Annotated in this window: 53 protein-coding genes and 3 pseudogenes (2 of these 56 only partly in view); 23 read left to right on the top strand and 33 right to left on the bottom strand. The window is 71.9% G+C overall.

Annotated features, from left to right (window positions below; translation table 11 throughout):
• On the bottom strand, nt 1–96 hold the 5' end (the start) of the coding sequence (locus tag AC0693_RS13040; RefSeq protein WP_478801745.1) for an amino acid ABC transporter permease. 864 nt of this gene lie to the left of the window's left edge; 96 of the gene's 960 nt are visible here — the first part of the coding sequence; the start codon lies at nt 94–96; its stop codon lies beyond the left edge, outside the window.
• Nucleotides 97–98: 2 nt separating this feature from the next.
• Nucleotides 99–1052, bottom strand: coding sequence for an ABC transporter substrate-binding protein (locus AC0693_RS13035; protein ID WP_478801744.1), 954 nt, complete (start codon nt 1050–1052; stop codon nt 99–101).
• 348 nt (nt 1053–1400) lie between these two features.
• Here AC0693_RS13035 and AC0693_RS13030 point away from each other — a divergent pair, with 348 nt between their 5' ends.
• Nucleotides 1401–2831 (top strand): hypothetical protein, encoded by a 1431-nt coding sequence (locus AC0693_RS13030; RefSeq protein WP_478801743.1) that lies wholly within the window; start codon nt 1401–1403, stop codon nt 2829–2831.
• Nucleotides 2832–2894: 63 nt separating this feature from the next.
• Here the strand turns inward: AC0693_RS13030 and AC0693_RS13025 are convergent, their stop codons facing one another.
• From AC0693_RS13025 to AC0693_RS13000, 6 genes are all read right to left on the bottom strand, one after another.
• A complete protein-coding gene (locus tag AC0693_RS13025; RefSeq protein WP_478801742.1) occupies nt 2895–3635 on the bottom strand; it encodes a class I SAM-dependent methyltransferase in 741 nt (246 codons plus the stop codon).
• Between the two features lie 87 nt (nt 3636–3722).
• Nucleotides 3723–4988 carry an ABC transporter substrate-binding protein gene (locus AC0693_RS13020; RefSeq protein WP_469335101.1) on the bottom strand — a complete coding sequence of 422 codons (1266 nt, stop codon included), beginning with the start codon at nt 4986–4988 and terminating at the stop codon, nt 3723–3725.
• Complete coding sequence (locus AC0693_RS13015; RefSeq protein WP_478801741.1) at nt 4985–6160, bottom strand: branched-chain amino acid ABC transporter permease; 1176 nt, start codon at nt 6158–6160, stop codon at nt 4985–4987. Before AC0693_RS13015 ends, AC0693_RS13020 begins: the two co-directional genes overlap by 4 nt.
• On the bottom strand, nt 6153–7043 hold the full coding sequence (locus AC0693_RS13010) for a branched-chain amino acid ABC transporter permease (protein WP_468469558.1): 891 nt from the start codon (nt 7041–7043) through the stop codon (nt 6153–6155). Before AC0693_RS13010 ends, AC0693_RS13015 begins: the two co-directional genes overlap by 8 nt.
• Nucleotides 7040–7834: an ABC transporter ATP-binding protein gene (locus AC0693_RS13005; RefSeq protein WP_478801740.1), complete on the bottom strand. Its 795-nt coding sequence runs from the start codon at nt 7832–7834 to the stop codon at nt 7040–7042. The genes AC0693_RS13010 and AC0693_RS13005 overlap by 4 nt, the downstream gene beginning before the upstream one ends.
• Complete coding sequence (locus AC0693_RS13000) at nt 7831–8628, bottom strand: ABC transporter ATP-binding protein (RefSeq protein WP_478801739.1); 798 nt, start codon at nt 8626–8628, stop codon at nt 7831–7833. Before AC0693_RS13000 ends, AC0693_RS13005 begins: the two co-directional genes overlap by 4 nt.
• A 185-nt stretch (nt 8629–8813) precedes the next feature.
• Between AC0693_RS13000 and AC0693_RS12995 the strand changes: the two genes are divergently transcribed.
• The 6 genes from AC0693_RS12995 to AC0693_RS12970 all read left to right on the top strand — a co-directional run bounded on the left by AC0693_RS12995 (nt 8814) and on the right by AC0693_RS12970 (nt 16722).
• The gene (locus AC0693_RS12995; protein WP_478801738.1) at nt 8814–10001 is read left to right on the top strand and encodes a PucR family transcriptional regulator; all 1188 of its coding nucleotides are present in this window, start codon (nt 8814–8816) and stop codon (nt 9999–10001) included.
• Nucleotides 10002–10199: 198 nt separating this feature from the next.
• Complete coding sequence (gene bdeA / locus AC0693_RS12990) at nt 10200–11204, top strand: bis(hydroxyethyl) terephthalate hydrolase (protein ID WP_478739148.1); 1005 nt, start codon at nt 10200–10202, stop codon at nt 11202–11204.
• Nucleotides 11205–11373: 169 nt separating this feature from the next.
• The gene (locus AC0693_RS12985) at nt 11374–14163 is read left to right on the top strand and encodes a helix-turn-helix transcriptional regulator (RefSeq protein ID WP_478801864.1); all 2790 of its coding nucleotides are present in this window, start codon (nt 11374–11376) and stop codon (nt 14161–14163) included.
• Between the two features lie 129 nt (nt 14164–14292).
• On the top strand, nt 14293–14724 hold the full coding sequence (locus AC0693_RS12980; protein ID WP_469316899.1) for a VOC family protein: 432 nt from the start codon (nt 14293–14295) through the stop codon (nt 14722–14724).
• 88 nt (nt 14725–14812) lie between these two features.
• A complete protein-coding gene (locus AC0693_RS12975; RefSeq protein WP_469335113.1) occupies nt 14813–15826 on the top strand; it encodes an SPFH domain-containing protein in 1014 nt (337 codons plus the stop codon).
• Nucleotides 15823–16722, top strand: a complete 900-nt coding sequence (locus AC0693_RS12970) for a hypothetical protein (RefSeq protein WP_478801737.1) — start codon at nt 15823–15825, stop codon at nt 16720–16722. The genes AC0693_RS12975 and AC0693_RS12970 overlap by 4 nt, the downstream gene beginning before the upstream one ends.
• A 101-nt stretch (nt 16723–16823) precedes the next feature.
• Here the strand turns inward: AC0693_RS12970 and AC0693_RS12965 are convergent, their stop codons facing one another.
• Nucleotides 16824–17129 (bottom strand): hypothetical protein, encoded by a 306-nt coding sequence (locus tag AC0693_RS12965; protein ID WP_478801736.1) that lies wholly within the window; start codon nt 17127–17129, stop codon nt 16824–16826.
• 173 nt (nt 17130–17302) lie between these two features.
• Between AC0693_RS12965 and AC0693_RS12960 the strand changes: the two are divergent.
• From AC0693_RS12960 to AC0693_RS12950, 3 genes and pseudogenes are all read left to right on the top strand, one after another.
• A pseudogene (locus AC0693_RS12960) lies at nt 17303–17605 on the top strand (SDR family NAD(P)-dependent oxidoreductase); the annotation flags it as partial.
• Nucleotides 17606–17622: 17 nt separating this feature from the next.
• Nucleotides 17623–17697 (top strand): annotated as a pseudogene (locus tag AC0693_RS12955) (TetR/AcrR family transcriptional regulator); the annotation flags it as partial.
• A 196-nt stretch (nt 17698–17893) separates the two neighbouring features.
• The gene (locus AC0693_RS12950; protein WP_478801735.1) at nt 17894–18145 is read left to right on the top strand and encodes an SbtR family transcriptional regulator; all 252 of its coding nucleotides are present in this window, start codon (nt 17894–17896) and stop codon (nt 18143–18145) included.
• Between the two features lie 13 nt (nt 18146–18158).
• On the opposite strand, the gene AC0693_RS12945 is transcribed toward AC0693_RS12950, so the two are convergent.
• Nucleotides 18159–18710 carry an EF-hand domain-containing protein gene (locus AC0693_RS12945; RefSeq protein WP_478739138.1) on the bottom strand — a complete coding sequence of 184 codons (552 nt, stop codon included), beginning with the start codon at nt 18708–18710 and terminating at the stop codon, nt 18159–18161.
• Between the two features lie 136 nt (nt 18711–18846).
• Nucleotides 18847–21159, bottom strand: a complete 2313-nt coding sequence (locus tag AC0693_RS12940) for a molybdopterin-dependent oxidoreductase (RefSeq protein WP_478801734.1) — start codon at nt 21157–21159, stop codon at nt 18847–18849.
• A gap of 222 nt (nt 21160–21381) precedes the next feature.
• On the opposite strand from AC0693_RS12940, the gene AC0693_RS12935 reads away from it, so the two are divergent.
• Nucleotides 21382–22095: an alpha/beta fold hydrolase gene (locus AC0693_RS12935; protein ID WP_478801733.1), complete on the top strand. Its 714-nt coding sequence runs from the start codon at nt 21382–21384 to the stop codon at nt 22093–22095.
• Between the two features lie 104 nt (nt 22096–22199).
• On the opposite strand, the gene AC0693_RS12930 is transcribed toward AC0693_RS12935, so the two are convergent.
• From AC0693_RS12930 to AC0693_RS12920, 3 genes are all read right to left on the bottom strand, one after another.
• The gene (locus AC0693_RS12930; protein WP_468469581.1) at nt 22200–22607 is read right to left on the bottom strand and encodes an STAS domain-containing protein; all 408 of its coding nucleotides are present in this window, start codon (nt 22605–22607) and stop codon (nt 22200–22202) included.
• A 274-nt stretch (nt 22608–22881) separates the two neighbouring features.
• Nucleotides 22882–24345, bottom strand: coding sequence for a hypothetical protein (locus AC0693_RS12925; protein WP_478801732.1), 1464 nt, complete (start codon nt 24343–24345; stop codon nt 22882–22884).
• Nucleotides 24346–24455: 110 nt separating this feature from the next.
• Nucleotides 24456–24980: a SigE family RNA polymerase sigma factor gene (locus tag AC0693_RS12920; RefSeq protein WP_468469585.1), complete on the bottom strand. Its 525-nt coding sequence runs from the start codon at nt 24978–24980 to the stop codon at nt 24456–24458.
• A gap of 369 nt (nt 24981–25349) precedes the next feature.
• Here AC0693_RS12920 and AC0693_RS12915 point away from each other — a divergent pair, with 369 nt between their 5' ends.
• Entirely contained in the window at nt 25350–26423 is a 1074-nt protein-coding gene (locus AC0693_RS12915) for a YncE family protein (RefSeq protein WP_478801731.1), read from the top strand.
• A gap of 341 nt (nt 26424–26764) precedes the next feature.
• Here the strand turns inward: AC0693_RS12915 and AC0693_RS12910 are convergent, their stop codons facing one another.
• The 6 genes from AC0693_RS12910 to AC0693_RS12885 form a co-directional block, all read right to left on the bottom strand.
• The gene (locus tag AC0693_RS12910; protein ID WP_478801730.1) at nt 26765–27955 is read right to left on the bottom strand and encodes an enoyl-[acyl-carrier-protein] reductase FabV; all 1191 of its coding nucleotides are present in this window, start codon (nt 27953–27955) and stop codon (nt 26765–26767) included.
• Between the two features lie 341 nt (nt 27956–28296).
• The gene (locus AC0693_RS12905) at nt 28297–28968 is read right to left on the bottom strand and encodes a TetR/AcrR family transcriptional regulator (protein ID WP_478801729.1); all 672 of its coding nucleotides are present in this window, start codon (nt 28966–28968) and stop codon (nt 28297–28299) included.
• 92 nt (nt 28969–29060) lie between these two features.
• The gene (locus AC0693_RS12900) at nt 29061–30263 is read right to left on the bottom strand and encodes a cytochrome P450 family protein (RefSeq protein ID WP_478801728.1); all 1203 of its coding nucleotides are present in this window, start codon (nt 30261–30263) and stop codon (nt 29061–29063) included.
• Nucleotides 30264–30380: 117 nt separating this feature from the next.
• On the bottom strand, nt 30381–31235 hold the full coding sequence (locus tag AC0693_RS12895; protein WP_478739125.1) for a patatin-like phospholipase family protein: 855 nt from the start codon (nt 31233–31235) through the stop codon (nt 30381–30383).
• Between the two features lie 197 nt (nt 31236–31432).
• Nucleotides 31433–31813, bottom strand: a complete 381-nt coding sequence (locus tag AC0693_RS12890; RefSeq protein WP_469316886.1) for a hypothetical protein — start codon at nt 31811–31813, stop codon at nt 31433–31435.
• Nucleotides 31806–33245 (bottom strand): serine/threonine-protein kinase, encoded by a 1440-nt coding sequence (locus tag AC0693_RS12885; RefSeq protein ID WP_478801727.1) that lies wholly within the window; start codon nt 33243–33245, stop codon nt 31806–31808. The genes AC0693_RS12890 and AC0693_RS12885 overlap by 8 nt, the downstream gene beginning before the upstream one ends.
• Before the next feature lie 88 nt (nt 33246–33333).
• Here AC0693_RS12885 and AC0693_RS12880 point away from each other — a divergent pair, with 88 nt between their 5' ends.
• The 3 genes from AC0693_RS12880 (at nt 33334) to AC0693_RS12870 (ending at nt 36292) form a co-directional block, all read left to right on the top strand.
• Entirely contained in the window at nt 33334–33891 is a 558-nt protein-coding gene (locus AC0693_RS12880) for an NUDIX domain-containing protein (protein ID WP_469316884.1), read from the top strand.
• 132 nt (nt 33892–34023) lie between these two features.
• Entirely contained in the window at nt 34024–34725 is a 702-nt protein-coding gene (locus AC0693_RS12875; protein WP_478801726.1) for a hypothetical protein, read from the top strand.
• Between the two features lie 169 nt (nt 34726–34894).
• Nucleotides 34895–36292 (top strand): hypothetical protein, encoded by a 1398-nt coding sequence (locus AC0693_RS12870; protein WP_478801725.1) that lies wholly within the window; start codon nt 34895–34897, stop codon nt 36290–36292.
• Between the two features lie 50 nt (nt 36293–36342).
• Here the strand turns inward: AC0693_RS12870 and AC0693_RS12865 are convergent, their stop codons facing one another.
• Nucleotides 36343–36759, bottom strand: coding sequence for a CBS domain-containing protein (locus tag AC0693_RS12865; RefSeq protein ID WP_468469608.1), 417 nt, complete (start codon nt 36757–36759; stop codon nt 36343–36345).
• Between the two features lie 324 nt (nt 36760–37083).
• Between AC0693_RS12865 and AC0693_RS12860 the strand changes: the two genes are divergently transcribed.
• A complete protein-coding gene (locus tag AC0693_RS12860) occupies nt 37084–37476 on the top strand; it encodes an STAS domain-containing protein (RefSeq protein WP_469316881.1) in 393 nt (130 codons plus the stop codon).
• Nucleotides 37477–37529: 53 nt separating this feature from the next.
• Here the strand turns inward: AC0693_RS12860 and AC0693_RS12855 are convergent, their stop codons facing one another.
• Nucleotides 37530–38573, bottom strand: coding sequence for a helix-turn-helix domain-containing protein (locus AC0693_RS12855; RefSeq protein ID WP_478801724.1), 1044 nt, complete (start codon nt 38571–38573; stop codon nt 37530–37532).
• A gap of 118 nt (nt 38574–38691) precedes the next feature.
• Here AC0693_RS12855 and AC0693_RS12850 point away from each other — a divergent pair, with 118 nt between their 5' ends.
• The 4 genes and pseudogenes from AC0693_RS12850 (at nt 38692) to AC0693_RS12835 (ending at nt 42338) form a co-directional block, all read left to right on the top strand.
• The gene (locus AC0693_RS12850) at nt 38692–39588 is read left to right on the top strand and encodes an alpha/beta hydrolase (protein WP_469316879.1); all 897 of its coding nucleotides are present in this window, start codon (nt 38692–38694) and stop codon (nt 39586–39588) included.
• A gap of 253 nt (nt 39589–39841) precedes the next feature.
• Nucleotides 39842–40936, top strand: a complete 1095-nt coding sequence (locus AC0693_RS12845; RefSeq protein WP_478801863.1) for a serine hydrolase domain-containing protein — start codon at nt 39842–39844, stop codon at nt 40934–40936.
• Between the two features lie 67 nt (nt 40937–41003).
• Nucleotides 41004–41237 (top strand): annotated as a pseudogene (locus AC0693_RS12840) (mycothiol transferase); the annotation flags it as partial.
• A 33-nt stretch (nt 41238–41270) separates the two neighbouring features.
• The gene (locus AC0693_RS12835; protein WP_478801723.1) at nt 41271–42338 is read left to right on the top strand and encodes a helix-turn-helix transcriptional regulator; all 1068 of its coding nucleotides are present in this window, start codon (nt 41271–41273) and stop codon (nt 42336–42338) included.
• Here the strand turns inward: AC0693_RS12835 and AC0693_RS12830 are convergent.
• From AC0693_RS12830 to AC0693_RS12820, 3 genes are all read right to left on the bottom strand, one after another.
• On the bottom strand, nt 42329–43369 hold the full coding sequence (locus AC0693_RS12830; protein ID WP_478801722.1) for an SDR family oxidoreductase: 1041 nt from the start codon (nt 43367–43369) through the stop codon (nt 42329–42331). The two genes, AC0693_RS12835 and AC0693_RS12830, sit on opposite strands and share 10 nt — an antisense overlap.
• Before the next feature lie 96 nt (nt 43370–43465).
• A complete protein-coding gene (locus AC0693_RS12825) occupies nt 43466–43741 on the bottom strand; it encodes a hypothetical protein (RefSeq protein ID WP_468469620.1) in 276 nt (91 codons plus the stop codon).
• A 57-nt stretch (nt 43742–43798) separates the two neighbouring features.
• Entirely contained in the window at nt 43799–44689 is an 891-nt protein-coding gene (locus AC0693_RS12820) for a helix-turn-helix transcriptional regulator (protein ID WP_469335157.1), read from the bottom strand.
• Between the two features lie 191 nt (nt 44690–44880).
• On the opposite strand from AC0693_RS12820, the gene AC0693_RS12815 reads away from it, so the two are divergent.
• Together AC0693_RS12815 and AC0693_RS12810 are read left to right on the top strand one after the other, a co-directional pair.
• Nucleotides 44881–45897, top strand: a complete 1017-nt coding sequence (locus tag AC0693_RS12815; RefSeq protein ID WP_478801721.1) for a zinc-dependent alcohol dehydrogenase family protein — start codon at nt 44881–44883, stop codon at nt 45895–45897.
• Nucleotides 45898–45941: 44 nt separating this feature from the next.
• Complete coding sequence (locus tag AC0693_RS12810; protein WP_478801720.1) at nt 45942–47192, top strand: MFS transporter; 1251 nt, start codon at nt 45942–45944, stop codon at nt 47190–47192.
• A gap of 28 nt (nt 47193–47220) precedes the next feature.
• On the opposite strand, the gene AC0693_RS12805 is transcribed toward AC0693_RS12810, so the two are convergent.
• The 4 genes from AC0693_RS12805 to AC0693_RS12790 form a co-directional block, all read right to left on the bottom strand.
• Nucleotides 47221–48912, bottom strand: a complete 1692-nt coding sequence (locus AC0693_RS12805) for a RecQ family ATP-dependent DNA helicase (RefSeq protein ID WP_478801719.1) — start codon at nt 48910–48912, stop codon at nt 47221–47223.
• 378 nt (nt 48913–49290) lie between these two features.
• Entirely contained in the window at nt 49291–49569 is a 279-nt protein-coding gene (locus AC0693_RS12800; protein ID WP_469316869.1) for a GlsB/YeaQ/YmgE family stress response membrane protein, read from the bottom strand.
• 211 nt (nt 49570–49780) lie between these two features.
• Complete coding sequence (locus AC0693_RS12795) at nt 49781–50149, bottom strand: PRC-barrel domain-containing protein (protein WP_468469631.1); 369 nt, start codon at nt 50147–50149, stop codon at nt 49781–49783.
• 119 nt (nt 50150–50268) lie between these two features.
• Nucleotides 50269–50682 carry a DUF1622 domain-containing protein gene (locus AC0693_RS12790; protein ID WP_468469633.1) on the bottom strand — a complete coding sequence of 138 codons (414 nt, stop codon included), beginning with the start codon at nt 50680–50682 and terminating at the stop codon, nt 50269–50271.
• 139 nt (nt 50683–50821) lie between these two features.
• Here AC0693_RS12790 and AC0693_RS12785 point away from each other — a divergent pair, with 139 nt between their 5' ends.
• On the top strand, nt 50822–51838 hold the full coding sequence (locus AC0693_RS12785; protein WP_468469635.1) for a magnesium and cobalt transport protein CorA: 1017 nt from the start codon (nt 50822–50824) through the stop codon (nt 51836–51838).
• A 3-nt stretch (nt 51839–51841) separates the two neighbouring features.
• Here AC0693_RS12785 and AC0693_RS12780 read toward each other — a convergent pair whose 3' ends face one another.
• The 4 genes from AC0693_RS12780 to AC0693_RS12765 all read right to left on the bottom strand — a co-directional run.
• Nucleotides 51842–52912 carry an NlpC/P60 family protein gene (locus AC0693_RS12780; protein ID WP_478739104.1) on the bottom strand — a complete coding sequence of 357 codons (1071 nt, stop codon included), beginning with the start codon at nt 52910–52912 and terminating at the stop codon, nt 51842–51844.
• A 63-nt stretch (nt 52913–52975) separates the two neighbouring features.
• A complete protein-coding gene (locus AC0693_RS12775) occupies nt 52976–53458 on the bottom strand; it encodes a poly-gamma-glutamate biosynthesis protein PgsC/CapC (protein WP_469316867.1) in 483 nt (160 codons plus the stop codon).
• Entirely contained in the window at nt 53455–55032 is a 1578-nt protein-coding gene (gene pgsB / locus AC0693_RS12770) for a poly-gamma-glutamate synthase PgsB (protein WP_478801718.1), read from the bottom strand. The genes AC0693_RS12775 and pgsB overlap by 4 nt, the downstream gene beginning before the upstream one ends.
• A gap of 6 nt (nt 55033–55038) precedes the next feature.
• Nucleotides 55039–55446, bottom strand: the 3' portion of a protein-coding gene (locus AC0693_RS12765; RefSeq protein ID WP_478801717.1) for a HAMP domain-containing protein. 1866 nt of this gene lie beyond the right edge of the window; the window shows 408 of its 2274 coding nt (coding positions 1867–2274); the start codon falls outside the window, past its right edge; the stop codon is at nt 55039–55041.

Raw genomic sequence — 55446 nt, 5'->3', positions numbered from 1 at the left:
CGCCCAGCGGCCGTAGTGGCGCACGGGTACGACGTGGAGCGCGTCGGGATTCAGGTCTGTCCGGGAGGTGCCCGCGGAGGTGGTTGCGTGAGCCACGGTTAATTGACCTCCGTGTTCTTCGTGGCTTCCTTGACCGCGATGGAGGCGACGCCGTACTTGTCGAAGATCTTGGTGACGGCGCCGTCGTCGATCAGGGACTGCAGTGCCTTCTGGATCGCGGCGCTGAGCTCGGGCAGCTTCTTGGACACGGCGATTCCATTGGGAGAGGCCGCGTAACCCCCCTCAGCAGCAGGGTCGTTGACGACCTCGAAGGCGCTGCCTCTGTCAGCGGTCTTCGCGGTCCAGCCCGCGGCGGGCTTCGTCTGCACCTGGGCCACCACCTTGTCCGAGCGCAGAGCGAGCTGAGCGTCGGAGTCCTTGGGGAAGGTCTGGACGGCGATCTCGCCCTTGCCCGCGGACTTGCACGCGGCCTGGTGCTCCTTGAGCAGATCGAGCTGGTTCGTGGCCGCCTGGACCGCGACCTTCTTGCCGCACAGGTCGTCCAGCGTCGAGATCTTGGCAGGGTTCCCCTTGAGCACCATGATTCCGGAGCCGGAGACGGAGTAGTCGACGAAGTCGACGACCGTTTGCCGTTCCTTGTTGTCGGTCATCGCCGACATGGCCGCGTCGAACTTGCCGGCCTGGATGGCGGGCACGATCCCGTCGAACTTCTGGGGGGTGAAGGCGAACTTCACGCCGAGCTTCGCCCCGAGCGCCTGCCCCAGGTCGTAGTCGAGGCCGGTCAGCTCCGGCTTGCCCTCGGCCACGAACATCTCGAAGGGCGCGTACGGGACGTCCGTGGCCACCCGAACCGTCCCCGTCTTCCTGATGGCCTCGGGCAGGGCGTCGTGGAGCGTCGTGTCCTTGGCGATGGCGACCCCGGCGACGGTGAGCCGTCCGTCCGCCGAGTCGGCGGCGGCGTCTCCCGCGGTGTCCGAGCAGGCTGTGAGGGTGGTCAGAACGGCCATGGCGGCGAGCGCTGTGAGCGCGTGGCGGGGCAGGCGAGTGTTCATCAGAGGTGGACCTCTCCGGTCTTGGGCCGACGGGAGTCTTCTCCGTCGCACAGCGGTAAATTACAGATGCACCCAGACTTTGGCTAGATGTATCGCCCGTTACATTCACGTGACGGCAGGATCCTCCGGGGGATGAGACCACGGCAGGCCGTCCGAGCAGGCATCTCGGCCCGAGGAGGAGAGGCAGCCGCGTTTTTTCGATTACATCTTCCGAAAATGAACGCTGGCTTGTAAGTTCCGCTACCACGCCGACGCTGCCAGCTCGGTTCGGTCCGGCCCGGACTCGTGCGGGAGGCGCCACCGCACCCCTCTCGGCCGTCCAAAGCCCCCCCACCCCCTGGAGTCCCCATGGGCACCCACTTCAGACACGCGACCCTGGCCTCGGCCGCGGTCGCGCTCCTCACCCTCGCCGGTTCGCTCGCCACCGCACTGCCCGCCGAGGCGGCAACCACCCGGGTCCGCCTCGGCAGTGCGTCGGACGTCAGCCGAACGTCCTGGCAGGGGCCGGCCGTCACCATGAACGGCGACGGAAAGATCAACCCCGGCTCCATGACCGCCGCCCTCGACGCCATCCGCGGCGGTACCGGGAGCCTCGACGTCGTCGTCCTCGCCGGCTCCGCACCCACCACGGGGAGCCCCACCCCCGAGTGCGACGCGGTCATGGCCCTGCCGGGCGTCAACTCGTGTACCAGCTGGACCCTGACCGCCGCATCGGACGGCAACAACAGCCAGGTCAACGCGGACATCCGCGCAGCGGAGTTCGTCTACTTCGCCGGTGGCGACCAGTGCCGCTACGCCGCCTGGAAGGGCACCGCCCTGGAGGCGTCCGTCGAGTCCGCCGTCGCCAGGGGCGGCGGGTCGGGCGGTGGGAGCGCCGGACACCACATCAACAGCCCCATCGTCTACGACGCCTGCAAGGGCAGCATCACCAGCGCCGAGGCCCTCGCGAACCCCTACGACCGCTACGCCACCTTCACGACCGGCATGTTCGACTGGCCGAACTACGCGGGCGTCATCAACGACTCACACTTCACCACCCGCGACCGGATGGGCCGCACCATGGCCTTCGTCGCCCGCGCCATCAAGGACGGACGGACCTCCGCAGGGAAAGCCTGGGGCGTCGGGGTCGAGGAAGGCAGCTCCCTCCTCCTCGACAAGAACGGCAAGGCAACCCTCTACGGCAAGGAGGCCTTCGTCGTCCTCGGCGACCACCAGCCCGAGCAGGCCTCTTCGGGCAAGCCGCTGAGCTTCTCCGGCTACAAGATCTGGCGACTGGGCCCCGGCCAGAGCTACGACTTCAAGAACCGCCCCACCTGCGGTTACTACCTTCGCAGCGTGACGAACGGCGTCCTTGACGCCGACCCCTACACCGGCACTCCCCAGAGCACCTGCACGGCACCCGGAAACACGGCCACGCTGACCGAATCCGAGACGAACGACACCCGCGCGACCGCCGATGACGCCACCACCCTGGCATTCCCCGCCGCGCTCACCGGCACCATGGCTTCCGGCACCGACCGCGACTACTTCCGCCTCTCCTTCGCGGCCGGTGCGCAGGTAGGCGTCCAGTGCGCCGTCCCCGACGCCTACGACGCCGACCTGTACCTCCTGGACTCCGCGGGGACCACCATCGGCCGCTCCGTGAACAACGGCGTGGGCGCCGACGAAGCGCTCTCCTTCACCCGCACCGCCGCGGGAAGCGCTGCCTACTGCCTCGAACTGGACGCCTACCAGGGTTCCGGCAGCTCCCCCTACACCTGCACCGTGACCAAGACCTGAGACCCGGCATGCGCCGGACCGGCCGATCCGCGGCCGGTCCGGCGCATCCGCGTTCAGCGGGACTTACGGTTTGTGGGCCACCCAGAGCATTTCCGCCGGCCAGCGGTGTGCCCAGTCCGGCGGGTCGGTTTCGTTGTAGCCGTTGGGCGTGCCGGGTGCCGGCCGCGGCTCGATGAGGTCGTCGATGACGAGACCCGCGCCGCACAGGACCTTGACCCAGCCTCCGTAGGTGAGCTGGTAGCTGGTCGCGCCCTCGCCTTCGTCGATGGTGTCCAGCCCGAAGTAGTCCTTCTGCAGCGTCGTGGTCACACGGCGGGCGGCTTCGTCGTAGCAGGCTTCGAACCATGGGCCGGCGACGTTGAACACCAGGCGCCCGCCGCGGCGCAGGACCCGTGCGGCTTGCGGGACGGCGAGGTGCGGCGGCGCCCAGCTGAGCCCGCCGTGGTCGCAGAACACCAGGTCGAAGCTTTCGTCGGCGAACGGCAGGTGTTCGGCGGCGCCTTGCACCAGCGGGTAGCAAACGGCTCCCATCTCCCGCACGGCCGCCGCGACTTGGGCTTCGGACAGGTCGATCCCGACCACGTCGGCACCCTCGGCGGCGAGCGCTCTGGACCATTGGCCCGCGCCGCAGCCGAGTTCGAGGACGCGCTTGCCGGTGACGTCGCCGAGGGCGCGCAGGTGTGCGTCGGGGAGGGAGTACATCCCCCACAGCCGGGGCGTTGCGCCGATCTGCGGGTCGTGCTCCTGCTGGTAGGTGCTGCTGATCCGGTTCCAGAACCGCCGGTTGGCGGGGATGCTGTCCACGCGCCGACTCCAGCACTGCATGCCGGGGGCGGTCAACACGATTACCGCATCCGCCTCGGGCACCGGGCAGCCGCGCCGTCGGGCCGCTCAGCCAGTGGGCGTGAACTTCGCCGCGGCGGGGGCCGACGCGGCTTCCTTCACGACCCGCATGCCGCCCGGGACCGCCGCGTCGGGTTTCATGATCACGCTCTGCCGGGTGGACGGGGCCTTCGGGTCCGAGAAGTCGTGGGTGATCCCGAAGCCGTTGTCATAGGACTTCAGGCTCAGCAGCGCCGCCCGGACGCCTTCGCGGGTCAGGTCCTTCTCCGCGCAGGCCTTCTTCAGCACCTCCCCGAACAGGGCGCCGGCCGTGAAACCGGCCACGACGCCGTTGTCGAGTCCGGAGCCCGGATATTCCGCCTTGTACGCGGCGGCCAGGGCTGCCGGGCCCGCCTCGGCCGAGCCGATCGGCAGGGCGGAGGAGGCGACGTAGTAGTCCTTCTGCAGGGCCGCGCCCGCCGGGGTGGCCAGGAGCTGCGGGGAGAAGGCCGAGTTGTTGCCGACGACCGGCACGTTCCAGCCGCCCGCCGCCGCGACCCCCACGAGGGAGGCGGCCTGGCGGGGGCCGGCGCTGACGATGACGGCCTTGACCCCGGCCTGTTTGAGCGCGGCCACCTGGGCCGTCATGTCGTTGTCGGTCGGCTTGATCTTCTGCTCGACGACGCTCAACCCGGCGTCCGCGGCGGCGGCCTTGGCCCCGGTCAGCGCGTTCTCTCCGTAGTCGCCCTCGAAGTAGACGTGCCCGATCTTGTCACCCGCGGCGATCCTCTTCTGGTCGAGGAGGAAGCCGACCGCGTTGATGGTCTCGACGTCGTACGTCGCCCCCACCGTGCGGATGTACGGGCTGCCCAGCAGCGAGGCGGACCAGGCCTGGGGAATGACCAGGCCCTTGTCCTGCCCGTCGATGCGCTGCTTGACGGCGGCGACGAACGGGGAGCCGATGAACTGGGCGAAGCCGAGCACCGAGGGTTCCAGCTCGGTGTAGGCGGCGAGGGCCTTCTGGGGGTCGTAGCCGTGATCGCGCACGGTCAGCTCGATCGTGCGCCCGCAGATGCCGCCGGCCGCGTTGGTCTGCTTCGCCCACAGTTGCTGCGCCTGGGTGACGCTCTTGCCGAGTGAGGCGTAGACACCGGTCATGTCCGTGAGCGCGCCGAGCTTGATGGTCTTCTCGCTCACCCCGGCTCCGGTCTTGACCCCGCCCGCGGCGGGCTTGTCGCCCCCGGCATCGGTCTTGGCCTTGCCGCTGCATCCGGCGGCGCCGGTCAGGACGAGTGCGGCCGCCAGGGCCGCGGCACAGAGCGTTCTTCCGTTCACGTTCGCTCCTTCGGGGATGTGGTGCGGGTCCGGAAGGTCCGGGGGATGCCGGTGAGGCCGCCGGGCAGGAACAGGACGACCGCGACGACGGCGGCTCCGTACAGGTAGCGCGAGGCCTCGCCCGGCGAGACGCCGCCCGTCCCGGGGGCGGACACCAGCGGGAGGGCGTCGCTGTAGCGCGTGAGCAGCTGGGGCAGCAGGGAGACGAAGACCGCGCCGACGACGGCGCCCGTGACCGTACCCAGGCCGCCGATCACGATCATGGCGAGGTACTCCAGGGACAGGACCATCCCGAAGTAGTCGGGCACGGTGCGCTGGAAGACCAGGGCCAGCAGGACGCCGGCCAGCCCCGCGTACATGGACGACAGGACGAAGACGGCGCTCCGGTACCGGGCGACCGGCACCCCCATCACCCCGGCGGCGATGCTGTGGTCGCGCAGGGCGTTCATGGCCCGGCCGGGGCGGCCGCGCAGGACTCCGCGGGCGAACAGGGCGCCGCCGAGGAGGGCGGCCAGCGCCGGGTACCAGAGCTTCTCGGCGGAGCGGAAGGGGACGGCGGCGATGACGGTCTCGGTGTCGTCGAAGGTGAGGCCGAGGAGGGACAGCGGTTCCACGGCGCGGCCGTTGAAGCCGCCGGTGAGGCTGGTGGCGTTGAACAGCACGTGCTGGCCGATGAAGATCAGGGCGAGCGTGGCGATGCCGAGGTACGCGCCACGCAGGCGGCCGGCGATGGGGCTGAAGAGGCCGCCCGCGGCCCCGGTCAGGGCGACGGCCAAGGCCGCGGCGAGCCAGCCTGGCAGGCCGAGCCCGACCAGGGTGTGGCCGCCGGCCGTGCTGCCGTCCCCGGCGAGCGCGCAGTACCCGTACACACCGACGGCGAGGAAGAAGGCGTGGCCCATCGACAGCTGGCCGGTGGCGCCGGTCAGCAGGTTGAGGCCGATGGCTCCGATGGCGGCGGCGATGGCGAAGAGTCCGGCCTGCAGCCAGAACCGGTCGAGGTAGAAGGGCAGCGCGAGGAGCACCACTCCCGCCGCTGCCGCGGCCGCGTTCCGCGCGCTGAGCGGCCGTGGCCGCGGCGCTGCCCCGGTGGCGGCTGCATGGGTGGCATCGGCCCCGGTGGCGGGTTCGGCGGCGGACCGGGTGCGCCCTGCAGGGCCGCGGGTGTCAGACACGGGCGAGCTCCTTCGTGCCGAAGAGTCCGGCGGGGCGGATCAGCAGGACCGCGATCATCACGAGGTACGGAGCCAGGTCGCCGATGCCGCGGCCGAGGAAGGCCAGTTGCCCCTGGTATCCGGTGGCCAGCGCCTCGGTGACGCCGACGATCAGGCCGCCGGCCAGCGCGCCGGAGGTGGAGTCGAGGCCGCCGAGGATCGCGGCGGGGAAGGCCTTGAGGGCGGCCAGCGACGTGGCCCGCTCCAGGCCGGGCGTGGGGAACACCGTCAGGAAGAGCGCCGCCACGGCCGCCAGTGCCCCGGCGACCGCCCAGGCCGCGAGGGAGACACGGCCCAGCCGTACGCCCATGAGCGCGGCCGTCTCGGGCCGTTCCGCGGCGGCGCGCATGGCCACGCCCCAGGAGGTGTGGCGGAACACCAGCAGGAAGACGGTGATCAGCAGGCCCGCGGCGAGGATGGCCGCGATCCGGGTCTGCGGCACGGTGACCGCGCCCAGGTGGACGACCCGGTCCCCCCACGGATCGCCGAGCGGGAGCACGTCGGTACCGATGCGCCGGGTGAGGTCGGTGATGAGGAGGATGTCGACGCCGATGGTGACGATGGCCAGCACGCTCTGGTCCTGGCCGCGGTAGCGCCGCATCACCAGGAACTCGATCGCCGCGCCCACCGCGGCGGCCGCGAGGGTGCCCGCCAGGAGCGCGCCCCAGAAACCGAGTTCCTCGTGCAGCGTCGCGGTGACGTACCCGCCGGCCAGCAGCAGGGAGGCGTGGGCGAAGTTGACCACCTCGGTCGCCTTGAAGATGACCACGAAACCGAGGGCGATCAGCGCGTAGACGGAGCCCATGGAGAGCCCGCCGAGGAGCAGTTCGAGGAAGGTCGTCATGCGGCCGGTTCCTCCTCTCCGAGGTACGCGCGGACGACCGCGGGATCGTTTTGCACCTGCGCGGGAGTGCCGCCGCCGATGCGCCTGCCGAAGTCGAGTACGGTCACCGCGTCCGCGAGCCGCATCACCACCCCCATGTCGTGTTCGACGAGCACGATCGAGATGCCGAGGCCGTCGCGGACGCCGGCGATGACGGCGGCCGTGCGCTGTCTCTCGTCCGCGGTCATGCCGGCGACGGGCTCGTCGAGGAGCAGGAGCCGCGGCTCCATGCACAGGGCCCGGGCCAGCTCGACCAGCTTCTGCTTTCCGTACGGGAGGGAGCCCGCCGCAGCCGCGAGATCGCCGTCCAGGCCGACGAAGGCGGCGATCTCCCGGACCCGCTCACGGTGCCGGCGCTCCTCGCGGGCGGCGGCGGGCAGCCGCAGTCCGGCGGCCAGGAACCCGGTGCGCATCAGCCGGTGGCGGCCCAGCAGGAGGGTGTCGGCGACGGTGGCCCGCGGGGGCAGCGCCAGGTTCTGGAAGGTGCGGGCGACACCGAGGCCGGCGATGGCGTGCGGGGCGAGGCCGGTGAGTTCGGCGGCGCCGAACCGGACGCTGCCGCCCGTGGCCCGGTACACGCCGGAGAGCACGTTGAAACAGGTGGACTTGCCCGCTCCGTTGGGTCCGATGACGGCGTGGACGCTGCCGGGATCGACCGTGAAGGAGACGGAGTCGAGCGCCGTCAGGCCGGAGAAGCGGACGGTGACGTCGGTGACGGTGAGCGGGGGCGGCGGGGACCAGGGTGCGCTCACCGGGCCCACCTGCGCAGTTCCCGCCGCGGCCCGGTGGGGGCCGGTGCGGGCCCGGTCTCGTCCGTGATGCCGAGGTAGCGGCGGCGCACCTCGTCCGAGGCGGCCAGTGCGGCGGCCGGGCCTTCGAGGGTCACCTCGCCGACCTCCAGGACGTAGGCGTGGGAGGACAGGCGCAGCGCCAGGGCGGCGTTCTGTTCGACGAGCAGGACCGAGGCGCCCGAGGCGTTGATCTCCGTGATGGTCTCGGCGATGGTGGCGGCCATGCGCGGCGCCAGTCCGAGGGTGGGTTCGTCGAGCAGCAGCAGGCGGGGGCGGGCCATCAGGGCCCGGCCCAGGGCGAGCATCTGCTGCTCGCCGCCGGACAGCAGCCCGGCGCGCTGGCGCGCCCGCTCGGCCAGCACGGGGAACAGCTCGTGCACCCGGGCGAGGGAGCGGGCCGTGTCGGCGCGGGAGCCCGCGCGGCCGCCGAGTGCCCCGGCCCGCAGGTTGTCCGCGACGGTCATCCGGGTGAACACCGCCCGGCCCTCGGGCACGTGCACCACGCCCGCGGCCACGACCCGGTCCGGACCGAGCCCGTCCAGCGGCCGCCCGTCGAAGCTGACGCTCCCGCCCGTGGCGGCGCCCCGATGGAAGCCGAGCGTCCGGGAGACCGCGCGCAGCAGCGTCGACTTTCCGGCGCCGTTCCCCCCGAGTACGACGACCACCGCGCCGGCGGGTACGTCGAGCGATACGGAGCGCAGGGCCCGGACCGGCCCGTAGCCGACGGACAGCGCGCGTACCTGTAGCGAACCCACGTCCTCTCCTTCCTCCGGACGACCGTGTGCTGGCGCACACACCAGCACCGGGCCGTGTCGGCCGTCCACGGCCGGAGGGGGAATCGCTGCTGATGACCAGCCGGAATCGGAACGCGTTGTGCAGCAGCACAGTCCTGGCGCGTGTGCCGTCGGCAGCGGCCGAGGGGGGTACATCCTCGGCGGCCATGGGTGGACGCAGAACGCGCACGGATCAGGAGTGGTCGGTCCTGCTGTCGGCGGCGGACGTACTGACCGACGGCATTCCCGGGCTGACCGACCAGCTCATCGAGGAGCTGGCGAGGCACTCGCCGCTGTTCGACCTGGCCGTGCCGCGCGACGAGCACTGGCAACAGGTCAGCGAGGCGATGCACTACGGCATCGAGGCCTTCGCCGCGGGCCGGTCCGCGCCGCGCAAGGACCTCGTGTACGCCGAGGAGCTGGGCAGCCGACGGGCCGAGCAGGGGCTGCCGCTCGACCTGCTGCTGTACGCCTACCGCAGGGCGGGGCGGCTCACCTGGGACGCGCTGCTGGACATCGTCACCGACAAGGAGCCGGAGGCGCTGGCGGTACTGGCGCGCGCGGCCGGTCCGATGTGGGCGGGCATCGAGGAGCAGGCGGCCGCGACGGCCGAGGCGTACCGCACCGCGGAGGCGGAGATGCGCAGGCGCAGCGACGAACGGGTGCAGGCCCTCCTGGACGCCCTGCTCGAAGGGGACTCGGCGCCGGCCCTGGCCGCCCAGGTGGCGCTCGCGCTGGACCTGCCGGAGCAGGGGCGGTACGCGGTGGTGGTGCTGCCGGCCGACCGCGGCGACGCGGTGCACCGGGTGTCGGCGGCGGGCGGGATGCGGCTGTTCTGGCGGATGCGCACGGACCGGGAACTGGCCGTGGTGGCCCTGGGCGACTCCTCCCCGGCCGACCTTGCCGCGGAGCTCACGGACCGCTGCCCGGGGCCGGGCGGGATCAGCCCGGCGGTGGACGGACTGGCTCAGCTGGGCCGGGCCCGGCGGCTGGCGGAGACGGCGCTGCGGACCTGCGGGCCGGAGGAGCGGGCACTGGTGCAGCTGGCCGACCGGCTGCCCACGGCGCTGGTGGTCCGCCAGCCCGAACTGTCGGCCGAGCTGGTCCAGGCGGTGCTCGGTCCGCTGCTGGAACTGGACCCGGCGGACCGGGCGATGCTGCTGGAGACCCTCGACGCCTGGCTGGCCGCGGAGGGTTCGGCAGGGCGCGCGGCCGGCCGCCTGTACTGCCACCGCAACACGGTCTTCAACCGTCTGCGCCGGCTGGAGCACCTGACGTCGAAATCGCTCTCCCGCCCCCGGGACCTGATCGCGCTGACCCTGGCGCGGGACGCGTACCGCCTGTCGGGCGGATGACCGCGGGGGCGTCCGCCGCGTGGCCCGTACGTGAGACCGGTGATTCCACCGATGTGCGCCGGACGGACGCGCCCTGACAGTGGTCCGGCCAGCGACAGCGGCGGTGCTCCCGGCAGGCGGTACGGAACTCGGCACGCAGCCGGGTCGGGCCGCGTGGCGCCGGGTCGCGTCCGCCACGACCGAGAGGACGACACCCTCGTGCAGCAGCTACACACCGAGAACACCCACCGGACCCACCACGCCGGCCCCGGACACGATGTCGGTACGAAGGGCCGGGCCGCCGGTCGCGCCGGCTCCGGGAGGGCGGGGCTCCGTCCGCTCGTGGCCGCACTGGCGGCGACGCTGGCCCTCGGCGCGCTCGCCCCGTACACCGCGTCGGCGGCGCACGCCACGGAGCGGACCGAGATGCAGGTCGCGGCAAACCCGTACGAGCGGGGACCCGCGCCGACCACGTCGAGCATCGAGGCCGCCCGCGGCCCCTACGCGGTCTCGCAGACCAGCGTCCCCGCGCTGGGCGTCACGGGTTTCGGCGGCGGCACCGTCTACTACCCGACGGCGACCAGCGACGGGACCTTCGGCGCCGTCGTCATCTCGCCCGGGTACACCGCCACCCAGTCCTCGATCGCCTGGCTGGGCCCGCGACTGGCCTCCCAGGGATTCGTCGTCATGACCATCGACACGCTCACCACCCTCGACCAGCCCGACAGCAGAGGGCGCCAACTGCTCTCCGCCCTGGACTACCTGACCCAGCGCAGCACCGTCCGCTCCAGGATCGACGCTACGCGGCTCGGTGTGATGGGCCACTCCATGGGCGGTGGCGGGACGCTGGAGGCCGCCAAGAGCAGGCCTTCGCTCCAAGCGGCCATCGCGCTCACCGGCTGGAACCTCGACAAGTCCTGGCCCGAGATCCAGACGCCGACCCTGGTCGTGGGGGCCGACGGCGATACCGTCGCACCGGTCCTCACGCACTCGGAGCCCTTCTACACCAGCATGCCGAGCACCCTCGACAAGGCGTACCTGGAACTCAACAACGCCACCCACTTCACGCCGAACACGTCGAACACCACCATCGGCAAGTACAGCGTCGCCTGGCTGAAGCGGTTCATCGACAACGACACCCGCTACGAACAGTTCCTCTGCCCCCTGCCCAGGCCGAGCCTGACCATCGAGGAGTACCGGGGAACCTGCCCCCACACCTCGTGACCTGCCCCCGCGCATCCTGATCCGCCCCCGCACCTCCCGACCGCCGCTGCGGCCGGTGGAGACCGCACCCCCAACCCTCCACCGGCTGCCGCGAGTCTTCCGCCGATGTCCGCACCGCAGTAGCCTCACCGGCGTGACCGGACAGACGACCGCGGGACGTCCTCGCCGGATGTACGGCCGGACGACCGAAAGGGCAGCCGTGGAAGCGCTGTGGGACCACCTCCGGTCCCGGCGCGGCGGCGCACTGCTGCTCGCGGCGGAGCCGGGACGGGGCCGCACCGCTCTACTGGACGCCGTGGGGCGGGAGTTCAGCCTCGGGACCGTCCTGCGCCCCCGGCCCCTCCCCCGTGATCCCCGGCCCTACGACGGCGTGCACGCGCTGCTGTGCGCGGCGGCCGAGCTCGGGGGCGACGCCGCGCCGCCGCGGTCCGCGTGCGCGGCGGACCTGGCGGCGGCCGGCCTGTCCCGGCTGCTGCGGCGGTACGTCCGCGCAGGCGAACCGCTGCTCGTCTGCGTGGACGACGTACACCTGTGGGAAGCGCCCTCACGGGCCGTCCTCGCCGCAGCCGCACGTGACGCCGGCTCCGAGCCACCGACCGCCTTCCTGCTCTCGGCGGCGGAGCAGCTGACGGACGAGCCCGCGTTCGCGGCGCTGCCCGTGCTCCGCCTCGGCCCCCTCGACGACGGCGCGGCGACCGCTCTGCTCCACGACCTCACCGGCGCCGACGTGGACCCGGCCGTGCGGGCGGAACTGCTGTCCGAGGCCGAAGGGAACCCCGCCGTCCTGGTGGCCCTGGCCCGGCGCCTGACCCCGGACGAACTCGGCGGCCACCGCCCCTTACCGCGCCCGCTCGTGGACAGCGCCACCCTGTGGGCCACCTTCGGCAGCCGCCTCGCCCCGCTGCCGAGCCAGACGCGACACCTGCTCCTCCTCGCCGCGGCCGCGCACGAACCCGACCCCGACGCGGACGGCGCGGACGCGTCCCTGGTGCTGCGCGCCGCCCGCGAGGCCGCCGTGGACCCGGCCGCCCTGGACCCCGCCGAGACGGCGAGAGTGGTGCGCCACGACGGCGACCGCATCGCGTTCGGCAGCTCCCTGCTCCGGCGGACCGTCTACACCGGCGCGCCGTCATCGCAGCGCCGGGCGGCCCACGCCCTGCTCGCCTCGGTCATGGACGCCGACCGGTACCGTCTGCGGCACCTGCTCCACCTCGCCCTGGCCGCGCCCGGTCCCGACGCCGCACTGGCGGCCGCCCTCGTCAGCGCGGCCGCGCACGGCACGCCGACGTCCGGCATGGAACGCTCGGCCGCGCTCGCCCGGGCCGCCGGACTCACCGCCCACGAGGATGCCCGCAACGCACACCTGACCGCGGCGGCGGAGTACGCCCGCCTGGCCGGACACCCGCGCAGGGCGCGCCGGCTGCTCGCGGCGAGCCGCGACGGCGCCCTGTCCGCAAGCGGGCACGCCCGCACGGAACTCGTCCGGGGCCGCCTCGCCCTGCGGGACGGCCCGGTCGGGGACGCCTACCAGGCTCTGCTCGTGGCAGCGCAGCGGCTCGGACCGTCCGACGCCGAAGGGGCCCTGGAAGCCAGGATGGAGGCGATGGACGCGGCCTGGGCCGCGGGCGACGCCGGTGCCTGTCTCGCCGCCCTGGCCGACTCCCCCGTCCCCGCTCCCGCCCGGGACTCCGCCGACGCCGACGCGCCGACCACGGACGCCGTGGCCCCGTCCCCCTCGTCCCCGCACGATCCGGAGCGCGACTACCGCACGGGGCTGCGCGCCGCGCTCGGCGGGCACCTCACCGAGGCCGTGCGGCCGCTGCGCCGGGTGATCCACCGTGCGCACCACGACGACGAGGCCACCCGCCTGCTGCGGGCCGGGGTGGCCGCCCTGGTGCTCGGTGACATCGCGGCCGCGTGCCGGGCCAACGCCCGGGCCCTGGCCGTCTCGCGAGCGCAGGAACTGGCCGCCCTCACCCCCCGGATCCTCGAACACCTCGCGTACGCCGAGTTGCGCGCCGGCCAGCACGCACGCGCCGGTGCCCATGCGCGGGAGGGCCTGCGCGCCGCCCACCGGGCGGGCCAGCGCAACGTGGCCGCCGGTCAGCACGCGATCCTGGCGCTGGTCGCCTCGGTCGAGGCCGACGCGGATGCCGTCGCGGCGCACGCCGGCGCCGCTGCGGAGATCGCCCGGCCGCACGGGCTCCTCCAGGCGGTCACCCTGGCCGAATGGGCTCTGGCGCGCGCGGACTTGTGCCGGGGCCGGCCCTTCGAGGCCGCCGCCCGCCTCGGCCCGCTGACCCGGCCGGGCCCCGGGCGTGGTCACTTCGCCGTCCGCATGCTCGCCCTGCCCTGTTTCGTCGAAGCCTCCGTGCTGTCCGGTGCATCGGCCGAAGCCGAAGCGGCCGTCGAGGAGTTCGCCCTGTGGGCCGCCCAGGGCGCCGATCCGCAGGCACCCGCTCAACTGGCCCGCTGCCGCGCCCTGATCGCCGCGCCGGACGCCACCGCCGACGCCCTCTACGCCCTGGCCCTGACCCGGCACGAGACGGCGCACGGCGACTTCGAGCGGGCCCGTACCCTGCTGCTCCACGGGAAGTGGCTGCGTCGGCGGCGTCGGCCGGCGGAGGCGAAGAGCCGACTGAGGGACGCGCTGGTCGCCTTCGAGCGGTGCGGCGCCCCGGCCTGGGCCGCGCAGACGCGCGCCGAGCTGCGGGCCACGGGTGACGCACCGGCCCCCGTACCGGCGGGCGATCTGGCCCGGTTGACGCCGCAGCAGTTGCGCATCGCGCGCTGCGTCGCGGAGGGCGCCACCAACCGGGAGGTGGCGCTGAGCCTCTCGGTCAGCCCCCGAACCGTCGACCATCACCTGCGCAACGTCTTCGCCCAGCTCGGAGTGCGCTCGCGGACCGAGCTCTCCGGTCTGGTCCACCGCACCGAGAACGGCGGTACCCGGTCCTGACGGCCCCGGGTGGCGGAGTGGGACGAGCCGCCGATTCTGCGTCGTCCACCGCGTTTCGGCTGGTGCGCGGGCGGCCCGTGGGCGACGGTGGACCTCGCCCGTACACCGTTCGTTCCGAGGAGGCGCTTCATGAACTGGACGCTCGAAGTGGTTCCGGTCCCTGTCACCGACATGGACCGGGCGAAGGAGTTCTACGCCGACAAGGTCGGTTTCACGGTCGACGTCGACAGCGAGGTCGCACCCGGCATCCGCATCATCCAGCTGACCCCGCCCGGATCGCGCTGCGCGATCGCCCTGCTGCAGGGCATGCCCCCGGCACCCGGTGCTCGCCAGATGGCACCGGGCACGCTGCAGGGCCCGCAGCTGTGCGTCACCGACATCGAGGCCGCGAGGGACGAGCTGGAGGCGCGCGGCGTGGAGGTGTCGCCGGTGCGGCACGTCGGCGAGAAGGGCTGGGAGGACGGCAAGGGCGGCACCTGGAACTCCTTCCTGACCTTCACCGACCCCGATGGCAACGGCTGGGTCGTCCAGGAAGCGCCTTCGGAGCTGTCGGAACGCTGACCGCTTCCCACGGCCCCTTTTCGTCCACTTGACGATATACACGCCCCCTCGTTATCGTCTTTTTGACGAAATCAAGGGGGTCTCCACCATGGCCGACATCATCCGGCGCTTCGGCTGGCGTCATCTGCGCTCCGCGCCCACCGCCCACATCCGCCACCACAAGCGCGGCCGGCTCGTCCATGACGGGCGGGGGCTCAGCTTCTGGTACCGGTCACTGTCGGCCGCGCTGTCCGAAGTGCCGGTGGACGACCGGGAGTTGGCCATGGCGTTCCACGCCCGTACGGCCGACTTCCAGGACGTCGCCGTGCAGGCCACCGTCACCTACCGGATCAGCGACCCGGCCGAGGCCGCGGACCGGCTCGACTTCTCCGTCGACCCGGACACCGGGGTCTGGCGCGGAGCGCCCTTGGAGCAGATCGCCACCCTGCTCACCGAGACGGCGCAGCAGCACACGCTGGACGTGCTGGCCAGGACTCCGCTGGCCGTCGCCCTCGTGGACGGCGTCGCCTCCGTACGGGGGCGGGTCGCCGCCGGCCTCGCCGAGGAGCCCAGGCTCCCGGCCACCGGCATCGACGTGGTGGCCGTGCGGGTCGTGGCGATCCGACCCGAGGCCGAGGTGGAGCGCGCCCTGCGGACCCCGGCTCGCGAGCAGATCCAGCAGGAGGCGGACCGGGCCACTTACGAACGGCGGGCCGTCGCCGTCGAGCGCGAGCGCACCATCGCCGAGAACGAGCTGGCCAGTCAGATTGAACTGGCCCGGCGCGAGGAGCAGTTGATCGACCAGCGGGGCACCAACGCCCGCCGCGAGGCCGAGGAGAAGGCGACGGCGGACGGCATCCGGACCGAGACCGAGGCGGCCCGCAAGGTCAGCCTGGCCCGCGCCGACGCCGAGGCCGCACGCGCGACGGGCGCGGCGCGCGCCGAGGTGCAGGCGGCCTGGCTGCGCGTGCACGACGAGACCGGGCCGGGCACGCTGCACGCCCTGGCGGTGACCCGGCTGGCGGAGAACCTGCCGCGGATCGAGAGCGTCACGCTCTCTCCCGACGTCCTCACCGGCCTCCTCACCCGGCTCGGACGGCCGGAAGGCGGCGTGGACGCGTGAGCCTGGCCCCGCGCGCGGTGCTCGTGCACCGCAGGACCGAGTACGAGGAACTGCTCGCCCGGCACGGGACGCACGGCCAGGCCGCGTTCTTCCTTTCCAGTCGGGGCCGCTCCATCGACGGGGTGGTCCGCCGCCACGACCGCACCCGGGAGGCGTTGCGGGAGGTGGCGGCGGCGGTGCCGCTCACCTGGCGCAGCTCCCGGGTGGAACGGGCGGACCTGGACCGCTTCCTGTTCGCGCCGGAGGACGTGGTGGTCGTGGTCGGCCAGGACGGTCTGGTCGCCAACACCGCGAAGTACCTGCGCGGACAGCCGGTGGTGGGCATCGACACCGACCCGGGGCGCAATCCGGGGGTGCTGGTCCGCCACCGCTGCGCCGACACGGCCGCCCTGCTGCGCGCGGCGACCGCCGCCGGGGGCCGGACGGAGGCGCTGACCATGGTCGAGGTCGTCGCCGACGACACCCAGCGCCTTCTCGCGCTGAACGAGATCTACCTGGGTTCGCGCGGCCACCAGACCTCCCGCTACCGCCTGGGCTCCGACGGCGACACGGGCCCGGACGAGGCCCAGGCTTCCTCCGGGGTACTGGTGGGAACCGGTACGGGCGCCACCGGCTGGCTCCGTTCCCTGTGGCTGGAGCGCGGCAGCTCCTCGGCTCCGCCCGCCCCCTGCGACCAGCGCCTCATGTGGTTCGTGCGCGAGGCCTGGCCCTCCCCCACGACCGGAACGACGAGGGTCGCCGGTGAACTGGGGCGGGGGCAGGGGCTGCGGCTGACCGTGGAATCGGACCGCATCGTGGTCTTCGGCGACGGCATGGAGGCGGACGCCCTGGAACTGGCCTGGGGCCAGAGCGTACGGCTGGGCATCGCGGAAACGGCGCTGCACCTGGTGACGTGAGCGCGGTTGCGCGGGCCGACAGAGCGGGCCGGGCGCAGCGGCGCGGCGCGTGGGTGCCCCCACCCCCAAGGGTTGGGGCGGGGACACCCGGGGCCCGGCCGTCAGTGCTGCTCGTCCGGGTAACCCCAATCCAGCACCACCGTCGCGGACGGCGCCACCTCCTTCACGTACCAAGCGACGGACTCCTCGAATTTCGGGCACCACAGGTAGGAGCGGCTCACGATGAGGGGGAAAGTGGTCCTTCCCCCGACGAGCCAGGCACCGTCCTCCTTCTCCGCCACCAGGCGGACCTGGTCGTCGATGCCCTCGTCCTGCAGCAACTCCCGCAGCTCCGCGAGGATCACCTCGGCCTGCGCCACGTCCGCCACGTTCGACACACGGAAACTGAATTGAATGTTCACTGACATGCCGGGCAGGCTAACGGATCTCCCCGGGCCGGATGGTGAGCAAGCGTGCCCCGCGCCGATCGCCAGGCGGGCAGTCGGCCTCCCCAACCGGCGAACACGCTGGACGTCGTGCGCGTGATCCCCCTTCCTCCGTACGAAGATCCCGAGCCAATCTGCTTGGGGTGGAGGAGCACATGAAGACAGCCGTGGTGACAGCCGGCACGGACGGCATCGGCTTGGAGACGGCGCTGGGGCTGGCCGCCGCCGGGTTCGCGGTCACAGTGGTCGGAAGGAGCGCCGAGCGCGGCGCCCAGGCGGTGGACCGGATCAACGCCACGGGGCCGGCGCGACCGGGTCGGTTCCTCGCCGCCGACCTGTCTTCGCTCGATCAGGTGCGCGCCCTCGCCGACCGGATAGCAGCCGAGCACGAAGCCTCGGGGGATCGGCTGACCGTCCTGGTCAACAACGTCGGGGCGATGTTCCCCGACCGGCGCGAGCTGGGCGGCGTGGCGCCATCGCCCTGGTCGATCAGGGTGTCACGCTGCAGCTCAACGACGTCGCCCGCCGTGCCGGACTCGGCGTCGGCACCGTCTACCGGCACTTCGCCACCCCCGAAGCGCTCCTGGAGGCCGTGGCCACGCCCTGCCTGGAAGCCCTGGCCGCACACGGCGATCAGGCGCTGGCCGACACCGACCCCTGGCGCGCGCTCGAAGGTTTCCTGACACGGACCCTCGAAGCCCAGATCACCGACGCCTCCCTGGCCCTCGTCACCGCCGCACCGGCCGATGCCCTCCCCCGCACCCACGGATCTCAGGCAGTCGCTGACCACGACCGGCACCGAACTCCTCAAACGGGCCCACGAGGCCGCAGTGGTCCGTCCCGAGGTGTCCGCCGCCGATCTCGTCCCGCTGATGTGCGGCATCGCCCACGCCGTCACCGTCCACGGCGGCCCCCCTGCGGCCCGGACCGACGCAGCGCACCGTTATCTCACCACGCTGCTCGACGGTCTGCGGGCCGCCCCCTCCGGAACTGCCTGACCTGCCCCGGCCGTCAGGCGGCGACCCTGCCGAAGAGGTGGTTGGCAGGAGCGTCCGGGTCATCGCCGTAGAAGAACTCCGTGATCGCCTCATGGAACTCGGCGCGGTCCAGCGCACCGGAGCCGTCCCGGTCCAAGGCGGCGAAGACCGCGGCGCAGTCCTCGCCGGGGACAGCGGCGATCGAAGCAAACATCCGCTGGAACTCCGCCTGGTCGATCTTGCCGTCTCCGTTGAGATCGACGAGATCGAAGAAGCAGTCGGTCACCGGCTCGATCTGTTCCGGGTACAGGGCGCGGTCGGTCAGGACGCGCCTGAACCCTTCGGTCATCTCCCGCAGGTCCACCTTTCCGTCACCGTCCTGATCCATCGGGGCGATCACGTTCGTCCAGAACCCGTCCATCCCCTCGGTGAGCCGGCGGGCGGTCGCGGAGTCCGGGGTGGCGCCGCGGGCGGTGACGTAACGCTCGCTCATCATGCGGACGTCCTGCTGGGTGATGAACCCGTCGCCATCGACATCGGCGCCCCTGAACCACTGGCCGTACTTGAGGACTTGAAGTGCAGTCATGACTGCGCACCGTATGCGTGCTGTCACGCAGGCGCAAACCTCGCGCCGCCGGTCCCACGACGGTCGGGACCGGCCTCCTACGTGCTTGACCAGGGGATACGTCGATCCGTGCCCGCCGGCCCGGGAGCCCTTCGTATCAATGTTCCAGGCGGGGTGGCGTGAAGGCGAGCACATCAGGCAGGGGGCCGTCGTACAACTCGACGTCCACCAGCGCACTCAGCGCACTCGGCCCCTGTGACAGGCGCGAGCACGGGCGATCCGCCGTGAGGACGTTCGGATTGCCGTGCCGGTCCAACGTGCCGCTCCGGCCCGGCTGGACCGGATCCCACCACGCTCCGGTGGAGAGCTGCACGACGCCCGGCATGACGTCGTCCGACAGGACCGCGCCCGCGAGACAGCTGCCCCGGTCGTTGTAGACGCGTACGATCGCGCCGCTCCCGATGCCGCGCGACGCGGCGTCCACCGTATTCAGCGTCACCGGCTCCCGGCCACGGAGCTTCGAACCGAGGCTGTGGCCACCGTTGTCGTACTGGCTGTGGAGGCGCGAGGCGGGCTGGTTCGAGATCAGGTGCAGCGGGAAGCGGTCCGAGAGATCGGCACGGAGCCACTCCACGGGCTCGAACCACGTCGGATGCCCGGCGCAGTCGTCGTAGCCGAACGAGTCGATCTCCTCGGAGAAGATCTCGATGCGGCCGGACGGCGTCGGCAGGGGGAAACGCTGCGGATCCGAGCGGAGCGCCTCGAAGCTGCCGGGGAACGGTCCGGTCAACGCCGGCAGCTCAGCGGTGGAGGTTCGCCAGAAGTCGTCGAAGCCCGGCAGTGCCCCGTCATCGCCGAGGCCGGCCCTCGTCTGCTCGTAAAGGTGTCGGACCCATTCGATCTCGGAGCGCGCCTGCGTGAACTCCTTCCGGTAACCGAGCCGGGCCGCCAAGGCGGCGAAGATGTGGTGGTCGGTGCGCGCCTCGCCCGCCGGCTCGCGGACTGCCGGCATCGCCACGAGGTGGGGGTCCGAGAATCCGGCGGCGAAGTCGTCGCGTTCCAGACTGGTGGCCACGGGAAGAACGATGTCGGCGAACTTGGCCGTGGTGTTCCACCAGGCTTCGTGCACCACCACCGTGTCAGGGGTCTGCCAGGCTCGGGCCAGCCGGTGGAGATCCTGGTGGTGGTGGAACGGATTGCCACCACACCAGTAGATCAGGCGAAGCTCGGGCAACGTGAGGCGCAGGCCGTCGTAGTCGATGGTCCTGCCCGGGTGCAGGAGGGTGTCGGCGATCCTTGCGACAGGGATGAAATCCGGAACCGGGTTGGCCACGTCCGGGATCGACGCGACGGAGGGGCGGCCCGGGGCAACGCCGGTCGCGTCCATCGTCGCGTAACCGGCGCCCCAGCCACAGCCGGGCCGCCCCATGGACCCCGCCATGGCGGCCAGTACGACGGACATCCAGATCGGCTGTTCGCCGTGATCCGCCCGCTGTACCGCGTAGTTGACCATGATCAGCGAACGCTGGGTGGTGAGGCGGCGAGCGAGGCCGGTGATCGTGTCGCGGCTGATGCCGGAAATTCCCGAGGCCCAGGCAGCGTCCTTGGCGACGCCATCGACCGTGCCGAGCAGGTAGGAGGCGAAGCGGTCGAAGCCGACGCAGCACCGGCGAAGGAAGTCCTCGTCGTGCCACCCGTTGACCAGCATCGTGTGGGCGATGCCGAGCATCGCGGCGGTGTCGGTATTGGGGACGACGGGCAGCCATTCGGCGTCGAGGAAGCCGGCGACGTCGCTGCGGAGGGGACTGACGTTCACGAACCGCACCCCGGCTTCACGGCACCGGCGCTGCAGGTCCTGCGTCTGGTGCCTGGCCAGCCCACCAGGATTGATCTGGCTGTTCTTGAGCGCCAGCCCGCCGAACGCCACCACGAGTTCGCAGTTCTCCGCGATCTCGTCCCACATCGGCATCCGGGACTGGTAGCTCCACGGATGCCCGCCGATCACATGGGGAAGGATGACCTCCAGATCGGCGGTGCTGTAGGTGTTGCGGGAGTCGGTGTATCCACCGCCCAACGACAGGAACCGGTGCAGTTGCCCCTGCGCGTTGTGGAACGCGCCCGCGCTCGCCCATCCGTAGGATCCGCCGAACACCGCACTGTCCCCGTGCTGCGCACGCACCCGGAGGAGTTCATCGCCGACGAGCGTGATCGCATCGTCCCAGCTCACCTCTACGAAGGCATCCGCACCCCTGGCCGTGTCGCCGGCTCGCGGCAGCCCGTTCAGCCATCCCTTGCGCACGGCGGGGCGCAGGATGCGGGCCTTGTCGTCGGCGGCCGTCACCATGCCGGGCCCGATCGGCGAGGGAGCGGGGTCATCCGCCCTGGGCTCTATCCGGACCAATCGGCCGTCGTCGACCACCGCGACGAAGCTGCCCCAGTGCGTGGCAACCGGCATGCGTCGTTCCGCCATGCGTCGACTCCCTCCCTCAATGGCCCGCTCTCGGACAGCAGTTGCTCACGTCGCAGAGGCTGCGCCCTTCATCCGGCGGTCTGCGGTCCGCGGTCCGCGGGACGGAGGCTTCCCCTGTGGCCCGCTGTCCAACCCCGTCGATGCGGGCGACTGCACCGGGGATCACTTCGACCATGGCACCCGGAACGGCCGTGCAGTCGACCGCAGGGTTACGGTGCGGGCATGGTGAATTTCGTACTGGTTGCAGGTGCACGGCTCGGGGCGTGGGCGTGGGACGAGGTGGTGCCGTATCTGCGCGCGGCCGGCCACGGTGTCCATCCCTTGACGCTGTCCGGTCTTGCTGACAAGCAGGGTGTACCGGCGGGGCAAGCGACCCACGTCCAGGACATCGTGGCCGAGGTGGAACGCCAGGGTCTGCGTGACGTGGTCCTGGTGGGTCACAGCTACGCGGGCATCCCGGTGGGTCAGGCCGCGGAGCGGATCGGTGACCGACTGGCCCGCGTGGTATTCGTCGACTCAAGTGTTCCGGCCGACGGCGAGTCGTTCGTCTCCGCCTGGCCGGACGGCGGGGCGGCAGTGGAGGCTGCGATCGCCGAGAGCGGAGGGTTCTGGCCGCTCGCGCCCGCTGCCCATTACGACGGCGAAGGTCTCACCGATGAGCAGATCGCACGCCTCGTGCGTGGTTCGACACCTCATCCAGGTGCCACGCTGACCGAGCCCGCTGTGCTGTCGGGGCCGCTCAGTGAACTTCCGGCGACATACGTCCTGTGCGTGATGCCAGGGGCCGAGCCTGACGACGCCGAGCCCGATGAAGATGTGGCTGAGCTGCTGAACAGCAAGCGCTGGCGGCTGGTCACGATGGACACCGGCCATTGGCCGATGTTCTCCCGGCCGCGCGAGCTGGCGCAGATCCTCCTCAATGCTGCCCTGGAGTGAGATCACCCCGCCCCATGAATGAAGATCATTCATGGGGCAAGAGCCACGGCCGGTCACCCTGACCATCACGGACGGCACGGTTCCCCGTCCGGCATCAAGATCGACTAGTGGCCGGCGGAGAGCCATCCCGCACCGAAATCCGAAAGGTCTCGGGCACGCTGAGCCCGTTCCTCGATCAGCCTGCGGAAGCCCGCCACGGCGTACCGCTCGCCGGTGGCCGCGCCGCGACCGCGGATGCCCGCGACATCAGCCATCAACTGCTGGGGCTGGGGCTGCCAGCCGACGACCAGGACGCGCAGGCCCAGGTTTTCCGCCCGCCGGTGCAGGGCCAGCAGGTGGAGCAAGCCGTCGGCATCCATGGACATCGTGCCGTGCAGGTCGACCATGAGGTCCCGCTCGTCGGCCGTGACAGCGGCCAGCGACTGCTGGAGCGCCGCGCCCGTGTCCTCGTCGAGCGTCCCGGTAACGCTGACCAGGACCGTTCCGTGGCGCTGGACGTTCGTGGTGATCAATGCGCTCTCCTTCTGCCCGGGGCACTGGGGCCCTCGGGGCTGCTGCTCATCCTGGCGCGGTGTTCCCCCGGACCGATGTGAGGCTCGCTGACGCGCGGGCAGCAACGTGGAGAGTTGGCGACTCCGACTCCGACTGCGGCTGGGGCTGGGGCTGGGTTGCCGCTGTGGCTGTTACGTCTATTCGGCCGGGATCGGGTGCGGGAAGCTGCCGTCGCCGATTCGGCGGACCGGGTGCGCCTCGCGCACACCCGGTCCGCCGCCCCCGCGCCAGTGGTCAGGCCCACCACTTCAGGTCGAGGGCGATGGCTTTGATCTGCTCCATCGTCAGGATGGGCTTGGCCCGGGTCGCCGCCTTCGACTGGTCACCCGTGTTGAAGGCCGACACGACCACCCGGCGCCCGTCCGGGCGCAGCGTGTCCACGCTCCACCAGAGCACGCCCGAGCCGCCCTTTTCGCCTGACTTCTGTTGCGCCAGCACCCGGGTGCCGTCGGGCAGGACTATGACGCCCGGGCCCTTCATACGGTCCTTGAGTGCCTCGCCCATGTCCTCCTGGACATTGACCTGGACCAGCGAGGCGCCCTTGCCGTCGTCCAGCACGAGGGAGCCGTACCCGGGCTGTCCGGACCTGCGCAGGACGGTGATGCCGGACTTCGGGATGAGGGACTCCAGTACCGCGACCGTGCCACCGTGGCCCTCGCCGCTCTGGCTTGTGTCTCCCTGGCCCGTGTTGCCCTGGTCGGGCGCGGGAGCCGTTTGCCCGGACGCGTGCGGGTCGCCCGCGGTGGCGGCGCCGCTGTTCTTGCCCTTGTCCCTGACCTTGTCCGTGGTCGTACCGCTGGAGGCGTTTGCGCCCGCGGGGGTGTCCGTGCTCGCTCCGTTCGCCGTCTTCGTGTCCGCGGCGTCCGTCCCCTGCGGCGCCTGCTGGGGTGCGGGGAGACGGCTCAGGATCTGGCGCCACTGGGCCGAGGTGGTGAAGGACTTCAGCTGGGCGTTGTTCAGCGGCGGGTTGGGGCGGCTGACGGGCTGCCCCTTCTCAGCGGGGGCGTTCCACTCCGACACGTCGACCTGGTAGCCCTCGCGGGTGACCAGGACGGCCCGCCACAGCTTGGTGGGCTCGCGCTTGTCGGGGTACTCGTAGCCCTGGAAGAGGTTCAGCCGGCCGCCGTCCGGCAGCGTCTCGAGGGTGCAGGAGTCGTAGGGGACGAGCTTGGGGTCGGGGCACGTCAGCATGTCCTCGGCCGCCTGTCCGTGCGGATCGGTTCGGGCCAGGCCGACGGAGATCGCCGCGCGGCCCTTGCCGTCGTCGTACACGCCGGCCACCGCCGCGTTCGGCGACTGGTCGGCGCCGCCCGGCACGCTGGCCGTGGTGTCGCTCACGCGGCCGCCCGACAGCAACTGCCGGTAGATCTCGATCAGCCGGGCGGCGCTGATCCCGCCGGCGGGCTGCACGGTGTCCGGGGTGGAGGCGGCGGCCGTCTGGGTGGTGGCGACGGGGGCGGCGGCCACGTTCGCCGAGCCGTGCTTTCCGGTGCCGACACCGAGCAGACCGCTTCCGTAGGCTCCGGCGGAGCCGATGACGGCCAGGGCCAGCGCCGAACCGGTGACGACCGCGGCCCGACGGCGGGCCACCAGTCGGCGCCCGCGCGCTTCGCCCGCGGCCACGAGGTCCGGGCGGCCGGGGACGAATCCGTCTCCCGTGCGCCGCAGGGCCGCACCGAGTTCATCTTCAAAGGGCATGCTGGATCACCTTCCGGGTGGTGGTGGGGAAGCGTGCCGGTGCGTGGTCCGGCGAGGGATGTGACGAGGACGACGGGCGGTCGGCGGACCGACGGGAAGGTCCGCCGGTCTCAGGTGGCCACGAACACACTGAGGCTCCCGCCCAGTTCCGCGCGCAGCCGGGCGAGGGCGCGGGAACTGCGCGTACGCACGGCAGCCGAGCTGACGCTCAGGGCCTCGGCGGTCTCCTCGACGCTGCGGTCCTCCCAATACCGTAGGACGAGCACCGCCCGGTCCTTGGGCGCCAGGTGGCCGAGGGCATCCAACAAGGTCAGCCGCAGGACCGGATCGGCGCCCGCGACCGGGAGCGCCGCTCTCCCGCCCGACTCCGCCGGAGCGGCGAAGGGCCGTTCCCCCGCGGAGCGGCGGCGCTTGTGCTTGAGGAATTCCCGCACCAGCACCGTCTGCGCATACGCGGCCGGATTGTCGATGCTGGATGCTCTCCCCCAGATCAGGTACATCCGGCCCAGGGTTTCCTGCACGAGGTCCTCGGCGAGATGGGTGTCCCCACTCGCCAGCAGACAGGCCGACCGGTAAAGACTCCCCGCCCGGCCCTCCGCGAACTCGCGGAACCCCTCCCTGCGTCCTTGCCCCATCCCCGTCCCCCCTGCTTCCGACTCACTCCATCGACGCGTCGGGGGCGGGGAAATGTTGCACCCTGGAGGAAGGAAAATGAGGCAATTCACGGAACGTAGGCTTCCAGGCCGTGACTCGTCCGTGCAGTTCCGCCCATCGGATCCGGGATCTTCCAACTGACCCGGCTGATCGGGAAGGTGGGCGGCTGTTCGTTTCCGCCGGTGCGCGACTCCGGGTGACGGTCAAAGGCCGCGTTCCGTCCCCCGTCGCGTGCGCTGCTCAGCCTGGCACTCTTCCGGGTGACTGACGTACAGATCCGCTGACGGCTGGTCAGTCGCGGCGGTACACCGGGTGGCACGAGAGCCCATCACGTCGATCCGGAGGTCCACGTGTACTTTCAGCGATCCGCTGTACGGCGAACCGTCGCGGTAGCCGTCACGTTAGGGCTGGCACTCCTGGCACCCGCGCCCGCCACGGCCGCCCCGCACCCGCCGAAGCCGCAACGGCAGGTCTACGCCTACGTCACCAGCCTCGACGGCCACGTGTACCCGATCGACACGAGGACCAACAAGGTCCAGGGGCTCGGAACCACCGCCGTCGGCGGCGGCCCCGAGCAGGTCGTGGTCACCCCCGACGGCGCCCGCCTCTACGTGACCAACGCCTTCAAGTACGTGTCGGCGGTCACCATCGCCAAGAAGAGCGTCACGGACATCCCCTTCGACAAGGACGAACTCTCTCCCGACCTCCTCTACGGGGAAGCGATCGCCCCGGACGGCAAGCACGTCTACGTGGCCGTCCAGAACCGCTTCGACGGGGACAAGGTGTCGGTGATCGACACCGCCAGCAACCAGGTCTCCGCCACCATCAAGACCAGCAGGCCCGACCAGGTGGTGATCAATCCCGGCGGAAAGCGCCTCTACGTGGCCGACGGCAAGGGCAGCCTGTCCGTGATCAACACCGCCGACAACCAGGTCATCGCCACCATCCGCCTCAACGAAGCGGCCAACGGCATGGCGGTCACCCCTGACGGCAAGCGCCTCTACGTGACCGGGAGCAGCGGCACCGTCTCGGTGGTGAACCTCGTGAAGCAGAAGATCGTCCGCACCATTCCCGGTGCCGGCACGGGCGGGCTGACGATCAGCCCCAACGGCAAGCGGGCCTACGTGGTCGGCGTCGACAACAAGATCAGGCAGGGCAAGGTGTCGGTGATCAACCTGACCACCGACAAGGTCACCAAGACCATCCCCATCGGTGACATCCCGCCGGACACCGGGTCGGGCAGGTACTTCCGTCCCTCGAAGGTGGCCCTCACCCCCGACGGCAAGAGCGCCTACGTCGTCGGCTCCTACGGCAACGGGACAGCCCAGGGAACCGTGTTCGCGATCAACACCGCAACCAACGCCGTGACCCCCATCACCGTCGGCGCCGGTGACACCATGGGGGTAGCCGTCGGCCGGCTGTGACGGCGATACGAACGTCCAGGTGGAACACGCCGTCGTCATCGCTGACGTACCCCGTCGCCAACACCACGGCGGGCCCACCTCCAGTCCGCATCACCTGCACCACGGAGCCGACACTCGCCGGGCAACCCCCTGCGACGGAACGCAGTACTCAGGCCGAGTCTGCCGAGCCGCGTTTGTCCTCTACGTGCGCGATGCGAAGCTCGGTACCGTCCCGGTGGCGCTTGGAACGGCCGAGCAGCCCCAACGAAAGGTGCGACTGATCCTGGGTCTCATCGGGGCCGACATGGGTAAGGACGTCGTTGTGATGCCCGGTGACGACCCGTCCTCAGCGTCGCCCGGTGTTACGGCGTGGGCCACGCGATGGTGGTCTGGTCCGGGTGGTCGTAGTCGACGCCGTCAACTCCCCACCCGTACAGTGCGCGCAGCTGAGTCATGAACCAGTCGGCGCTCCCGGGACAGGAGTCGAGTCCGGCTTGCGGGTCGGCCCACAGTTCCCGTACCCGGTCCTGAACCTTCGGGTCGAGTTCCCAGCCGTCCAGGCGGATGCGGCCCTGCTCGTCCGTGACGAGGGGGGTGGTGCCGGTGAGCTGGTCCCACAGGTCTTGTGCCTGTTCAGCGGTGGTGCGGAAATCGTCACCGAGGACGGTGTGGAGGAACGCTGTGTAGAGGGCGATGGAGGGGATGGCGCTGGAGGCCTGGGTGACGGCGGCTCCGGCGACGACGGTGAACGCCCGCTGGCCGGCTGCCAGGACGGTGTCGTTCAGGTCTCCGGCCGTGTTCTCCAGGTGCTTCTTCGCGGCGCCGATGGTGCCCTGGCGGTAGACCGGGGCGGTCAGTTCCGAGCCGATGTAGGTGAGCGCGGCGGTGGTGAAACGCTCGGCGAGCAAGGAACGTTCGGCGAGGGCTTCGACCCACAGCTGCCAGTCGGCGCCGCCCATGACCTGTTCCGTCGCGTAGATCTCTTCGTCGGTGGCCGGCTCCAGGCGGATGCTGCCGACCTTGGCTGTGCCGTCGGAGAAGTCCAGGGCGGGCGCTTGGTAGGGCAGGCCGATGGGCTTGATCACCGAGTGGTGGACCGTCCCGGTGTCCGGGTCGGTGCGCCGGGGCGCGGCGAGACTGTAGATCAGGTAGTCGACCGCGCCGAACCGTTCGGCGACGAGGTCGAGGACTTCCGCTTTGCCTTTCTCGGAGAAGGCATCGGTGTTGACGAAGACGAAGTCGTTGCCGGCTTCGGCGGCGAGGCGGGCGGCGGCCGCGGTGCGGTACCAGCCGGCGGTGGCGGTGCGCCGGTCGGTCTCGGCGCCTTCGTAGGCGACGCCGACACCGCGGATCCCATGTCGGCGCAACCCGGTGAGCAGGGTGGCCAGGCCGTATCCGGCGCTGTGGCCCAGGAGCAGGACCACGGGGCTGCCGCCGTCGGTGCGGGGCGGGATCTCGTCCCACATCCGGGTGACCGTCTCGGCGGAGCCGGTGGGGTGGGAGTTGACGATCAGGAAGCCGCGCTGCTTCGGTTCGATCTGCCGGAGGCTCACGGGGTGTCCGTTCCGCTGAAGGGGGTGAGGCTGTCTATGAGACCTCTCCAGGGAGCGTATCGGCGTCGACGGTGGTGACTTGTGCCAGCGCGGTACGGAGAACTTGCTCGCGGGTTGTCGCTTCCGGCATTGACGGCCCCATGGGGGCGATCCAGGGCGACCACATCCCTGCCGCCGAGCTGGTAGCCGCCGTACGCCATCTCGTACGCCACCCGCCCGAGCTCCGAAGCCGCGAACGACCCCGTGGGCGCGGTGCCCGGGACGGAGCCCGCCGCCCGCGAGACCGGCATACGGAACCGCCTCGACCCGGGAGCCGGGAGCGCCGACGGGCCGGGCTCCGGTCAGGTGGGGCGGTGGGGGCCCAGGTCGGCGAGTACTGCCGCCAGGTGCTCCGCGGTGAGGCCCGGGGCGGGCAGGTTCGATGGAGGGCGCGGCGCGGCGCGCAAGGCGTCCAGGAACAGGGTCAGTTGCCTGCGCCAGGCGTGCGGTGGTCCCGCGGCCGCCAGGGAGGGGACCGATCGGCCGAGCGTGGCCAGGCTCAGGAGCAGGTCCTCGACGGTGACGTCGGGGCGCATCGTGCCGTCACTCTGGGCGCGGTCCATGAGCAGGGCGATCGTCTCGCGGTTGTGGACGTGGACGGCGTCGAGGGACGTGACTCCCTCGATCGGGGTCGTCATCAGGTCGTTGACCCCCCGGTCCGCCGCCAGCACGGTGAAGACCGTCTCCAGGTAGGCGGCCAGCCCCGCCCAGGGGTCGGCTGCGCCGCGGGCCTCTTCCCCGGCGTCGACCGTGCCCTGGAGCGCGTCCCGGAAGACGGCGTCGATGAGGGCGGCGCGGGTGGGGAAGTGCCGGTACAGGGTGGCGTTGCCGACGCCGGCCCGGCGCGCGATGTCGTCCAGGCGGGCGTCCAGGCCCTGGGCGGCGAAGGCCTGGCGCGCGGCGGCCAGCAGCAGCTCGCGGTTGCGCAGCGCGTCACGCCGTAGCGGCACGGGCCGTTCCGTACCCGGGGTCACTGTCCACTCCTCGCGTCGCCGGTGCCCACGTACGCCCCCCGGTACCGGGGGGCGGTGGTCCGGTACGGATGCTAGCCCGCGCGGTGGCGTTGTCAGACGGGGAGCCGCCGTGACCACCGGACGGGCAGGGCGGTCAGGCCCCTGAGCATGGTGCTCGGGCGGTGTACGAGGGAATCGGGTCCGGTGGCCAGGGCGAGGTCCGGCAGCCGCCGCAGCAGGGTGGCCACGGCGATGCGGCCTTCGACGCGGGCGAGCGGCGCGCCCAGGCAGTGGTGGATGCCGTGGCCGAAGGCGAGGTGTGCCCGGCCCGCGCGACGGATGTCGAAGCGGTCGGGGTCGGCGAAGTGCGCGGGATCGCGGGAGGCCGCTGCCAGCGAGAGCATCACGCTGTCCCCGGCCGGAATACGGACTCCCGCGATTTCCAGGGGTTCCGCGGCGTACCGGAAGGCCGCCGCGGTGACGGGCCCGTCGTGGCGGAGCATCTCCTCGACGGCGCCGTCGAGGAGGCCGGGGTCCGCCCGGAGCGCGGCGAGCTGGTCGGGGTGGCGCAGCAGGTTCAGGACACCGCCCGAGATGAGGTTGACCGTGGTCTCGTGCCCGGCTACCAGCAGCAGGAAGGCCATGCCGAGCAGTTCCTCGGCGCGGAGCGCGTCCGGTGCGGCCGAGGCCGCGACGAGGGCGCTCATCAGATCCGGTCCGGGACCGGCGGCCTTGGCGGAGATGAGCGCGGCGAAGTAGGCGCTCAACTCCGCGCCCGCGGCGCCCGCCGCGGCGGGTGAGGACGGTGCGACGAGCTCGGTCGACCAGCGGGAGAAGAGGTGCTGGTCCCCTACGGGGACTCCCAGGAGCTCGCAGATGACAGTGAGGGGGAGCGGCAGGGCGTAATGGGCGACCAGGTCCACCGTCCCGGCGGGCGGCAGGGCGTCGAGGAGGCCGTCGGCGATCTGCTGCACGCGCGGCCTCATGACCTCGATCCGGCCGGCGGTGAACTCGCGTGCGACCAGGGCGCGCAGGCGGGTGTGCTGCGGCGCGTCGGTCTGGAGCATGTTCAGACCGATGGCGTTGCCGCCGTCGCTCTCCCACGTCGCGGAGTGCCGTACGTCGTTGCGCAGGCGGGGGTCGGCGAGCGCGGCGCGCACCTCCGCGCGGCCGAGGACGAGCCAGACGTCACCGGTCCCGGGGATGTGGACGCGGTGCACCGGTCCCTTCTCGCGCAGTGCGGCGTGGAGGGAGTGCGGGTCGGCGGCGAAGTCCGTTCCTGTGGGCGCGAGTTCGACGAGGGTCGGGGCGGGCATGGTGCTCCTCTGGTCCTTGTGGGAGAGGGGGTGGGGTGGGGTTGCGCCACGCATCAGCGGACACCGCCGCGCATCGTGCGCTCCGTGCGCTCCGTGCGCTCCGTGCGCTCCGGTTCGTCAAGCGGTCCACACCGCTCGGACGGCGTCCGCGCAGGAGGTCGCCTGGGCATGGCCGGCGCGGGCCGCGGCCGTACGGCGTCTCTGGTCGAGCATGTTGCGGCCGAAGGCCCTGCGGGACGCTCGGTCGGGGGTGAGGACCGCCACCAGTGCCCCGTCGGCGACCAGTTCGGCGCCCTGGACGGTGGCACTCGGGTGGGGCCCGACGGCCTCGGGGATCGGGGCGAGGGCGACGACGCGGTGAGCGCCGCGGGCGAGGTGCACGTTGGCCGTCGAGCGGCTGCCACCGTCCATCCATCGGCGGCCCGCGACCGATACGGGCGGCCAGACCACCGGCACCGCGCAGCTGGCCGCCACCGCGTCGGGCAGAGCGATGCCCGAGCAGGAGTCGAACGTCGCCACTTCCCCGCTGCGGGCATCGACGGCGGTCAGCCGCAGGTCGGCGGTGGGCCACTCGCGCACGCCCGCCAGCAGTACGGCGACCGCGTCGTGCACGGCCGACTCGGGAACGGTACGGGAGGCCAGCGCGGCCCGCCCGAGGCGCTGGGCGCAGCGCTGCGGGTCGCGCGAGCCGAGGGCGGCCCACAGGAAGCGGGCCGTCTGGCGCAGCGTGACGCTGACGTCGAGCTCCGGGGCGCCGTCGAGTTCTTCGCGGTACATCGCCTGGGCCCGTATGCCGGAGGTGAGCCGGGCACCGATCACGGAGCCGGCGGAGGTTCCGATCGTCACGTCTGCGCCGGAGAGGTCGAGGCCCTCGTCTGCCAGCCCGGCCAGCATGCCGACCGTCCAGGCGAGCCCGACCGCTCCCCCGCCACCTAGCACCAAAGCCGTGGTCGTGGTGGTGGTGGTAGTCATGATCCTCCGCTCTCCGCAGCCTGAACCATAAACGGGGACTACTCCCCGTTTCGCTGACACGGGACGCTACCACTGAAACGGGGAGTAGTCCCCATTTCTTGTCGACGGCGACCTCGGCACGCACGGCAGCGAACCGCTGCCCGCCCGCGGGTAGTTGTGAACCCGCCCCTACCGCCCGGCCTCGGCGCGGTGGGCCCTCAGTTCCGCCGGTTCCGTACCGCCAGCACCGCACTGATCAGCCCGGCCATTCCCCCGCCGATCAGCGGGGCTGCCTGCGCCGAGGCCTTGTGGTCCACCGCGTAGAAGCCGAGCCAGGCGAAGACCGCGCCGAAGCCCACGACGATCGCGTACTCCAGCAGCCGGAACCCGTAGCCCACCCACTGGTCCAGACGCTCTTGGCGCAGCTGGCGCTCCACCAGCGCGCGCCGCCATGCGAGGTGGTCGGGTTCGATGTCCTTCCACTTCAACGCCTCGTCCGCGTGGGGGAAGGCAGACATGGCGCTCGCGGCCAGCACGGGAGGCGCGGGCGGGGCAGCGGGCGGTTCCGGAACCGGGGCGGCGGGATCCTGCTCAGACATCGATGCCCCCGTTCCGGTTCGGCCGGGGCGAGGCGGCTGCCAGCCGCTGGTCGACCCGCAGCAAGGACTCGTCGACGGCGCGTTCGGCCGTCTCTCGGCGGGCGGCGAGCTCCTGTGGCGACCACCGCGGCGGCGGTACCAGCGACAGCCGTGACCGCACGGGGGACCGCGAGCCGTCCTGGCGCACGGTGACGCGCACTTGGTACGCGAGTACGAGCAGCCCGAGCGCGAATCCCATCCATGACAGCACAGACGGCCAAAAGGAGGCCGCCGCGAGGGAGTCCGCGTACTCCAGCACCCGGCGCGCCAGCAGAACGCACACCACGACCAGGGTGAGCAGCAGCGCGGCGGTCACGATCAGCGCGCCGGCGCCGCCGGATGCCGTGGCGGTGCGAGGGTACGGGGGGCCGGGGGCCGGCATCGGTTCGGGCACGGCCTGCGCGGCGACGCGGTCGTACTCCCAGCCGGGCGCAGCAGGGGCCGCGGCTGGTCGCGGCATGGCTGCTTGCGGGGCGTCCTCGCCGACGGACGCGGAACTGGCCAGGATCATGGCGGCCACGGGGATGCTGAGGCGGTCCGCGGGGTCCTTCCGCAGGAGCCCCTCGATCAGCGGTTGCAGCGAGGGCGCGCGCCGCATGGGTGGGAACGGCTCGTTGAGGATGGCGATCAGGGTGGCTTGGGGAGAGTCATGGCGGAACGGCGAGGTCCCCTCGACAGCCTCGTACAGCGTGACCCCGAGGGCGTACAGGTCGCTCCGCGGCTCGTGAGGGAGCCCCCTGATCCGCTCCGGCGCGAGGTAGTCCACCCGGCCCATGAGGCCGCTGATCGCGGCCGGTTCGTCGTCCCCGGTCTCCCCGAGGGGGGCGGCGGTCTCCGGGTCGATGAGCAGCGCCACCCTGTCGCCGTCCAGCATCACATGGCCAGGACGGACGCCGCCGTGCACGTACATCACCCTGTGCGCTGCCTGCAACGCGGCCAGCAGCGCGGCCGTGACGCGTACCGCCTCCGGCGTGCTCAGCGGCCCCTGCTCCGCGAGGCGGGCCGCGAGCGATCGCCCTTCGGCGAACTCCGTGATGGTCCAGACGCTGGGACCCTCGACCACCACATCCTGGACGGCCACCAGGTTCGGATGGCGGGGCAGTCCGGCCGTCCACCGCGCCCGCCGCTCCATCGACCGGAGCCAGGCCCGGCGCTCGTCCGCGGTCAGCGTCCAGGGCGCCTCTAACCACTTGGCGACCACACGGGTGCCGAGGAACTCGTCGTACGCCTGCCAACTCCGCCCGGATCCGCCGGAACCCATCGGGCGCACGAGCCGGTACCGGCCCCCGAGTACGGGCCCTGCTCCTTCTGCGCCGGCCATGCTCCCCCACTCGGTCTCGCCCTTGCGGATGCGGTTCAGCGTACGGAATCCCGGACGGGCGCGCCGGGCCATCGACCGAATCGTGGCACCGGAGGAGCCGGGTACACAGCCGAGAGCGCGAAGCGCCTCGCTGTCAGAGGCTCGTCGTACTCTCGGCCAGGTGACACGCAGGCTGATAGAACCCCGAACGCTCGAAGCCGCCATCCGTGATGCGCGGGAAGCCATGGCCGAGTACGACGATGCCTTGCGGTGGCTGCTCCGTCCCGGGGTGTCCCAGGAGGGTCCGCTGGCGACGGAGACATGGGTATTCGATGCGGCTCTGACACACGTCCTGATGGTGAATCACCCATGGCGCGGGTGGGTGGCGCCGGGCGGGAAGGTGGACCCGGGAGAGACACCACGAGAGGCGGCTGCGCGGGAGCTGCTCGAAGAAACCGGGCTGACTGTGGAGCTTCACGGCGCCGCAGCCGCCGTCACGGTGCGCTCGTACCACCCCGGCCTTCCCGCTGTCATGGGTGCGACGTACACGGCGGTCGTCGACCACCGGACTCCACTGACCCCGGAGGACGGGCAGCCCGCGGCCTGGTTGCCGTTGGACGAGCCTTGGCAGGGGTACTTCCCTGAAGACCGCCTCCGGATGAAGCAGTACGTCGACGGGATCAGAGATCGTCGTCCCATCGACGGTCCGACTGCCGTTGCGGTGCAGGGCGCGCCATGACCGGCCGGTGGCTTGCGGGCCGATGCCCGGCGGCGCATCAGCTGTCGCGGCTGTCTCCCCCGAGGGTGGTATCTGGTTGATCACCGTCGCCGTCAGCTGCCAGGATCACCCGATGATCGGCAGCCTGACGGGTTGTCCGGCGAACGGAGGGAACGGGGAATGCAGTTGAGGTCCGGCATGGGTTCGAGGGCGGCGGTTCTGGTGGCATTGGCGGTCTGCGCTGCCGCCTGTGGAGGGGGCGGGTCCGATACGACGGTTCCGGAGAAGTCGGCATCAGGTGCGAACTCGGGCGCGGGGGGCGGTTCCGAGCCCAAAGGCGGCAAGGCGGACTTCGACACCGTCTTCAACACCGAGGACCGGATCCGACAGGCTCTCCCCGACCCGGAGTCCATGAAGGGGTGGAAGCCGAAGACCGGTCGCGCGGCTGTCGAGGATCAGCCCAAGTCCGCGGCGGACTGTGGTGCGGACACTCATTGGGACTGCACCGGCATCGCGAAGGGCTCGACGAAGTTCGAGGCGGCCGGCGAGACCGCCTACTTCATCATCCAGGCCTACGCCGACAAGAAGGCCGCCGAGGCCGCGTGCCACAAGGAGAAGACCTGGTCGGCGAAATACGGCAAGGCGGAGGTGCCGCCCGTGCCCGGCGTCGAGAGCCATGCCTACGTCCGCAACGCCGGTAGCTTGGACGGCATTGACCTCAGCATGTGCCTGGGCACGGTCATCGCCCAGGTGAGGCTGGAGGACGAGGGAGGCGGCTCCCTGGACCCGGCCACTGTGCGCTCCTTGGCCCAGCTCTTCGTACCCCGAATTCAGAGTGCCGCCAAAGCTTCCTGAACCGCTGCCCCGCGGAGCGCCCTCCCCCGCCGGAAGGCTTGGCCGAAAAGGGCGTTCTGCACGGTGGGGCGGAGGACCTCGGGGGGGCAGACTTGGCGGGGACGCGTGGGGAGCGAGCGTGGGGGGAGCGTGGGATGAGCGTACGGGAGCGCGGGGCGGTGCTTCGCGGGTGACGGAGTATCACATCAAATATCTGCCCGCCTCGATCCTGCCCGAAGGCGGTGGAGACGGCGGCTGGTCCGTGACCCGGGACGGTGTCGCCTCGCGGCCCGCGTCCCGGGGCGGCATCGCGACCTGGGCCGTGGCCGACGCCGAACGGTGGCGGAAGGCGGCGGTCCCCGCCGTTCTCGCTCCGGGCGTGGGCGGCTGGATCCTGGCCGCCCTGGTGGCGGCGGCGTACGTCCTGCTGTTCCGGCTCTCGTCGACGTCCGCGGCCTGGCACAGCGGGCTCGGGGACGGGACGGACTGGCTGAGGTATCCGGGTCTGGTCCTGCTGACCGGCCTGCCGCTCTGGTACCGGTACCTTCCGGTGGCGGCCGTCACCGCAGCCGGATTCGTCGCCGTCGAGACAGCCCTGACTCTGGTCCGGCACGGCGATATCAATCGTCCCGCGCGGGCGGGGTGGCTGGTCGTCCTCGTCGCCTGCGCCGTCGCTTTCACAGGAAGCTGCCTGCGGCTACGGGCCCGACGCCGCCAGCGAGCCCTGGCCCGCGCCGCCGCGGGAGCGCGCCGCTTCTGGCTACCCGAGGGCACCCCGGAATCGGACGGCCACCGCGGACACTGGCAGGTCTACCTCGGCCTGGCGCTCTGTCCGCTCGCCGCGGCCATCCTCACCGACGGCCTGTACGGGGACCTGACCGCGTCCGGCGAGGCCTTCGACGCCGTCGGACAACAGGGCATCGTGCTGGTACTCGTGGTGGCCGGTTCCACCCTCTACGGCCATGGTCAGCTCGCCTACCGGGCGGCTCGGCGCTTGCATGAGGAGCGGCAACCGGCACTGATCGTCGGCGTGCGGGCCGGGTCCGGCGGCCGACACTGGGTGTGCGCGGACGCCCGTACCCGCTCGGCACCGCCCCTGATCCCGTACGTGCCCCGCAAGGACGACACCCGCGCATCGACGCGGTTCCTGGGCAGCAGCTCGGCCTACGCGATGGGGAACGGGCACCACGACATCGACCCGCGGCACGAACCCTTCGAAGCGATTCTGTACGGCACCCTCGCGGAGGGCGACGAAGTCGTCCTCGCATACGCCCGTGCCGAGTACCACCACCAGGAGACGGCGCGGATGCACGCGACCGTGACCACGGTCCCGCTCCGCCCGGACCGCCGCCACCGGCTGGGCCCGTGGGAACCGGCGGACGGCGCTGCCCGGCAGCATGAGCGGCTCCGCGAGCGCCAGGAGAGCGAGGAGCGCTACCGGGAGCGACAACGCAAGGCACAGGAGCGCCGCACGAACCGGCCGCGCGGCTCCTCCGGCCGGGGGCGCGGGAACAGCTCCGGCCACCGGCCCAGCGGAGGAGGCGGCGGCTGCGGATCCGGTTGCGGGTCGAGCTGCGGGGGCGACTGAGTCCCGGCAGCCGGAGCGATTGTTCCGGTCGATCCGGTCGGTCCGACCGGTCAGTTCTGCGAAATCGTCTCGAGCAGGTCGCCGACCTTGGTGTCGGGCAGGGCGCGGGCGACGTCGGCGAGGGCGACGATGCCGACGAGGGTGTGCCCGTCGATGACCGGGAGGCGGCGGACCTGGTGTTCGCCCATGGTCCGCAGGATCTCGGCGGCGTCGTCGTCGGCACCGATGGTGACCGCCTCGCCCTGGGCGAGGTCGCCCGCCTTGACGCCGGCGGGGTCCTTGCCCGCGGCGAGAACCTTGACCACGATGTCGCGGTCGGTGAGCATCCCCTTGAGTTTCTCGTCGGTGCCGCAGATCGGCAGCGAGCCGACCTTCAGCTGGGCCATCTTCTTCGCCGCTTCCAGTACCGTCTCGTTCGCGCCGATGCACGTCGCGTCCGCCGTCATGATGTCGCGGGCCTTCGTCATCCCTCTTGCTCCTTCGTCCTCGTCCTCGTCCACGTGTTCGTGGGTGCGTGCGGGCCGTTCCCCGACGGGAACCGGCCACGGGCCTATGGGTGCCCGTCGCGGTCGGCCGGTAACGGCATCCGGCCCACAACCACCCCGGAGCGGGCACAGCACCCGGCTGCCTGACACCCGTATGCCGCGCGACGCCCTTCGTATTCCGTTTCCGCTTCCGTTTCCGCTTCCGGTTTCCGCGCTCCAGCGAGCCTCGCGACGGCTCCGGGGAGCGGCACGCCAGGATGGAGACCCGCAGGCACGGTCGCGTGCGGGTGACGTGAGGAGAACGCATTGATCACGGTCGACGTCCAGCATTGCGGCGGTACGGTCCTGGTCAGCGCCGGCGGCGCACTCGATCACGACGCGGGTGCGGCCCTCCGGGAGGTGCTGGACGGCGGCCGCGCGGGCGTGCGCGACCTGCTGCTGGACCTGCACCAGGTCGAGGTCATGGACGCCGACGGGCTGCTGCACCTCCTGGAGGTGCACCGGCGCGCCGAATGCCTGGGCCTGCGGGTCGTCGTGACGGGCTGGCAGGCCCAGCCCCAGCGGTACATGGCCGACCTCGCCGGTATCCCCGGCCCCGGCACGGCCACCGGCGAGCGGTACGCGGTCGGCGGGTTCCGCCGCCTCCTGGAGGAACGCGCACAGCGCACGCGCGACAGCACCGACTCCGCCGAGCGGTAGGCCCCCCGCGCACCCGCAGCCGGGCACGCCCCCACGTGCGGGGACCCCCTCTCCTAGCCACCGTCGTCCAGCAACCGCCACGCGGCCAGGGCGAGCCTGGCGCGCGTCACCCCCGAGGGTGCGGTGAGGTCGATGTCCAGGACCTTCCCGATCTGCTCGACGCGCCGGGCGACGCTGCTGTGGTGCAGGTGCAGGAGGTCGGCGGCCCGGCGCAGGGACCCGGCGGCGCAATAGGCGTCCAGCGTCTCCAGGTCTTCCGGATTGCCGGATGCGCGGACGAGCGCGGCGACGTCGGCGTTGGCGCGCAGCGCCTCTGGGGGTACCTGGGCCAGGAGCGCGAGGGCGCCCAAGTCGGCGTACCGCACGACGGGCTCGCGCGTGGTGGCGAAGCGCAGGGCGGTACGGGCCTCCCGCCACGACCGGTCGGGGCAGTCGGCGGCGCCGATGCCCGCGTGCACGCCCTCCGGAAACCGGTCCGCGTCCACCGGCGCGGCCAGGAGGACGCCGATCGCGCCGATCCGCGCCGCCTTCACCGGGCGCCCCGGGCAGACCAGGGCGCCGACCTGGTCGAGTGGCATCCCCGGCGAGCGTACGGCGACGGCGCGCACGGGCGCTCCGGTGGCGAAGCCCAGGAGCCGCAGCGCCCTGGCCCGGGCCGCCTCGTCGGTGTCGCAGCCGATCACCAGCTCGACGAGCGCCGGGTCCGCCATCGTGGTGCGGGCCGGACCGTACCTCTCGACGGCCGCCGCGACCGCGAGGGCGAGCCGGTCCAGCAGCACCTCGTCGAGCGGGTTCGCGGGACCGGACCGCTCCAGCCAGACCGCGCCGATCTCCTCCTCGTCGAGGACGACCGCCGCCGTGCCGGACGCGGGCACCGGCGCAGCGGTCGCTTCGCCGCCGTCGGGCGCCGCCCGGGTGGTCCGCCCGGTGCCGTGGAGCCGTATCCCCGCAACGCACTCGGCCAGGCCCGCCGAGGCCCGGGCGAGCGCGGCGAGGTCCACCCGCCTGCGCATCAAGGTGTCGTAGAACGCCACGATGCGGAGCACACCGTCGACGTAGGGATCGAGTCCTGACAGCCGTACGGCCAGTGCCTCCATGGCAGAAGGATACGAGGGCGGGGAGCGGGAGCGGGGCGCCGATCGGCGCGCAAACGGCGCCGGATGCCCGACGGACGGCGGACGACCCGGGCCCGCCGGGCACCCGAGGATGGTCGCCATGGACCCCGAACTCGAAGCATTCGTCCCGTTGTTCCCCCGGACCGACCTGACCGACCCGGTCGCCGCCCGGAAGAGTTTCGCGCAGTTGGCCGCCTCGGTGCCGGCGCCCGACGCCGCGGACCTGCAGATCGAGGACCACACGGTGCCCGCCGACCCGGGGGTGCGGGTACGCGTCTACCGCCCCCGCCGGCCCCGGGGCGCGATCGTCTGGCTGCACGGCGGTGGGTTCATCATGGGGAACCTGGACACCGAGCACCCGTGGGCCACCCGGATCGCCGCGGGTTCCGGCGCTGTGGTGATCTCGGTGGAGTACCGCCTGGCTCCCGAGCACCCCTTCCCGGCCGCCATGGAGGACGCGTACGCCGTACTGGCCTGGGCGGCGGAGAACGCGGCCGGCCTCGGCATCGACCCGGCCCGCATCGCGGTCGGCGGCCACAGCGCCGGCGCCAACCTCGCCACCGCGCTGGCCCTGCGCTCCCGCGACGAGCAGGGGCCGCCGATCCACTTCCAACTGCTCAACCAGCCCGGACTCGACGACCGGCAGGACTCCTGGTCCGCACGGGAGTTCACGGACACGCCCTGGTTCAACCGCGGCAGGAGCACCGCGGCGTGGCGCAGCTACCTGGGCTCCCGAGCCGCGACCCCGTACGCCGCCCCGGCCCGGGCCACCGACCTGTCCGGCATGCCGCCCGCCTACATCGCCACCGCGGAGTTCGACCCGAACCGCGACGAGGGCCTGGCCTACGCGCTGCGGCTGCTCCAGGCGGGCGTCTCGGTCGAGGTCCACCAGTGGCCGGGCACCTTCCACGGCTCGCAGGCACTCCTGAGCGCCGAGGTCTCTCAGCGGCAGAACGCCGAACTCGGCGCCGTGCTGCGCCGCGCCCTCGCGGGATGAGCCGCGGCGGCGAGGGTAGTTCGAATGCCCGATGCCGGATCAGCGCAGGTCGGATACACCGCACCCACCAGATCAGATGCCAGATGAACGTGAGAGGACGAACGCCGTGAAGATCCGACCGAGGTTCCGGCTGTTGCTGTGCGCGGGCGTGGCGGTGCTGACCGCTTGCGCGGGCACGGCAGCCGCGGCTCCCGCCCCCGAAGGGGCAAGCTCCGTCTCCGCCGACGCGCACCGCGCAGCTCTGCGGTCCGCGATGGATGGTCTCCACCGCGCGGGAGTTCCCGGGGTGTACGGCGAGGTGCGCGACGCCGGCCGGACGTGGCGCGGTGCCTCCGGGATCGCCGACCTCACGACCGGACGTCCCGTCAGCGCGGACATGCGCCAGCGCGTCGGCAGCATCACCAAGACCTTCACCGCCGCTGCGGTCATGCAGCAGGCCGAGCAAGGCTGGCTCCAGCTGGACGCGCCGATCGGCGACTACCTTCCCGAGCTGGTGCCGGGCGAGCGCGGCAAGAAGATCACGGTCCGGATGCTGCTCAACCACACGAGCGGCCTCCCCGACTACATCCGCTACGCGTTCCCCTCCCTGCAACGCGCCTCGCCCGATAGCCTGGACGCCAACAGGTTCAGGCAGTTCAACCCGGACGAGCTGATCGGCATGGGCGTCACGGCGCCTCCCGCGAGCGAGGCCGGGGCGCCCGTGGGGGTGTACTCCAATACCAACTACCTGCTCCTCGGACGGCTCCTGGAGCGGGTGACCGGCACCACGGCCGAGGACTACATCACTCGGAACGTCATCCAGCGCGCCGGCCTGCGGCACACCGAGTTCCCGTCCGGCCCGTGGATCAGCGGACCGCACTCCCGCATGTACGAGGCCCTGTACGGCACGATGGACCCGCCGCGCGACTACAGCGTCTACAACATGTCCTGGACGGGGACGGGGGCCGCTCTGGTGTCGACCGTGGAGGACCTCAACCTCTTCTACGCCGCACTGCTCGACGGCGGGATCGTCAACCGTTCGTCGCTGGCGCAGATGCAGCAGACGGTCCCGGTCCGCGCCCTGGACGGATCGATGATCGAGTACGGCCTCGGCCTGCACAAGGTCGTCGTCCCGGACTGCGGCACCTTCTGGGGCCACGACGGCACGGTCTGGGGCGCCGGAACGATCTCCATGACCCGGGCCGACGGCAAACGCCAGATGTCCCTCGCGGTCAATCTCCAGAGGTGGAACCAGCGCGACTCCGCGGGGAGTCCGCAGCCCCACCCGATCGACGCCGCCCTGAAGACGCTGCTCGGGCAGGCGATGTGCGGCTCCTGGCGGGGCTCGGGGGCCGGCTCCTCGTCGTAGGGTGACGTCGAGCAGCGTGGGGCGACCCTTGAGACGACGGGCAGCCCGTGGCAGGCTCATGGCTTGGGCGGCCGCGGAACTGTCCGCCGTCATGGTCCATGTCCTCAGCGAGTCCGTCCGGCATGCCGGGCACGCCGACATCCTGCGGGAGGGCCTCGACGGCCGGGCCGGGTTGCGCGCCGAGCACGAGAAGCAGATCGACGCGGAAGCCCGTGCGGCCTACTGCGCGAAAGTCGAGCACGCCGCCGTCGCGGCGATGGCCACGGCGACGGCGACGGCCCCGCTGATCAGGGTTCGTTGAACGATTCAGCAGGGTGTCCGTGATCCTTGGAGGATGCGTGCCTCCCGCCTGATCCGCATGGCTCTCCTGATCCAGTCCCACCCCGGTCTGACCGCGGCCGCGCTCGCGCGGGAGCTGGGGGTCTCGGAGCGGACCGTGATCCGCGACGCTCAGGCGTTGCAGGAGGCCGGCGTCCCCGTCCGGTCGGAGCGGGGACGCGTGGGCGGGTACTTCCTGGCAGCGGGATACCGGACCCGGCTCGCCACGCTCCATCCGAGCGAGGCGGAGACGCTCTTCCTGTCGGGTCTGCCCTCGGCGTTGAAGGATCTGGGGTTGTCGGACGCGGCGGAGACGGCCCGGCTGAAGCTGACCGCGACCCTGCTCCCGTCGGTGCGCCAGGCCGCCGAGTCCTCGGTGCGTCGCTTTCATCTCGACGCCCCGGCCTGGTTCCGCGAACCCGCCACCCCGGAACTGCTCCCGGAGCTGGCTCGCGCGGTGTGGGCGGACCGGGCCGTCGAGCTGTCGTACGCGCAGCCGGGCCCGGAAGGCGCGCCGTCCGGTGCCGTGGTGCGGGTGGTGGAGCCGTACGGGCTCGTGCTGAAGGCCGGTACCTGGTACGCCGTGGCCCGCGTCCCCGGCGGGCGGGCGGAGCATGACGGCGGCTGGCGTACCTACCGCGTCGACCGGATCACCGCCCTCGGCCCCGCTCCCGGAGCGCAGGAGCCGTTCATACGCGACCCGGCTTTCGAGCTGGCCGCGCACTGGGAGGCCCGTTCGGCCGCCTTCGCCCGCAGCCTGCTGCGCATCACCGTGAGGCTGCGGCTGACCGGTGCGGGGCTTCGCCGGCTGCCCGCCGTCGTGGACGGGGCGGCCGTCGCCGACGCGCTCGCTTCCGCGAGCGCCCCGGACCCCGCCGGGCTGGTCACTGTCGACCTGCCGGCGGAGTCCGAGGACGTCGCCTTCGATCAGCTGGCCCGGCTCGGCGCGGACGCCGAGGTGCTGGCCCCGGCGTGCCTGCGCGCCCGTTTCCACGAGCGCGCCGCGGCTCTGGCCGCCCTCTACCGGGCCGGCCCTCACGAGGCGGGACGCGAGGGAGTGGGGGAAGCCGGGGATCAGCGGTAGTCCTCGGGCGAGACGTCCTCGCCCCGCGCGATGTCCTCCAAGTACGCCCAGGCGTCCGGACGGCTGCCGTCCACGTCCGTCACGCCGTACACCCTGGCCAGTTCCCCGCTGGAGGTGGACTTGCCGTTCCAGCGCTCCGCCCGGTCCGGGTCGGCGGCGAGCGCCGCGACCGTACGGGCCAGGTAGCGCGGGGACTCCGCGATCGCGAACGCCGGTTGCCGGGCGATCGCGTCACGCCAGCTCTCCTCGGTGACACCGAAGTGGGAGAGCATCTGCTCCGAGCGCAGGAAGCCCGGCGAGACCGCGACGGCGGCGCCCCCGTACTCCGCCAGTTCCTGACCCAGCCCGAACGCGAGGCGGATCGGGGCGCACTTCGCCAGGTCGTAGTACATGTTCTCGCGGTAGCGGCGGTTGTAGTGCGCGGTGCCGTCGGTGACCTCCACGTGCAACGGCGCGTCGGAGCGGATCAGCAGCGGCAGCAGCAGCGCTGCCGTGATCACGTGCGACCGTACGCCGAGCTCCAGGATCCGCAGGCCGTCGGCCAGCGGTGTCTCCCAGCTCTTCTTGCCGAACACCGATGTGGCCATGAGGTGTTCACCGCCCCACAGGTCGTTGACGAGGATGTCGAGCCGCCCGTGCTCCCGGTCGATCCTCTCTGCGAGGGCGCGCACCTGCGCTTCGTCGAGATGGTCGGTGCATACCGCGATGGCGGCGCCGCCCGCTGCCGTGACGAGTTCGGCGGTCTCCTCGATCGTCTCGGTGGTCCGGCCGACCTCGCTGGCGCGGTCCCGGGTGGTACGGCCGGTGACGTATACGGTCGCCCCCGCCCGGCCGAGCTCCACGGCCTGGGCCCGCCCCGCCCCGCGGGTGGCACCCGCCACGAGCGCGACACGTCCCGCGAGCGGGCCCGCGGGGCTGGGCTGCGGGGTGTCCGGTGCGTTCTGCGAGGTGTGCGGGGTCGGCGTGGTCGGCGAGTTCTCCGAGGCGCGCGTGTCCTGCGGGGAGATGTCCTTGTTCCTCATGACATCCATCGTTCACGCTAAACCCGACAGAACACGTCACCCTTTCCCGCGGACTGGCGCGCGTCATCCCGGACGACGGGCCGTGAGTCGGCCGCCGGGCGCGGGTCAGGGGGTGTCGCCCGACCAGTCCCAGCGGTTGGGTTGGCCCGGGCGCGGGTCGTACACGGCGCGGCCGCCCGGGCCGAACCGGCCGAGTTCGGTTTCCAGCGCGGCGCCGGTCCGGATCGCGTCCGCGCTCCAGCCGGTGATGTCGAGCAGCAGGCCGTCCAGCGGGCCACCGACCAGCTCGGCGTAGTCCCGGCCGGGGCGCGGGCCCGGATACGGGGTGTCGTGGTCCGTGCCGTAGACGCGGCCGCGCAGCAACTCCTCATCCCTGTCCATGGTCCCAGCCTTGCACCCACCACCGACATCACAGGGTGGACCGGGGTCGCCCCGGCGTCAGCGGCGGAGGTGCGCCTGCTCCCCGGCAGCCTCCTGGGTGGCGGCCCAGGAGGCGAGGAGCCCCAGGGCCTCGGCGGAGGGGGACGCGGGCTCGGCGGCGTAGATGGTGAGGGTGAGCCCGGGTTCGGCGGCCATCTCCAGGCCCTCGTAGGCGAGGGTGAGTTCGCCGACGACCGCGTGGTGGTAGCGCTTGAAGCCGGCGCCGTGGTGGCGGACGTCGTGGGCGCCCCAGCGGGTGCGGAAGGCATCGCTGCGGGTGGAGAGTTCGCCGACGAGGTCGTGGAGCTCCTTGTCGTGCGGGTTGCGGCCGGCTTCGGTGCGCAGAATGGCGACGGAGATGTCGGCGGCCTGGTCCCAGTCCGGGTAGAAGCGGCGGGCGTCGGGGCCGAGGAAGGTGAAGCGGGCGAGGTTCTCCTGGTGGTGCGGGTCGGCGTACACGTCGGCGTAGAAGGCGCGGGCGAGCCGGTTGGTGGCCAAGAGGTCCATGCGGCCGTTGCGGACGAACGCCGGGCCCCCGGTGACCGCGTCGAGGGTCCATTGCAGGCTGCGGTGCGGCGTCCACTGGCCTTTGGTGTGCCGTCGGCGGGGCCGGGTGAGGGCGTCGGAGCCGTCGGCGGCCCTGGAGAGGTTCAGCAGGTGGGCGCGTTCGGCGTCGTCGAGCCGGAGGGCCCGGGCGAGGGCTTCCAGGACGGCCGGCGAGACGCCGGCGAGGTTGCCGCGTTCGAGTTTGGCGTAGTACTCGACGCTCATGTCGGCGAGGGCCGCGACTTCGCTCCTGCGCAGGCCGGGCACGCGCCGCCGGGGGCCCGCGGGCAGTCCGGCCCGCTCGGGGGTGATCTTGGCTCGCCGCGAGGTCAGGAACTCGCGGACCTCCTCGCGGTTGTCCATGCCTTCGACGGTACGGCCTCGTGGGCGGCGCGGGGATGTACTGCTGGTACACCCCTCGGCAGTGACTCGCTGCCCGTACGGGATCGGGGTTACCTGGATGACGTGGCGCTCTCGTCGTCCGTCATCCCTCGGGTGGCCTTCCCGGAACCCTTCCGGTGCAGGCGCGCCCCCGTAGGCAAGGAGCCTTCCTCATGCGCGGTGCAGTGATCCACGCCCCCGGTGACGTCCGTTTCGAGACCGTGGACGACCCGAAGATCCTCCATCCGACCGACGCGATCATCCGAACGGCGGTCACCTGCGTCTGCGGATCCGACCTGTGGCCCTACCGCGGCGCGGAACCGATCGATGAGCCGCACCCCATGGGCCACGAGTACGTCGGCTTCGTGGAGGAGGTCGGCGCCGAGGTCACCTCGCTCCGGCCGGGCCAGTTCGTCGTCGGCTCCTTCGCGACCTCGGACAACACCTGCGCCAACTGCGCCAACGGCTTCCAGTCGAACTGTCTCGACCGCTCCTTCATGTCGACCTGCCAGGCCGAATACATCCGCGTCCCCCACGCCCAGGGCACCCTCGTCGCCACCCGGGAGGTACCTGACGAGGAACTGTGGCCCGGCCTGCTGGCCGTCTCCGACGTCATGGGCACCGGCTGGTGGGCCGCCGACGCCGCCGAGGTCGCACCCGGCTCCACCGCAGTGATCGTCGGCGACGGCGCCGTCGGCCTCTGCGCCGTCATCGCCGCCAGGGAACGAGGCGCCGAGCGGATCATCGTGATGTCCCGGCACGAGCCCCGCCAGAAGCTCGCCCGGGAATTCGGCGCCACCGACATCGTCACCGAACGCGGCGACGAAGGCATCGCCCGGGTCAAGGAGCTGACCGGCGGGATCGGCGCCGACAGCGTCCTGGAATGCGTCGGCACCGCCCAGGCCATGCACCAAGCCCTGCACTCCACCCGCCCCGGCGGGAACGTCGGCTTCGTCGGCGTCCCCCACGACGTCGCCGTCGACGGCCAGGAACTGTTCTTCTCGCACGTCGCCCTCCGCGGCGGCCCCGCCCCCGTACGCCGCTACCTGCCCGACCTCGTCGACCACGTCCTCTCCGGCCGGATCCACCCCGGCAAGGTCTTCGACCTCACCCTCCCCCTCGACCAGGTCGCGCAGGGCTACCGGGCCATGGACGAGCGGCGCGCCATCAAGGCCCTCCTCAAGCCGTGAAGGCGACCGATATCCCACCCTCCCCGAGAAATGGAAGTGCCCGTATGTCCCCCGCAGCCGGAGCCGGTGTCCCCACGGACAAGCTGCCCTTCGTCGTCTGGGTGCTCGCCGCCGGTACGTTCCTGATGGGCACCACCGAGTTCGTCGTCGCCGGGCTGCTCCCCGAGATCGGCGGTGATCTCGGCGTGAGCGTCGCGCACGCCGGTCTGCTGATCACCGCCTTCGCCATCGGCATGATCGTCGGCGGGCCGGTGATGGCCCTGGCCACCCTGCGCCTGCCGCGGCGCCTGACCCTCGTCGGGGCCCTGACCGTCTTCGCCCTCGGGCACGTGGCCGCCGCGCTCAGCTCGTCCTTCGCCGTCGTCCTGGCGGCCCGGGTGGTGACGGCGCTGGCCACCAGCGCGTTCTGGGCCGTCGGATTCGTCATCGCCACCGCCGCCGCGGGTCCGGCACGCGCCACGCGGGCCGTCGGCGTCATGATGGGCGGCCTGACCCTGGCCAACGTCATCGGCGTGCCGGTCGGCTCCTTCGTGGGCCAGTACACGGGCTGGCGCGGCCCCTTCTGGACGCTGGCCCTCCTCGCCGCCCTGGCCACCGTCTTCGTCGGCCGGTTCGTCCCCGCCACGGAGCAACGGGCGGGCCTGTCGGTACGGGCCGAGGTGAGCGCCCTGCGCCAGGGCCGACTGTGGCTCGCCCTGGCCGCCGCCGTCCTGATCATGGGCGGTGTCCTGGCCACCTACACCTACATCACCCCGCTGCTGACCGACCGTACGGGCATACCCGCGGGAGCCGTCCCGCTGGTCCTGGTCGTCTTCGGGCTCGGCGCGCTCGGCGGCACCGCCGTCGGCGGCCGGCTCGGCGACCGCCGCCCGATGGCCACCACCCTCACCGCCGCCGCGGTGACCGCCGTGGCCCTGTTCCTGCTGATCCCGCTGTCGACCGGTCCGGTCACCGCCGTGGCGCTGGTCTTCCTCATGGCGCTGGCCGGGTTCACCGTCAACCCGGTCGTCACCTCCCTCGCCGTCCGCTTCGCCGGCGACGCCCCCACCCTCGCCTCGGCCCTGACCACCTCCGCCTACAACACAGGCATCGCGGCGGGCTCCGCCCTGGCCGGTACGGCCATGAACAGTTCCCTCGGCCTGACCGGACCGGCCCTGGTCGGCTCCCTCGCGGCCGCGCTCACCCTCCTGCCGCTCACCGCCCTCGCGCTCGGCGGCAGCCGACGGCGGAACCGGATCGCGGCCCGGCGCACCGGGCCGCCCGGGACGCCCGCAGCGGCGCCTTCATGGCACTGACCCCTCCGGTCCCGTCCCGCGAGTGAGGTCAGGCGACGGACCGCAGGAGGCCGTGTGCGCTCACGGCGTCCAGCGACAGCGTCCGGTAGCCCATCGAGTCGAACAGGACGGTGATCCGGTCGCCCTCCTCGCTGAGCACCATCCCCGCCCCCCACTCGCGGTGGCGGACCCGCACGCCCGGGGGGAACTCGCCCGCGGCCGGGTGCGGGGCCGGTTCCCCGTCGGTCCCCGGTCCGACGGCACCGGGTGCCTCCCCGGCGTCCGGCAGGGCCGCCGTGCAGACGTCGCAGTTCCCGCACGCGCCATCGTGGTCCTCGCCGAAGTAGCCGAGGAGGAACCGGCGCCGACAGCCGGTGGTCTCGGCGTACGCCCGCATCATCTCGACGCGGGAGCGTTCCAGCCTGCGCCGTGCCGCCGCGGCGTCGCAGGCGCGCTCGGCCGCTTCCTCGACCCGCATGTCCGGCGCCGGCGCGATCGTGCCCTGCTCGTCGGTGCTCGCCGCCCCCGCCTGCTCCAGCAGGTTGGCCGCGGCGGTGGCGCGGTTGCGGGACAGACCGGTCTCCTCGCGGAGCTCGTCCAGGGCGAGGGGCCCCTCGTGCTCGTGCAGGGTCGTCGCGACCTCGACGAGGGTGTCCTCGCCGGGTCCGCGCGCGGCGAAGAAGTTCTGCATGCCGGTGTCCTGCGGCCGGTAGTACAGCACGGCCGTGGCCGGTGCGCCGTCCCGCCCGGCCCGCCCGATCTCCTGGTAGTAGGCGTCGAGCGATCCGGGCAGGGCCGCGTGCAGGACGAACCGTACGTCCTCCTTGTCGATGCCCATGCCGAAGGCCGAGGTCGCGACGACGACGTCCAGTTCGGAGGCGAGGAAGGCGTCGTGGACCCGGGAGCGCTCCGCGGCGCGCAGACCGGAGTGGTAGGCGGCGGCCGCCAGGCCGAGGCCGGCCAGGTCAGCGGCGTACTCCTCGGTGTCCTTGCGGGTGGCGGCGTAGACGAGGCCGGGCTTGGTCTCCGCCGCGGCCCGCTCCACCACCGCCCGGCGCCGGTCCTGTTCCTCGGTGAAGCGGCGCACCTCCAGCGTGATGTTCGGCCGGTCGAAACCGGCGACCACCAAGGCCGGGTCGCGCATGCCGAGCCGCTCGACGATCTCCTCGCGTACGGGCGGCGCCGCCGTCGCGGTGAGCGCGAGGACGGTGGGCCGCCCCAGCCGGGGAAGGACCTGCGCGAGACGCGTGTACGCCGGACGGAAGTCGTGCCCCCACGTCGAAACGCAGTGCGCTTCGTCCACCACGAACAGGGCGGGTTGCGTGGCGGCCAGGCTCTCGACCACGTCGTCGTTGGCCAGTTGCTCGGGCGAGAGGAAGAGGAACTCGGCACGGCCGTCGCGTACGGCCTCCCAGGCGGCAGCGGTCTGGCCGGGGGCCTGGTCGGAGTTGACCGCCACGCCGTCCGGGGCGCCGTGCCGCAGCAGGCCCGCGATCTGGTCGCGCTGCAGGGCGAGCAGGGGCGAGACCACCACCGTGGGTCCGGTGAGGCAGAGGGCCGCGACCTGGTACACGGCGGACTTCCCGGCGCCCGTCGGCATCACGACGAGCGTGTCCCGCCCGGCGACGACCGCTTCCATCGCCGTGCGCTGGCCGGGCCTGAGCGTCTCCCAGCCGAAGACCTCGGCCGCGGTGGCCTCGAACCGGGGCCCCGCCGTGGTGCTCTCCTCGCTCACGGCCATCTGCATCTCCTCTGTGCGTTCACGTCTGCGTTCACGTCTGCGTTCATCAGGAGGCCCGGCCCGTGGTTCGGCCCGCTCGTGGCCCGGCGTACGTGGTGTCCCGCACCGCCACCCGGAGCACTCGCGCCCGGCCGGTCCGCCGGGCGGGGGGCGTCCCGTCGTTCCGTTGCGCGCAGCGCTTCCGGTCGTCCGCTCCCATGCCCGCCGCCTACCCCTCCACCACGGATCGACTCCCCCGCGCGGGCGCGCCTCGGAGACCGTACGCCGTACGGGCCCCCGCCCCGGCCGCATACCGAAACGGCTCCCCCTCCGAAGAGGGGGAGCCGTTTGGGTGCCGTTTCGGTGCCCGGCTGAGCGCAGCGCGGTGGCCGGCGTCGGTCAGGCGTGGCTGTGGTGGCGACGGTTGCCGGTGACCAGCCGGTAGACGATGAGGAGGATGACCGAGCCGATGATGGCGGCGATCCAGGTGGAAAGGTCGAAGAAGCCGTCGATCGAGTCGACGCCGAAGATCACCTTGCCCAGCCAGCCACCGAGCAGACCGCCCGCGATGCCGATGAGCATCGTGATGATGAGGCCGCCCGGGTCCTTGCCCGGCATCAGCGCCTTCGCGATGAGGCCGGCGAACAGCCCGATGAGGATCCAAGCAATGATGCCCATGATGCGTCTCCCACCTCTGTGTATAAAGCTCGTGTCAACAATCGTCTTCACCGTAATGACGATTCCAAACCCACCAAACCCTTGATCATTCAGGTTCCTCGCGCGGGCGGCCCCGACGCACAGGTGCCCCGGCCGCTGAGCGGCCGGGGCACCTCCTGCGGACGAGTCCCGTCCTGGTTTTACGCGGGCTGATCGTTGTGCAGGCCTGCTGTTACGCGGGGCGGCCGCCGAAGGGGGCACCCGTGCCGTAGTACGTGCCCAGCTCCGCGTTGTAGCCCGCGTCGCCGAGGTGCTTGTCCCGGTCGAACTCGGGAGCGGCCTTGATCTCTTCCTTCGTCCGGCCGACGTAGATCTTCTCTTCGGCCACGTCGATCCGCTCGATCGTGCCCGCGGGCAGCAGCACTTCCTTGCCGAAGATCCACGGGCCGGTGTCGACCACGATGTAGGCCGATCCGACCTCGTCGGAGTGCTTGTCGACCTTGCCGATGGAGCCGTCCGTCGCTTCGACCTTGTAGCCCGTCAGGTCCGTGCCCGCCTGACGGCCGGACGTCTCACGGTAGCCCCACACGTTCTCAGTCATCAGACATCTCCTTCTTCATGTCGCTGTCAACGGCCGCTTTCTCCCCGGCATGTGCACTCCGGAGAGGCGCGGAACCGCTGTACGACCGCGTGCCCGGGGATGCGCTGTCCATTCCCCTGTCAGTGCTCCCCGGTGGTTTTCGGGGGCGGAGCCGCATGGGTTTGCTCGTGCTCGATCTCCGCGCGCTCCTGGGCGATTTCCCTGGTCAGGAAGAAATTGAGGACGGTCCGGATGGCGGCGATGGCCGCCAGTTGGCCGATTTCGGTGAAGCTGGGGGCGACCGCGGTGCGCAGGACGTCCCCGGCGAGCTGGAATTCGAGGCCGAGGACCAGAAAGCGTCCGAGGCTGAGGCGGATCTTGTTGAACTCGGTGAGGAGGGAGCGTCCGCGCAGGCCGGTGGTGGCGAACCGGGCGAACGCCCAGATCGCGCCGACGAAGATGATGAGCGCTCCTGCGGCTTCGATCGCGTGGACGAGCCACCCGATCACGTCGCGCACCGTGGACTCGGACAGCACTTCTCCTGACAGTGGCATGCGGCCCGTCTACCCGCCCGCGGCCCTCCTACCTGCGCGCCACGCGAACAGTGCAGGTGAGAGCAGCCGGACGGGCGCCGTGAGCCACGGCACGCGGCCCCCCGCGCATGAAAGCCGCGCGGTGAAGCATGCGGGTGAGATGGAATGTGTGGTGTACGAGGAGCGCTCGGGTCGGTCGGAGACCGTGGAGTGCGCGCTGCAGGACGAAGCCTGCCAGCTGGTGCTGAAGCGGCTGCGCGGCCTGGAGGAGGGCGAGTTCGGCTGGGTGCGCCTGATGGACCCGGCCGAAGCCGAACTGGTCCAGTTGGCGCAGGAGTTGGGTCTGCATCCCCTGGCGGTCGAGGACGCGGTCCAGGCGCGGCAGCGCCCCAAGCGGGAGCGGTTCGGTGACGTGCTCGCGGTCGCCCTCAAGACGCTCTGGTACGTCGACGCGGAGACGGCGGTCGAGACCGGGGAGCTGATGGTCTTCGTCGGCCCCCGGTACGTGCTCACCGTGGGGCACGGCTCGGCCGACCCGGCCGCCGAAGCCGCCCGGCGGCTCGACGCCGACCCCGGCATGCTGCGCTTCGGTCCGCTGTCCGTTCTGCACGCGGTCCTGGACGTGGTCGTGGACGCCTACAGTGACGCCGCGGTCACGGTACGGTCCGCGCTGACGAAGCTGGAGGACCGCGTGTTCTCCACCTCCCGCGTCGACCACACCCAGGCGATCTACTCCCTCAAGCGCGAGGTCCGGGAGTTCCGTGACGCGGTACAGCCCCTCGTCCCCGTCATGCAGTCGCTCCTGGCCGGACCGGGGCAGGAAGGGTACGGGCAGGAAGGGCACGGGCATCCGCCGAAGGCGCTGCCGTACCTGCGCGACGTGGCGGACCATCTGAACCGCACCGATACCGAGGTCCGGTCGCTGGACGAGCTGTTGAACTCGGTCCTGGACGCGCAGCAGGCCCGGGTGGGCACCTGGCAGAACGACGACATGCGCCGGATCTCGGCCTGGGCGGCCATCTTCGCGATCCCGACGATGGTCGCCGGCGTCTACGGAATGAACTTCGAGCACATGCCGGAGCTCCGCTGGACCTACGGCTATCCGCTCGCCCTCGCGCTCATGGCACTGGCCTCCGGGCTCCTCTACCGCGCCTTCCGCCGCAACGGCTGGCTCTGACGCTCAGAGGCGTTTGGCGCTGCGCAGCGTGGTGGCGTAGTAGCCGTTGCCGTCGAGGCGGGAGGCGCCGCCCTTGTCCCCGATGGTGGGGCCGTTGGCTTCTTCGCGGCTCGATATGAAGATCTTGTGGCCGTCGGTGTCGTTGCCGAGGTACATGCCGGTGTGGTCCAGGCGCTCGCCGGTGCGCGTGTCGAGTTTGAAGAACACCAGGTCGCCCGGCTGGAGGACGTCGATCGAGGTCGGCCGGTCCTTCGCCGTGACGCCCTTGAGCGGCAGGACGTCCACTCCGGCCTTCGAGCGGGCCATGCCGTTGGCGGTGCGGGCCAGCCCGGTGCCGCCCGTGTCGGTTGCGGCCAGCGGGAAGCGGCCGCGGTAGCCGAAGACGGTGCGGATGAAGCCGGAGCAGTCCACGGCCCGGTACTTGGGCTTCTCGGGCTGCTCGGTCGTGCCGTCGCGGAAGGTGTACGGGATGCCGAGGTAGTCGTAGAAGTCCGACTGCTCCAGGCGCAGGTCGTTGCCCACCGAGCCCTTCGGGTTGATGGGCCCGAAGGCCGCGTCGCCCGCGTACTGGACGCCCGCCGCGTCCTTCTTCACCGGTGCCTTGTCGCCGTACTGGAAGGCGATCGCGAAGAGGTCGTCCTCCTCGCTGCCGGAGTACTTCTTGAACCAGTCCTGGAACCACTGCTCGCGCTCCGCGCCGGGCCGCCAGACCTCGGGCAGGAGGCGGACCCAGGTGTCGGTGACGACCTGGGTCTGCGTGGTGGCCGGCTCGGCGAAGGTGCGGCTCTTGCCGGTGAGCGTCGCGGTCCGGGCGCCGTCCGTGAACGTCGCCAGGACGGCGCCGTTCCCGCTGCGCAGCACCGAGCGCTGCGGGTTCTTCAGCCGCTCCCACTTCTGGCTGCCGTCCTGGCCGCCCGTGGCGCCGCCCTTCGCCGCCTGGTCGGTCACCCGGGCCACGACGGGAGCCTGGTCCTGCTCCTCCTCGCGCAGGGCGTAGGTGAAGTACGCGCTGGCGGCGAGCAGGCTCGTCACGACGGCGGCGTGCAGCAGGGGGCGGGCGGTCTTGGCGGTCATCGTTGCTCCGGGCGGTACGGGAGGCGGTGCGGGCGGCGGTGCCGGGGTGGGCGGGTCGGCGGGTCAGGCGTGCGGCATGAAGCCCAGCAGGATGCCGGACGTCAGGACGACGTACGTCAGCAGGGTCGCGGAGCCGGTGGCCAGGAGCGTGGCGCCCTTGGGCTGGCGGACCAGCTGGTAGGCGATGAGTCCGGGGACGATGAACCCGAGGGTCTGGTTGGCGTACAGCAGGGGGAACTTCATCTGCAGCACGATGACGACCGTCGCCTGCAGGAGCACGCCGATGAGCACGACGGCCGCGAACAGGCGCTTGCCGTAGAGGATGACGAACTTCTGCGTGACGAGCGTCAGCGTGTACGTCAGGGCGGTGATGCCGACGACGAGGGCCGCCCGCTGGAGGTCCTCGATGAGGGTGAGGGCGAGCCAGCCGGGGGTGATCATGCCACCGGGCGAGAGGTTCGTGGTCAGGTAGCACATGAGGGAGAACAGCAGGCCCAGTGCGATGCCGATCGCGGCTATCTCGGGAGTGAGGACTGCGGGGATCAACGGGGCTCTCCTGGATAGTGCTGCTGCGGGTCGTACGCCAGCGGGTCGCCCTGCCCCTGGCCGGCCGGCCAGGGCTGCTCCTGCTGAGGCTGCGGGGTCCCGTGTCCGTACGGGTCCTGCGGGTCCTGCGGGTACTGCGGGTACTGCGGGTACTGCGGGTACTGCGGCTGCCCGGGGTGGGGCTGCGGGTACGGGGCATGGGGGTACGGAGCCTGCGGGTGCGGCTGCTGCGCCGGGTCCCCGTACGGCTGTTCGCGCACGTACTGCCGCGGTACGAGCGGCTGCGCGTACCGCGCCTCCTGTGCGGCGGTGAGGTCCGCGTAGGGGTCGAGGTGCGGGACGTACTGCGGCGGGGCCGGGGTCTGCGGGGACTCCTCGGGCGCGGGCTCGTCCTCGAAGCCGGGGAGTTCCGCGAGGTGCTCCAGGAGGACCTCGCCCTGGCCGTGGATGTTGCCGATGGCCACCAGCGAGGAGTTCTCGCCGAGGTGTCCGAGCAGCTCGTGCATGAACTCCTCGCCGTCGCGCTGGTCGCCGCCGAGGTCGACGGCGCGCGAGCGCCATTCGGCGGGGATGGCGTCGATGGCGCTCTTGGCGGGGTGCCCGATCACGAACACCTTCTCCGGCATGAGGTCGGGCACGATCTGGCCCATCTGGCCGTTGCGCTCGACCCGGTCCGGGCGGCAGTTGATCACCACGTGCAGCGGCCGGTCGACGGCGCCGAGGTCCAGGAGCTGGTTGATGTTCATCAGCGTGGACTCGGGGTCGTTGGCGGCGAAGACGTTGGCGAAGCGCACCCGCTTGCCGCCGGGCGCGACGTACCGCTCGACGGACAGGACTCCGGGGTCCGGCGGGGCCTCGTACATGCCCTGGAGCGCGGTCTCGCGGTCGACGCCGAGCAGCTCGGCGACGGTGAGCGCGATGGCGACGTTCTCCTTGAAGGTGAACCAGCTGAAGCCGCGCAGCTCCTCGTCGCTGACCGTGTCGGGGTCGGCGTAGACGAGGGTGCAGTTCCGCGCGTCCGCCTCCTCCTGGAGGACGTGGAAGCGCTCCTTCTCCGCGGTGACGCAGATCCCGCCGTGCGGCATGGACCGCGACAGGGACCGCCCGATGTCGTCGAGCGTGGGGCCCATCTCGGCGACGTGGTCCTCGCGCACGTTGCACAGCACGCCGATGGTCGACTGGATCAGCTTGACCTGGTTGATCTCCTGGAGGGCCGGCATGACCGCCATGCACTCCATGACCAGCGCGTCCGGGTGGTAGGCGGCGGCGCGCCGGACGATGCCGATCTGCTCGACGACGTTGGCGATGCCGAACTTGCGGTAGACGGGCTCCTCGGTGGCGTCCGGGTGGATGAAGCGGGCCGCGGTGCCGGTGGTCTTGGCGACCGTGCGCAGCCCGCCGCCGCGCAGCGCCCCCGCGCAGAGCCGGGTGATGGAACTCTTGCCGCGGATGCCGTTGACGAGGACCCGGTGGGGGATCCGGTCGAGGTTCGCGAAGTGGCGCCGCTGTTCGACGATGCCCGCGACCAGCATGAACAGGCAGCAGACGAGCAGCACGCAGTAGAGGAAGAGCACGGCGGATCAGTTCCTTCCGGCCGGAGCGGTGCGACCGGGCGTCTGGCCCCCGCCGGCGCCGGCCTCCCGCTTGCGCTGCTCCTGCAGCTGCTGGCGGATGACTTCGAGGCTGCGGGTGACGGCGCCGACCTCGTCGTGGTGGGTGGGGTAGAGGACGGTACGGCGGTCTCCGTCGGCGACGGCCTCGGCCCGCTCGGCGAGCGTGCGCAGCGGCCGTACGACGATGATGTGGAGCCAGCCCAGGCAGGCCGCCGCGCCCGTGAGGCCGAGCAGTCCGGCCAGGACGGTGCGGTTCTGCGCGGTGTACGCCGGGATCTCCAGGCCCTTGGCGCGCTGGAGGCTGACGACCGTCCAGTCCAGCGGCTGGGCCACCCCGCCGCCGGTCATGGGAGCCGCGGCGGCGATGGAGGTCGC

This window comes from Streptomyces sp. NPDC043876 (assembly GCF_056435825.1).
The sequence above is the reverse complement of the archived record's forward strand: the minus strand, read 5'-3'. Positions and strand labels throughout refer to the sequence as shown.

Coding starts and splice junctions, on each gene's coding strand:
- AC0693_RS13035 (WP_478801744.1), bottom strand. CDS start 1,052: ATGAACACTCGCCTGCCCCGCCACGCGCTCACAGCGCTCGCCGCCATG.
- AC0693_RS13030 (WP_478801743.1), top strand. CDS start 1,401: ATGGGCACCCACTTCAGACACGCGACCCTGGCCTCGGCCGCGGTCGCG.
- AC0693_RS13010 (WP_468469558.1), bottom strand. CDS start 7,043: ATGACGACCTTCCTCGAACTGCTCCTCGGCGGGCTCTCCATGGGCTCC.
- AC0693_RS12995 (WP_478801738.1), top strand. CDS start 8,814: ATGGGTGGACGCAGAACGCGCACGGATCAGGAGTGGTCGGTCCTGCTG.
- AC0693_RS12985 (WP_478801864.1), top strand. CDS start 11,374: ATGTACGGCCGGACGACCGAAAGGGCAGCCGTGGAAGCGCTGTGGGAC.
- AC0693_RS12980 (WP_469316899.1), top strand. CDS start 14,293: ATGAACTGGACGCTCGAAGTGGTTCCGGTCCCTGTCACCGACATGGAC.
- AC0693_RS12975 (WP_469335113.1), top strand. CDS start 14,813: ATGGCCGACATCATCCGGCGCTTCGGCTGGCGTCATCTGCGCTCCGCG.
- AC0693_RS12965 (WP_478801736.1), bottom strand. CDS start 17,129: ATGTCAGTGAACATTCAATTCAGTTTCCGTGTGTCGAACGTGGCGGAC.
- AC0693_RS12950 (WP_478801735.1), top strand. CDS start 17,894: ATGCCCTCCCCCGCACCCACGGATCTCAGGCAGTCGCTGACCACGACC.
- AC0693_RS12945 (WP_478739138.1), bottom strand. CDS start 18,710: ATGACTGCACTTCAAGTCCTCAAGTACGGCCAGTGGTTCAGGGGCGCC.
- AC0693_RS12940 (WP_478801734.1), bottom strand. CDS start 21,159: ATGGCGGAACGACGCATGCCGGTTGCCACGCACTGGGGCAGCTTCGTC.
- AC0693_RS12935 (WP_478801733.1), top strand. CDS start 21,382: ATGGTGAATTTCGTACTGGTTGCAGGTGCACGGCTCGGGGCGTGGGCG.
- AC0693_RS12925 (WP_478801732.1), bottom strand. CDS start 24,345: ATGCCCTTTGAAGATGAACTCGGTGCGGCCCTGCGGCGCACGGGAGAC.
- AC0693_RS12920 (WP_468469585.1), bottom strand. CDS start 24,980: ATGGGGCAAGGACGCAGGGAGGGGTTCCGCGAGTTCGCGGAGGGCCGG.
- AC0693_RS12900 (WP_478801728.1), bottom strand. CDS start 30,263: ATGCCCGCCCCGACCCTCGTCGAACTCGCGCCCACAGGAACGGACTTC.
- AC0693_RS12895 (WP_478739125.1), bottom strand. CDS start 31,235: ATGACTACCACCACCACCACGACCACGGCTTTGGTGCTAGGTGGCGGG.
- AC0693_RS12890 (WP_469316886.1), bottom strand. CDS start 31,813: ATGTCTGAGCAGGATCCCGCCGCCCCGGTTCCGGAACCGCCCGCTGCC.
- AC0693_RS12885 (WP_478801727.1), bottom strand. CDS start 33,245: ATGGCCCGGCGCGCCCGTCCGGGATTCCGTACGCTGAACCGCATCCGC.
- AC0693_RS12865 (WP_468469608.1), bottom strand. CDS start 36,759: ATGACGAAGGCCCGCGACATCATGACGGCGGACGCGACGTGCATCGGC.
- AC0693_RS12855 (WP_478801724.1), bottom strand. CDS start 38,573: ATGGAGGCACTGGCCGTACGGCTGTCAGGACTCGATCCCTACGTCGAC.
- AC0693_RS12850 (WP_469316879.1), top strand. CDS start 38,692: ATGGACCCCGAACTCGAAGCATTCGTCCCGTTGTTCCCCCGGACCGAC.
- AC0693_RS12845 (WP_478801863.1), top strand. CDS start 39,842: ATGGATGGTCTCCACCGCGCGGGAGTTCCCGGGGTGTACGGCGAGGTG.
- AC0693_RS12835 (WP_478801723.1), top strand. CDS start 41,271: ATGCGTGCCTCCCGCCTGATCCGCATGGCTCTCCTGATCCAGTCCCAC.
- AC0693_RS12830 (WP_478801722.1), bottom strand. CDS start 43,369: ATGGATGTCATGAGGAACAAGGACATCTCCCCGCAGGACACGCGCGCC.
- AC0693_RS12825 (WP_468469620.1), bottom strand. CDS start 43,741: ATGGACAGGGATGAGGAGTTGCTGCGCGGCCGCGTCTACGGCACGGAC.
- AC0693_RS12820 (WP_469335157.1), bottom strand. CDS start 44,689: ATGGACAACCGCGAGGAGGTCCGCGAGTTCCTGACCTCGCGGCGAGCC.
- AC0693_RS12815 (WP_478801721.1), top strand. CDS start 44,881: ATGCGCGGTGCAGTGATCCACGCCCCCGGTGACGTCCGTTTCGAGACC.
- AC0693_RS12810 (WP_478801720.1), top strand. CDS start 45,942: ATGTCCCCCGCAGCCGGAGCCGGTGTCCCCACGGACAAGCTGCCCTTC.
- AC0693_RS12805 (WP_478801719.1), bottom strand. CDS start 48,912: ATGGCCGTGAGCGAGGAGAGCACCACGGCGGGGCCCCGGTTCGAGGCC.
- AC0693_RS12800 (WP_469316869.1), bottom strand. CDS start 49,569: ATGGGCATCATTGCTTGGATCCTCATCGGGCTGTTCGCCGGCCTCATC.
- AC0693_RS12795 (WP_468469631.1), bottom strand. CDS start 50,149: ATGACTGAGAACGTGTGGGGCTACCGTGAGACGTCCGGCCGTCAGGCG.
- AC0693_RS12790 (WP_468469633.1), bottom strand. CDS start 50,682: ATGCCACTGTCAGGAGAAGTGCTGTCCGAGTCCACGGTGCGCGACGTG.
- AC0693_RS12785 (WP_468469635.1), top strand. CDS start 50,822: ATGGAATGTGTGGTGTACGAGGAGCGCTCGGGTCGGTCGGAGACCGTG.
- AC0693_RS12780 (WP_478739104.1), bottom strand. CDS start 52,912: ATGACCGCCAAGACCGCCCGCCCCCTGCTGCACGCCGCCGTCGTGACG.